General features: G+C 67.4%; 42 protein-coding genes and 3 pseudogenes (2 of these 45 running past the window's edge). 16 read left to right on the top strand and 29 right to left on the bottom strand.

What is annotated here, in order from left to right; genetic code table 11:
* The 5 genes in view from BJ970_RS32690 to BJ970_RS32670 are tightly spaced (each overlapping or abutting the next) and all read right to left on the bottom strand, a layout consistent with a single transcriptional unit that may run on beyond the window.
* On the bottom strand, positions 1-240 hold the start of the coding sequence (locus tag BJ970_RS32690; protein WP_184731419.1) for an ABC transporter permease. It extends 780 nt beyond the left edge of the window; only the first 240 of its 1,020 coding nucleotides appear in the window; it begins with the start codon at positions 238-240; the stop codon falls past the left edge of the window.
* Complete coding sequence (locus tag BJ970_RS32685) at positions 237-989, bottom strand: ATP-binding cassette domain-containing protein (RefSeq protein ID WP_184731417.1); 753 nt, start codon at positions 987-989, stop codon at positions 237-239. The genes BJ970_RS32690 and BJ970_RS32685 overlap by 4 nt, the downstream gene beginning before the upstream one ends.
* Positions 989-1,999 (bottom strand): substrate-binding domain-containing protein, encoded by a 1,011-nt coding sequence (locus BJ970_RS32680; protein ID WP_184731415.1) that lies wholly within the window; start codon positions 1,997-1,999, stop codon positions 989-991. Before BJ970_RS32680 ends, BJ970_RS32685 begins: the two co-directional genes overlap by 1 nt.
* On the bottom strand, positions 1,996-2,898 hold the full coding sequence (locus BJ970_RS32675) for a carbohydrate kinase family protein (protein WP_184731413.1): 903 nt from the start codon (positions 2,896-2,898) through the stop codon (positions 1,996-1,998). Before BJ970_RS32675 ends, BJ970_RS32680 begins: the two co-directional genes overlap by 4 nt.
* The gene (locus tag BJ970_RS32670) at positions 2,895-3,755 is read right to left on the bottom strand and encodes a BtpA/SgcQ family protein (protein ID WP_184731410.1); all 861 of its coding nucleotides are present in this window, start codon (positions 3,753-3,755) and stop codon (positions 2,895-2,897) included. The genes BJ970_RS32675 and BJ970_RS32670 overlap by 4 nt, the downstream gene beginning before the upstream one ends.
* A gap of 170 nt (positions 3,756-3,925) precedes the next feature.
* Between BJ970_RS32670 and BJ970_RS32665 the strand changes: the two genes are divergently transcribed.
* Together BJ970_RS32665 and BJ970_RS32660 are read left to right on the top strand one after the other, a co-directional pair.
* On the top strand, positions 3,926-4,939 hold the full coding sequence (locus BJ970_RS32665; protein ID WP_312864584.1) for a LacI family DNA-binding transcriptional regulator: 1,014 nt from the start codon (positions 3,926-3,928) through the stop codon (positions 4,937-4,939).
* Positions 4,940-4,959: 20 nt separating this feature from the next.
* Positions 4,960-6,048 carry a M20 family metallopeptidase gene (locus BJ970_RS32660; protein ID WP_184731406.1) on the top strand — a complete coding sequence of 363 codons (1,089 nt, stop codon included), beginning with the start codon at positions 4,960-4,962 and terminating at the stop codon, positions 6,046-6,048.
* A 113-nt stretch (positions 6,049-6,161) separates the two neighbouring features.
* On the opposite strand, the gene BJ970_RS32655 is transcribed toward BJ970_RS32660, so the two are convergent.
* The gene (locus BJ970_RS32655) at positions 6,162-6,368 is read right to left on the bottom strand and encodes a hypothetical protein (RefSeq protein WP_221468348.1); all 207 of its coding nucleotides are present in this window, start codon (positions 6,366-6,368) and stop codon (positions 6,162-6,164) included.
* 83 nt (positions 6,369-6,451) lie between these two features.
* Between BJ970_RS32655 and BJ970_RS39745 the strand changes: the two are divergent.
* From BJ970_RS39745 to BJ970_RS32645, 3 genes and pseudogenes are all read left to right on the top strand, one after another.
* A pseudogene (locus BJ970_RS39745) lies at positions 6,452-6,595 on the top strand (MerR family DNA-binding transcriptional regulator); the annotation flags it as partial.
* Positions 6,596-6,899: 304 nt separating this feature from the next.
* Positions 6,900-7,193, top strand: a complete 294-nt coding sequence (locus BJ970_RS39740) for a hypothetical protein (protein WP_312864637.1) — start codon at positions 6,900-6,902, stop codon at positions 7,191-7,193.
* Positions 7,194-7,483: 290 nt separating this feature from the next.
* On the top strand, positions 7,484-8,548 hold the full coding sequence (locus BJ970_RS32645) for an LLM class flavin-dependent oxidoreductase (RefSeq protein WP_312864583.1): 1,065 nt from the start codon (positions 7,484-7,486) through the stop codon (positions 8,546-8,548).
* A gap of 95 nt (positions 8,549-8,643) precedes the next feature.
* On the opposite strand, the gene BJ970_RS32640 is transcribed toward BJ970_RS32645, so the two are convergent.
* The 3 genes from BJ970_RS32640 to BJ970_RS32630 are packed head-to-tail and all read right to left on the bottom strand — an operon-like array spanning position 8,644 to position 10,241.
* A complete protein-coding gene (locus BJ970_RS32640) occupies positions 8,644-9,471 on the bottom strand; it encodes a helix-turn-helix domain-containing protein (RefSeq protein ID WP_184731404.1) in 828 nt (275 codons plus the stop codon).
* 33 nt (positions 9,472-9,504) lie between these two features.
* Positions 9,505-10,035 (bottom strand): DUF6879 family protein, encoded by a 531-nt coding sequence (locus tag BJ970_RS32635; protein ID WP_184731402.1) that lies wholly within the window; start codon positions 10,033-10,035, stop codon positions 9,505-9,507.
* Positions 10,032-10,241: a hypothetical protein gene (locus BJ970_RS32630; protein ID WP_184731400.1), complete on the bottom strand. Its 210-nt coding sequence runs from the start codon at positions 10,239-10,241 to the stop codon at positions 10,032-10,034. Before BJ970_RS32630 ends, BJ970_RS32635 begins: the two co-directional genes overlap by 4 nt.
* Before the next feature lie 1,347 nt (positions 10,242-11,588).
* Here BJ970_RS32630 and BJ970_RS37360 point away from each other — a divergent pair.
* The 5 genes from BJ970_RS37360 (at position 11,589) to fxlM (ending at position 15,673) form a co-directional block, all read left to right on the top strand.
* Entirely contained in the window at positions 11,589-12,167 is a 579-nt protein-coding gene (locus BJ970_RS37360; RefSeq protein WP_221468347.1) for a methyltransferase domain-containing protein, read from the top strand.
* Between the two features lie 56 nt (positions 12,168-12,223).
* On the top strand, positions 12,224-12,793 hold the full coding sequence (locus tag BJ970_RS37355; RefSeq protein ID WP_221468346.1) for a class I SAM-dependent methyltransferase: 570 nt from the start codon (positions 12,224-12,226) through the stop codon (positions 12,791-12,793).
* 280 nt (positions 12,794-13,073) lie between these two features.
* Positions 13,074-13,604: a lantibiotic dehydratase gene (locus tag BJ970_RS32620; protein WP_184731398.1), complete on the top strand. Its 531-nt coding sequence runs from the start codon at positions 13,074-13,076 to the stop codon at positions 13,602-13,604.
* Positions 13,605-13,620: 16 nt separating this feature from the next.
* On the top strand, positions 13,621-14,229 hold the full coding sequence (locus BJ970_RS32615; RefSeq protein ID WP_184731396.1) for a 3'-5' exonuclease: 609 nt from the start codon (positions 13,621-13,623) through the stop codon (positions 14,227-14,229).
* Positions 14,230-14,461: 232 nt separating this feature from the next.
* Positions 14,462-15,673: a methyltransferase, FxLD system gene (fxlM, locus tag BJ970_RS32610; RefSeq protein WP_184731394.1), complete on the top strand. Its 1,212-nt coding sequence runs from the start codon at positions 14,462-14,464 to the stop codon at positions 15,671-15,673.
* Positions 15,674-16,444: 771 nt separating this feature from the next.
* Here fxlM and BJ970_RS32605 read toward each other — a convergent pair.
* On the bottom strand, positions 16,445-17,908 hold the full coding sequence (locus tag BJ970_RS32605) for a helix-turn-helix domain-containing protein (RefSeq protein WP_184731391.1): 1,464 nt from the start codon (positions 17,906-17,908) through the stop codon (positions 16,445-16,447).
* Between the two features lie 379 nt (positions 17,909-18,287).
* Between BJ970_RS32605 and BJ970_RS39735 the strand changes: the two are divergent.
* From BJ970_RS39735 to BJ970_RS32585, 4 genes and pseudogenes are all read left to right on the top strand, one after another.
* A pseudogene (locus BJ970_RS39735) lies at positions 18,288-18,637 on the top strand (cyclic nucleotide-binding domain-containing protein); the annotation flags it as partial.
* 542 nt (positions 18,638-19,179) lie between these two features.
* Entirely contained in the window at positions 19,180-19,767 is a 588-nt protein-coding gene (locus BJ970_RS32595; protein ID WP_184731389.1) for a hypothetical protein, read from the top strand.
* Positions 19,768-19,769: 2 nt separating this feature from the next.
* The gene (locus tag BJ970_RS32590; RefSeq protein WP_184731387.1) at positions 19,770-19,943 is read left to right on the top strand and encodes a hypothetical protein; all 174 of its coding nucleotides are present in this window, start codon (positions 19,770-19,772) and stop codon (positions 19,941-19,943) included.
* Between the two features lie 394 nt (positions 19,944-20,337).
* Positions 20,338-39,225, top strand: a complete 18,888-nt coding sequence (locus BJ970_RS32585; protein ID WP_512700303.1) for a DUF8616 domain-containing protein — start codon at positions 20,338-20,340, stop codon at positions 39,223-39,225.
* A 223-nt stretch (positions 39,226-39,448) separates the two neighbouring features.
* Here the strand turns inward: BJ970_RS32585 and BJ970_RS32580 are convergent, their stop codons facing one another.
* The 4 genes and pseudogenes from BJ970_RS32580 to BJ970_RS32565 form a co-directional block, all read right to left on the bottom strand.
* Entirely contained in the window at positions 39,449-40,363 is a 915-nt protein-coding gene (locus BJ970_RS32580) for an alpha/beta fold hydrolase (RefSeq protein ID WP_184731383.1), read from the bottom strand.
* Between the two features lie 380 nt (positions 40,364-40,743).
* Positions 40,744-41,052 (bottom strand): hypothetical protein, encoded by a 309-nt coding sequence (locus BJ970_RS32575; RefSeq protein ID WP_184731381.1) that lies wholly within the window; start codon positions 41,050-41,052, stop codon positions 40,744-40,746.
* Positions 41,053-41,253: 201 nt separating this feature from the next.
* Positions 41,254-41,526: a hypothetical protein gene (locus tag BJ970_RS32570; protein WP_184731379.1), complete on the bottom strand. Its 273-nt coding sequence runs from the start codon at positions 41,524-41,526 to the stop codon at positions 41,254-41,256.
* A 59-nt stretch (positions 41,527-41,585) separates the two neighbouring features.
* A pseudogene (locus tag BJ970_RS32565) lies at positions 41,586-42,367 on the bottom strand (SAM-dependent methyltransferase).
* Positions 42,368-42,665: 298 nt separating this feature from the next.
* Here BJ970_RS32565 and BJ970_RS32560 point away from each other — a divergent pair.
* Entirely contained in the window at positions 42,666-43,085 is a 420-nt protein-coding gene (locus BJ970_RS32560) for a hypothetical protein (RefSeq protein ID WP_221468345.1), read from the top strand.
* Positions 43,086-43,165: 80 nt separating this feature from the next.
* On the opposite strand, the gene BJ970_RS32555 is transcribed toward BJ970_RS32560, so the two are convergent.
* The 9 genes from BJ970_RS32555 to BJ970_RS32515 all read right to left on the bottom strand — a co-directional run bounded on the left by BJ970_RS32555 (position 43,166) and on the right by BJ970_RS32515 (position 52,027).
* The gene (locus BJ970_RS32555) at positions 43,166-43,324 is read right to left on the bottom strand and encodes a hypothetical protein (protein WP_184731375.1); all 159 of its coding nucleotides are present in this window, start codon (positions 43,322-43,324) and stop codon (positions 43,166-43,168) included.
* Between the two features lie 381 nt (positions 43,325-43,705).
* Positions 43,706-44,704, bottom strand: a complete 999-nt coding sequence (locus BJ970_RS32550) for a 2-hydroxyacid dehydrogenase (protein ID WP_184731373.1) — start codon at positions 44,702-44,704, stop codon at positions 43,706-43,708.
* 70 nt (positions 44,705-44,774) lie between these two features.
* Entirely contained in the window at positions 44,775-45,587 is an 813-nt protein-coding gene (locus BJ970_RS32545) for an aldo/keto reductase (protein WP_184731371.1), read from the bottom strand.
* A gap of 36 nt (positions 45,588-45,623) precedes the next feature.
* Complete coding sequence (locus BJ970_RS39220; RefSeq protein WP_184731369.1) at positions 45,624-46,652, bottom strand: M24 family metallopeptidase; 1,029 nt, start codon at positions 46,650-46,652, stop codon at positions 45,624-45,626.
* 35 nt (positions 46,653-46,687) lie between these two features.
* Entirely contained in the window at positions 46,688-48,001 is a 1,314-nt protein-coding gene (locus BJ970_RS32535) for an MFS transporter (RefSeq protein ID WP_221468344.1), read from the bottom strand.
* Between the two features lie 286 nt (positions 48,002-48,287).
* Entirely contained in the window at positions 48,288-49,520 is a 1,233-nt protein-coding gene (locus tag BJ970_RS32530) for an aminotransferase class I/II-fold pyridoxal phosphate-dependent enzyme (protein WP_221468343.1), read from the bottom strand.
* Complete coding sequence (locus BJ970_RS32525) at positions 49,517-50,533, bottom strand: 5-oxoprolinase subunit C family protein (RefSeq protein WP_221468342.1); 1,017 nt, start codon at positions 50,531-50,533, stop codon at positions 49,517-49,519. Before BJ970_RS32525 ends, BJ970_RS32530 begins: the two co-directional genes overlap by 4 nt.
* Positions 50,526-51,251 (bottom strand): 5-oxoprolinase subunit B family protein, encoded by a 726-nt coding sequence (locus tag BJ970_RS32520; protein WP_184731365.1) that lies wholly within the window; start codon positions 51,249-51,251, stop codon positions 50,526-50,528. Before BJ970_RS32520 ends, BJ970_RS32525 begins: the two co-directional genes overlap by 8 nt.
* Positions 51,248-52,027 carry a LamB/YcsF family protein gene (locus BJ970_RS32515; protein ID WP_312864582.1) on the bottom strand — a complete coding sequence of 260 codons (780 nt, stop codon included), beginning with the start codon at positions 52,025-52,027 and terminating at the stop codon, positions 51,248-51,250. The genes BJ970_RS32520 and BJ970_RS32515 overlap by 4 nt, the downstream gene beginning before the upstream one ends.
* A 189-nt stretch (positions 52,028-52,216) precedes the next feature.
* Between BJ970_RS32515 and BJ970_RS32510 the strand changes: the two genes are divergently transcribed.
* The gene (locus BJ970_RS32510) at positions 52,217-53,161 is read left to right on the top strand and encodes a LysR substrate-binding domain-containing protein (protein ID WP_184731362.1); all 945 of its coding nucleotides are present in this window, start codon (positions 52,217-52,219) and stop codon (positions 53,159-53,161) included.
* Here BJ970_RS32510 and BJ970_RS39730 read toward each other — a convergent pair.
* The 6 genes in view from BJ970_RS39730 to BJ970_RS32480 are tightly spaced (at most 30 nt apart) and all read right to left on the bottom strand, a layout consistent with a single transcriptional unit that may run on beyond the window.
* Positions 53,113-53,994, bottom strand: coding sequence for an NAD(P)-dependent oxidoreductase (locus BJ970_RS39730; RefSeq protein ID WP_184731360.1), 882 nt, complete (start codon positions 53,992-53,994; stop codon positions 53,113-53,115). The genes BJ970_RS32510 and BJ970_RS39730 overlap by 49 nt on opposite strands.
* Entirely contained in the window at positions 53,991-54,668 is a 678-nt protein-coding gene (locus BJ970_RS32500; RefSeq protein ID WP_184731357.1) for a 4-carboxy-4-hydroxy-2-oxoadipate aldolase/oxaloacetate decarboxylase, read from the bottom strand. Before BJ970_RS32500 ends, BJ970_RS39730 begins: the two co-directional genes overlap by 4 nt.
* A 27-nt stretch (positions 54,669-54,695) precedes the next feature.
* Positions 54,696-55,736: an alcohol dehydrogenase catalytic domain-containing protein gene (locus BJ970_RS32495; protein ID WP_184731355.1), complete on the bottom strand. Its 1,041-nt coding sequence runs from the start codon at positions 55,734-55,736 to the stop codon at positions 54,696-54,698.
* 30 nt (positions 55,737-55,766) lie between these two features.
* On the bottom strand, positions 55,767-56,504 hold the full coding sequence (locus tag BJ970_RS32490) for an SDR family NAD(P)-dependent oxidoreductase (RefSeq protein WP_184731353.1): 738 nt from the start codon (positions 56,502-56,504) through the stop codon (positions 55,767-55,769).
* Between the two features lie 26 nt (positions 56,505-56,530).
* A complete protein-coding gene (locus BJ970_RS32485; protein WP_246471922.1) occupies positions 56,531-57,319 on the bottom strand; it encodes an SDR family NAD(P)-dependent oxidoreductase in 789 nt (262 codons plus the stop codon).
* A gap of 19 nt (positions 57,320-57,338) precedes the next feature.
* On the bottom strand, positions 57,339-57,671 hold the 3' end of the coding sequence (locus BJ970_RS32480; RefSeq protein WP_221468341.1) for a sugar phosphate isomerase/epimerase family protein. It continues 675 nt past the right edge of the window; only the last 333 of its 1,008 coding nucleotides appear in the window; the start codon falls outside the window, past its right edge; it ends in the stop codon at positions 57,339-57,341.

Raw genomic sequence — 57,671 nt, 5'->3', positions numbered from 1 at the left:
GATCTGGCCGGTCGTGATCACGAACGTCATCGCGACGGCGACGATCAGCGTGATGGCGACCTGCGTCGCCAGGTTCGACAGGTTGTCGAAGGTGACGAAGTTGGGTGCGGCGAGCCCGAATCCCAGGAACAGCACGACGGTGACGCCGAACATCGCCAGCGTCGCCTTGTTCGTCCGGTCCCACCACGACGGCGTCTCGGCGGTGACTGCTCGTGGTGCCGTATCGGCGTGCGCGTTCATGTTTGCGGCACCTCCTCGGTGTCGGATCTGGTGATCATGGCCACGAGTCGCTCGACGTCGAGCTCGGACACCGGCGCGTCCTCCACGCTGCGGCCCTCGTACATGACGGTGATGCGGTCGCAGACCTCGAACAGGTCCTGCAGGCGGTGGGTGATCAGGATGACGCCGACGCCCCTGCTTGCGACGTCGCGGATCATGGCCAGCACGGAGCGGACCTCGGCGACGGCGAGGGCGGCCGTGGGCTCGTCCAGGATCAGCACGGCGGGGTCGAACGACACCGCGCGGGCGATCGCGACGGCCTGGCGCTGCCCACCGGAAAGCTCGCCGATCTCCTGGTAGGTCGACTTGACCCGCACGTGCAGGTTCGACAGCGTTTCGGCCGCCATCCGGTGCATCGCGCGCCGGTCCAGGAACGGGCCGCGCCGGGGCTCCCGGCCCAGGAACAGGTTGCTCGCGACGTCGAGGGTGTCGCACAGCGCGAGATCCTGGTAGACGATGCCGATCTTCTCCCGCCGGGCGTCGGCGGGGTTGGCGAACCGGACCTGGCGGCCGTTCACGGTGATCTCGCCGTCGTCGTGCTGAAGTGCTCCGGCGAGCACCTTCATCAGGGTCGACTTCCCGGCACCGTTGTCGCCGACGAGCCCGAGGACTTCCCCGGCTCGCAAGGTCAGATCGACTCCGCGCAGTGAGCGCACCGCGCCGAACGATTTCGTGATGCCGCTGAGTGCGACCAGCGTGTCCTGTGCCATCACCGCTCCATGTAGTAGAGGTACTGGCCGACGTTGTCGGGCGTGACGATCTGGGTGGGCACCGGGATGTCGCGCGGCACCGGGCGGCCGCAGGCCAGGTCGATCGCCGCGGCCATCGATTCGTAGCCGAACTGGAAGGTGTTCTGCTGGACGACCGCCTTGATCCAGCCCGCTCGCAGGCCGTCCATGGCTTGGGCGGACAGATCCCAGCCGACGACCTTGATCTGGTTGGTCCGGCCCTGGCTGCTGACCGCGGCGGCCAGGCCGATCAGGGCCGGTTCCCCGGTGGCGTAGGCGTAGGGAAGGGTCGGGTTGCCGGTCAGCAGGTTCTCGGCGGCGGCCTGTGCGTTCTCCTGAACGTTGCGGCCGTCGACGACGGTGCCGATGCGCATTCCGTGCGCGGTGACCTCGTCGGTGAAGCCCTTCTGCCGTTCCAGCTGGATGGTGCTGTTGAGCGCGCTGACGACGCCGATCTCGCCCTGACCGCCCGAGATGCCCAGCAGCGCCTGGGCCAGTTGCTTGCCGCCGGCCGAGTTGGCCGTGCCGACCTGGGCGGAGACCGCCGGGTCGTGGACCGTCGCGTCGACCGCGACGACCGGGACGCCGGCGGCGTTGGCCCGCCGGATCGCCGGCTTGATCCCGTCGGTGTCGACCGCGTCGACGATGATGGCGTTGTAGCCGTTGGCGACGAGGTCGTCGATCGCGTTGGCCTGGACCGTGGAGTCGTCGTTGCCGTTGACGATCTGGGCCTGCGCCCCGACCTGGTCGGCGACCCGCTGCGCGCCGGTGTTGATCTGGTTGAAAAACAGCGCCTGAAGGTTGATCGGGATGATGCCGATCTTCGGCGCGTGACCGCCGACGGTGCAGGACTGCGGGATCCGGCCGGGTGGCGGCGGGCCCTGCGCGGCCACGCGCTGCTCGGCCGCCTGTTGCTGCCGCACCGCTGCATCGCAGCCGCCGACCGCGATGACGAGGGCGAGCGAGACGAGGACCGTACACATTCGTCTCATCGGGTTCTCCTTGTTGCCGGGGTCGGCTTTGCTGGTGCGGTGAGGTAGTCGGAGACGGTGGCTCTGCGCGGCAAACCTGCTCGGGCGCCGGGTTTGGTGCACGATATGCCCGCTGCGGCGGAGGCGAAGCGGGCGGCTTCGGCGGGGTCGACGCCGCGGTCGAGTTCCGCGGCGTACACACCGACGAAGCAGTCACCGGCGCCGGTCACGTCGGCGGCCGATACCGGCAGGGCGGCGCCCTCGTAGTCGGCGCCGTCCGGTGTGTGCATCCGCCAGCCGCGTGCGCCGTCGGTGATCAGGAGGTGGGTGCCGGTCTGGACCGCCAGCCGGATCAGTTCGGTCTCGTCGCCCAGCAATTCATGCGCGAGGGCGCGACCGGCGATGACGTGGTCGGCGACGGCGAGCGCTGCCCGCGCACCCTCGGCTCGGGTGCAGCCGTCGAGGTCGACGATGGTGCGCACGCCCCGTAGCAACGGCGCGGCCCACGGGAAGCGGTATCCGTCAAGGTAGAGCCACGCGTTCTCGCATCCGGCAGTGCGGGTGACGACTTCCGTCAGGTGCGCCTCGGTGATCGCGTCGTCCTGGCTGATGATCGACCGCTCACCGTCGGGCGTGACCAGGATGACCGAGGTGGTGAGTTGCCCGGTCCGCGCGGTCCAGGCGATGTCGACCCCGTCGGCGACGAGCGAGGCCAGGAACGACTCGCTCAACGGGTCGTCGCCGACCACGCCGGCGAACCGGGCATCGGCACCCATCCGCGCCGCGGCCACGGCCGCGTTGGCCGCCATCCCGCCATCTCCACGCGCGATGGCGGCGGCTTGCACGCGGGTGCCCGCGGCCGGGAGCGCGGGCACGCTGACCGTGAGGTCGCTGTTGGCGTATCCGCAGAAGGTGATCACGGCAGTTCGGCCCCGGCTTTCCGCGCCGCGGCGGTCAGTTCGCGCACCTTCGCCGGGGCCACCCGGCCCCACCAGCGCCCGTTGTCCTTCAGCGAGGAGGCCACGATCACGCCGTCGCAGGCCGGTAGGAGCTCGCCGATGTTGGCGGCGGTGATGCCGGAACCGATCACCACCGGCAGCCCGGTGTGCTCCTTGATGCCCACCACTTCGTCGAGCGCGGCGGCATCGCCGGTGCGCGACCCGGTCGCGATGAGCACGTCGGCGTCGAAGAACTCCGCGTCTTCGGTCTGCTCCGCCAGGGTGCGATCGGCGACGATGGCGTGCGCCCCGTGCTTGACGTGCACGTCGGCGAAGACCTTGATGGGGTTCGCGCCGATCCGGCTGCGATATCGGGTGGCCCGCGCCGCCTGCCCCTCGATGAAGCCCTCGTTGGCGATGTAGGCGTTGGCCCACTGATTGACCCGGACGAATCCGGCCCCGCCGGACCACGCCGAGGCGATCGAGCACTCGGCCGCGTTGGACAGGACGCTCACGCCCACGGTGCGCTCGGCCGCCTCGCGCACCCGGGCAGTCACGACCGCCATCGCCGCAGCGGTCTCGTAGCCGTGTTCGCCGGGCTTGAGGAACGGGATGTCCCAGTGGTTCTCCACGATCACGCCGTGGCAGCCGCCGTCGAGATAGGCGCGTGCCTCCTCGACGGCGAACGTCGAGATCTCGTCGAGCGGCTGCCCGGCGTAGTGGGGACTGCCGGGCAGGGCGGGCAGGTGGACGACCCCGATCACGGCCTTGGTCGTGCCGAACAGCTCCGCCACGGCGTTCGGCTTCGGGGGAAACACGCCCGGAGGGGTTGACGTCATCGGGCACTCCGTACGAGAAGTCGGGAATGGAAACAACAGGGATGTAATCGATTGCATCGACGATGCTGGTGTACGGTAGGGTTCAAATCGTTGGCGGTCAAGGGAGACTTTCTCTGGATCGTGACACCCGCGTTCTTGATTGGTTAGAGAGAGGTAAACGTTTGCATGGGGTGACCATCGCCGATGTCGCCGAGCGGGCCGGGGTCTCCACCGCGACCGTTTCGCGCGCGCTGACCGGCTCCCGCCCGGTCGCCGCCGAGACGGTCCGCAAGGTGCAGCGTGCCGCCGCCGAGCTCGGATACTCGGTCAACTCCATCGGTCGCGCGCTGCGCAGCAACCGCACCGACACCATCGGCATGGTCGTGCCGAGCATTTCGAACCCGTTCTTCACCTCGCTGGTGGAAAACGTCGAACACGCCCTCGGCGGATCGGGCAAGCAGTTGTTCCTCTGCGACGCCCGCTCGGATCCGGCGGTCGAGGCCGAGCGGCTCCGGTCGCTGGTCGCCCGCAACGTCGACGGGATCATCGTTAGCCCCACGCACGGCGTCGACAGCGCCCCCGCCGTGCTCGAAGCGGCTCGTGCGGTACCGCTGGTCCAGCTGGACCGGTACGTCGATGGCACCAGCACGGACTGGGTGGGCGTGGACGACATCGCCGCCATGCGGCTGGTCCTCGACCACGTGCACGCGGCGGGGGCGCGCTCCGCGGCATTCGTCGGATCGCTGCTGACGAATTCCTCGACGGAGCGCAGACTGGCGGGCTTCCAGCAGCAGGCCGAAGCGTTGCGGATGACCGTGCGCGACGACTGGTTGCTGCTCGGCGAGTACAGCATCGCCTGGGGCGAGCAGGCGTTGGAACGGCTGGCCGGTCGGGAACGGCTGCCGGACGCGATCGTGTGCGCCGACGACCTGATCGCGCTGGGCGTGACCAGGGCGTGCCGCGCACGGGCCATCAAGGTGCCCGACGATGTCCAGGTGACCGGCTACGACAACATCGAGTTCGCCAGGCTAGGCGAGCCGCCACTGACCACAGTGGACCAGCCGGGAAAGAAGATCGCGTCCGAAGCGGTACGACTGCTCGCGGCGGCGAGCGGCACCGAGGCGGCGGAAGCGTCGGCGCATATCGCACTCATCCCGAAACTGGTCGTCCGGCACAGCACTCGCGAACTGCCCGATCGCCATTGACCCAGCACCGCGGAGGAGACGTGGACACTGTCGACCTAGCCCAGCAACTGGTCCGGCTCGACACGCGCGCGGGTGGTGAGAAACCCGCCGCCGAACTGGTGGCCTCGCTGGTGGCCGACGCCGGTTTCGAGGTGCAGATCGACGAACCCGTGCCGGGCCGCGCGAACGTCATCGCCCGCTCCGGCACGGGGACGCCGATCACCCTGACCGGCCACCTGGACACCGTCCCAGCCGACGGATCCTCTTGGTCGTGGGATCCGCTGAGCGGGCAGATCGAAGGTGGGCGTTTGCTGGGGCGCGGCAGCAGCGACATGAAAGCCGGCGTCGCATGCATCGTCACCGCCGCTATCCGGCACGCCGCGGACCGCCCGTCCGGCGTCGGGACCCAGCTCGTGTTCACCTTCGGCGAGGAGACCGGCTGCGAGGGCGGCGCGCAGATTGACCGGGCGGCTTTGCGCCCCAGCCCGGTGCTGGTGGTGGCCGAGCCGACCGCGAACCGGGTTGTGCTGGGACACAAGGGAACTCTGTGGCTCCGGCTGGCGGTGCGTGGCGTCGCCGCGCACGGTTCGCGGCCGGAGCTGGGCCGCAACGCCCTGGCGGAACTGGCGGCGGCAGCGGTGCGGATCCACCAGCACACCGGCTGGCCGGTGAGCCCGGCGCAGGGGCCGGCGACGGTCAACGTGGGCACGTTCCGCTCGGGCGTGCAGCCCAACCTGGTTCCGGACCACGCCGAAATGTGCCTCGACGTGCGCACTGTCGCCGGTTTCGGTTCGGCGGAAGCGATCGCGGAGATCACCGCCCTGGCCGGGCCGGAGGTTCGGATCGAACGAATCCTCGACCTGCCGGGCGTCGCGACGGGCCCGGATTCTCCATTCGTGCGAAACCTGGTCGAGATTGTCGGCGATGCGCGGTGGCAGCCGGAGCACGCCACCTACTTCACGGACGCGTCCGTGCTGGCCGAAAAGCTGGGCGAGCCGGATGTCGTGCTGTTCGGCCCGGGTGATCCGGAGCAGGCCCACACCGTGGACGAGAGCTGCTCGGTGGAGCTGATCGAGCAAGCGGCGGAAGCGATCTACCAACTGCTGCGGCGCGGCGCCGCACTGTGCTGAGGGCGCGTGACGTCTTCGCGCGAAACCGCGTTTTCCCAACACAACCCGGACAGTGTGGTGGGTTGCACGCCCAAGATGAGCTATAGCTCCTGGACGCTACGCCCGCACCGAAGTTAGGATTGGGGGCGCGCAAAAACAACGGCTTGCGGGACGTTCTCCTCCGGGGTGAGCAGCATGTGAGCCTCGACCGTGAATCCGGCATCGCGCAGCCAGGCTGCCACTTGCGCGGGCTGACGGCGGTGGACATGGACCTTCATTGAGTGACCGCCATAGCCGTCCGTCTTCAACTGCGTCTCGTTGCTGCGAAAGCGCTTGACCATGCCGTCGCGGCACAGTTTTGACTGTCCCCGGTGTCGGCGCCTCCGTGCCGACGGACCCGGTTCCCGAGGAGCGTGCGGTAATCATGGCGTGGAGCACTCGTCAGCTCGCCGAACTCGCCGGCACGAGCGTGCGGGCGGTGCGGCATTACCACGACGTCGGCCTGCTCGTCGAGCCCGAACGACGGGCCAACGGCTACAAGCGCTATGGCGTGGCCCACCTGGTGCGTCTGCTGCGGATCAAGCGCTTGACCGATCTCGGGTTCTCCCTGTCCCAGATCGCCGACTTGGGCGACGCCGACGAACACCCCGAAGAAGCGATGCGGACGCTGGACGCCGAACTGGCCGCGACCATCGAACGACTACAGCGGGTGCGCCTCGAACTCCGCCTGATCCTGCGTCAGGCCACACCGACCGACCTGCCGCCCGAGCTGGCCGTGGCCACCGCCGATGCGGATTTCTCCAACGCCGACCGCGCCTTCATTCTCGTCATGACGCGGGTGCTCGGTCCCTCGACACTCGACGCACAAGAAGATGCTGCGGAACTACGACGCGGACCCCGCGACCTCCGAGTTCAATCGCTTGCCCGCCGACGCCGACGAGCAGACCCGGCACGCGCTGGCCGAGCGACTGGCTCCTTACGCCCGCGGCCTCCTCACCAAATACCCCGAGCTGCACGACGTGAGCGCCGACGCACCGCGCGGCGCGCACTTCACGGCGCACACGATCGGCGCGGCCATCAACGACCTCTACAACCCCGCCCAAATCGACGTCCTGCACCGTGTAGGACACCTACTCCGGACACGACTGCGACCCGACCGGACCTGACCGATCCCCTCGTCGCGCGACAGACCGATTGCACCTGCCAACAGGACGGCCGACATCGGGGCACCTGGGGGTCAAAGGGGCGCAGGTTCGAATCCTGTCGTCCCGACGGCCGAAAGAGCCCGCTGGGTGCGAAAGCTCGTTCAGCGGGCTCTTTCGGTCTTTGGTGTGGATCTTGCGTTGATCGCCGGATTCAGATCGAATCGGTGGTCTGGCCACGCGCCGGGCACGGTGGATGATAAGGCTCGGTGACGAGCTGACGAGGCGCGGCGCGATAGGGAAGGAGGCGGCGGGTGGCTCCGTCGGAGACTGACGTGCGGTTGTCCGTTCTGGACACTTCGCCCATTGTGCAGGGCTCGACGGCTCGGCAGGCCCTGCACAACACCCTCGATCTGGCCCGGTTTGCCGACGAACTGGGCTATTACCGGTACTGGGTGTCCGAGCACCACAGCATGCGCGGCGTCGCCAGCTCTGCTCCCGCAGTGCTGGTGGGGCGGATCGCCGCCGCTACTGACCGCATGCGCGTGGGATCCGGCGGGGTTCTGTTGCCCAATCACGCGCCGCTGGTGGTCGCAGAGCAGTTCGGGACTCTGGAGGCGCTACACCCCGGAAGGATTGATCTCGGACTCGGCCGCGCCCCCGGTGGACCGCCAGACGCCGTCGCCGCGATCCGCAGTGCACACGCGCGCACCGAAATGCCGTTTGCCGAGCGACTGCACGAGTTGCTGGGCTACTTCGATCCGCCGGAGGATCAGACTCCCACGGCGGTACCCGCCGTCGGAAACCAGCCGCATGTATGGATTCTCGGCTCAAGCACAGCCAGCGCCGAGCTGGCGGGCTCGGTCGGCTTGCCCTACGCGTTCGCTCACCACCTCAACCCGGAGGGTCTGGAGGCAGTCCAGGTGTATAAGGACGCGTTCCGGCCTTCCCCGATGTCGCCGGCCCCGCAGATTATCATCAGCGTGTCGGTCATCGCCGCAGACACCGATGAGCGCGCCGAATGGCTCGCGGGATCAACTCGGCTGAAGGTGCTCAGCCGCATGCGGGGCAAGCGGATCCTGTTGCCCAGCCCGGAAGACGCAGCCGCCTACCCCTACACCGCCGCAGACCGCGAGGAAATCGCCGCGCGCTCCCAAAGCGTCCTGGTGGGCGCGCCGACCACCGTGCGCAGCAAGCTGAATTCCGTGCTCAACGCGACGGGCGCGGACGAGCTCATGGTGACCACCCCGGTCTACAACCACGCTGATCGCCGCCGATCCTACGACCTGCTCAGCTCGCTAGCGTTCAGCTGCCAGCACCCCGCTCGCGGAACTTCCACAGGACGCGTGACCGTCTCTGACGGCGTCTCCCCAACGTAACCCGGACAGTGCGGCGGGTTGCGCGCCCGAGGTGATGTATATGGATTCGGAGGACAGGCCGGTTTTCCCTGTGCGATGGGATAAACCTTGTCATCTCATGTTGCTGTCAGGTGGTGCAGGATGGTCCGGGCTTTGTCGTCCTGGGCTGCGACGTTCCAGAGTCGGTCGGTGAGTGTGTGGTAGGTGGCGACTTCGTCTTCGTCGGTGATGCGGATTTCGGCGGTGATGTTTTCCACGAGTGCTAGGTCGTCGAGGAGCCAGTATCCGTGCATGGGCATGTATGGCAGTTGCCGGTCGAGTGGGAGTATGCCGAAGCGGATGTGGTTGATGCCGATTAGGGACGTGAGCCGGTCGAGTTGCGAGCGCATGATTTCGGGGGAGCAGACGGGGTAGCGTAGGGCTGCCTCGGCGATGAGGATTTCGATGCGTTTGCTGGTGTCGTAGAGGATGCTTTGTCGTTGGATCCGGGCGGCGACGGCTTCGTCGATGTCGGCTGCGGTGCCGTTGAGTTCGGAGTAGAGGCGGAAGACTTCGCTGGCGTAGTCGGGAATCTGGAGGAGGCCGGGTACGACGCCGAAGTCGACCGCGCGGATGCGCGCGGCGGATTGTTCGAGGCTGCGGCTCTCTTCCTGCCGGGCGCGGGACCCTTCGCGGTGGCTGCGGCGCCATGATTCGTAGTGGACTTTGAGGTCTCGCAGAGCGTCACGCAGGTCTTCGCGAGCCTCGTCAGAGGTGCCGGCGGTCTGGCACCAGGTGATGATGTCGGAGTCGGTGGGCGTTTGCCGACCGTTCTCCAGCTTCGAGATCTTCGGCTGACCCCACCCGGCGCGCGCGGCAAACTGATGTCCGGTCAGTCCGGTGTGCTCACGGAGTTGGCGGAGCCGGTCGCCGAAGGCGCGGCGGCGTTTGTCGAAGTCGGTCACGCGTCCTCAGTCGTTCACGATCTCTGTGCGGGTCTAGCTTAGGCCCCGGGCAGGGTGGTCCTCGAAGGATCTCCCGTTGCGGGCAGCCGTGTCCCTCCATGCACGGTGCTGCTCGACGGTCTCTGGGTCGGTGACGACTTCGGCATTGCGCAGGCCGGACGGCCCGAAGTGCATGATGGCGAGCCATTCGTCGTCGAACAACCAGTAGTCGTAGTCCGGCAGGGCCAGTTCGCTGGCCTGGGCTGGGGAGAGCACGCGGATGTCTTCGCCTGCGGCGATGTTGTATGGCGCGACAGCCATTTCGAACCGCAGGTAGTCGGTCAGGGGCTCGGTCAGCACTCGGACGCGGGCGTAGCGCTTGCCCTGCCTGGTCGCCTCGCGAACCCCATCGAGCCATCCGGTCAGGTAGCTGACATCGAGCTCGCCGCTGTTCAGGTAGCGGCGCATCGCCTGCTGCTCGGCGTCGACGTGGTAGGCAGGTTGGGTCTCGAAACGCCATGCTGAGCGGCCGAAGCTGGAAAACAGCTCGTCGAACCCGGGGCCAGGTCTGACAAGGCGGCTCATGCCGTGTTCCTCGGCGCGAAGTCCAGCAGTGCCTTGGGGATCTCGACTGCGGTTTCGGTCTCGGGCATGCCGCGATCGTGCAGCGTGGCCTGCGCGTCGGGATCGGTGATCTTGTAGCCCTGGATCACATAGGTGTCTCGGTCGGTCTCGTACAAGTTCGGGCACTGCCCGCCCGTGCTCGTGGTGCCGAGGAACGCCAACTTCATCGGTCTCTCCTGTCGTCACTGCATCGCGTCCGAAGGCGATGCGGATTATGCCTGCTGATCTATCACATCCCATGAACCACGCCGCGGTCTATGCTCCAAATGAGTGGACATTAGCAAGAATATTCTGAATATTCTTGCCTTGGTCTGTTGTTCGTCGACATCCTCGGAAACGCACAACGGCCCAGGGGGAGGAATGAGCAGAGAGTCCCATGACGCGCGCCCAGCTGCTGACGTCCCAGCCGACGGGGCGTTCGCAGGACGCATACAGGCATCAACAGGTCGTTTAGGTGCTGGGCTGCGCTTCTGGCTCACTCGACGCATCTTCCGCAGGATCGTCGAATCTGGTCTCCTCCGCCTGCGGACTCGAACGCCGCGCGTGCGCGCTAGCCGCACATCGGCTCGACGGCACTGGTTCCCAATACGGTGCCGCAGAATCGGCAGCGTTGTCGTTTCCGACCAGTCATGGCTCGCCGTTCGCTACTGGAGGGTGCTCGCGCAGGTTCACAGCGCAAACCCCGCTTGGTACCAGTCGGTCGTGTCGAGCCTGGCACTGTCAAGCCCCAATGGGGCTAGCACCGCTGGGGATCGGAAGGTCGGAGCTGACCGCGACGATGATTGAGTTGGCCACGCCACTATCGACGACCGACCAGGACTCGCCTGGGCCGATCTTCGCTGGCCCATCCCGCTGTGTGGCGAGCCGGACTTGTCGATGACGGCGGCGGCCCACGTAAGCCCCCGGTGGTCCGACTCCAACCCCCGACCCGGGTCGGATCGCCGGGTTCCCACCGCCGTGCCGTCAGTCGGGCGCCCGGCGCTGACCTTCCCCACCGGCGGCCACCGATGCAGCCAGTACTGGATGGTGTGCGGGTTCTACGAGTGCGCGAAAGGAAGAAGTGATGGCCGCCCAGCAGGCTGATTCGCAACCGGAGCCGCACGGTTCCAGGACATGGGTTTACCCGCCCAGGCTGGGCGACCCGGCCGAGGTGTGATCCGCAGTCGCTCAAACCAGTGCGGGGCGTCTCGGGCGGCTACGCCGCTTCGATGGATTTCCTACTGAGGCCACCAACGAACCGTGAGCGTTGGTGTAGCGGTGGGGTGCGCAGAACACACAACAACGAAAGGTGTTTTGTGGCAACACACTATCCGGCTGCCAGAGTCCGGAAAGGTGGTGCCACGCCACGCTGCACGACCGGACAGATACTCTCCGTGTGGGCATCATGGGCGACCGGTGACGGCGGTTGCTGGGGCACACGGTTGACATCAACGGGCGTTACCCGCAGAAACAGCAGAGATCGCCGGTGCGAGCCAGAGGACGGTCTGTAGAAGCGAGCCAGGAGGCACGATTTCATGAACGCCGACACCACGACCTCGGCGGAAGAGCTCCGCAATGTCATGGTGGACAAGATCGTCGAGGAGCACCAGTGGCGGGGCCTTCCGTTGCGTGCCGACGTGGAACGGGCGCTGCGGAAGGTGCCTCGTGAATTGTTTATTCCGGGGGTCTCCGTCGAGGATGCCTACGCCGACACCGCGGTGATCACCAAGCGCGAGAACAACATGAACCTCAGCTCGGTATCCGCGCCTAACGTCATCGCCGACATGCTGAACCAGGCGCATGGTCAGCACATCCTCGAAATCGGCAGTGGGGGATACAACGCGGCACTGTTGCGAGAGATCGCCGGTCCGAACGGGTCGGTGACGACCGTCGACATCGACGAGGATGTCACCGACCGAGCACGGGCGTGCCTGGATGCGGCGGGCTACTCGGACGTGAAGGTCGTGTGCGCCGACGCCGAGTTCGAGATCGAGTCTGGCCGCCGTTATGACTTGATCATCGTGACGGTCGGGTCGTGGGACATCCCGACCGCATGGGTGGATCAGCTGACCAACGACGGCACTCTCGTGGTTCCCTTGCGTACCTTGGGCTGACCCGGTCCTGGGCGCTCCAGCGATCCGGGGACCGTCTGCTCTCTCACAGCAACCTCATGTGCGGGTTCGTGCCGATGCAGGGGGCAGGTGCCCGCAAGGGCCGAACGGTCGTCCTGGGCGACGGCGTCAATCTGTGGCTCACCGAACCCGACCAGCATGTCGATGAGGGCCTCGAGGGCGTGTTCGCCCAGGAACGGTACGAAGCCTCGTCGGGTGTGATTGTCTCCTCGGGGCGGCGATCGCCCGATCTTGACCTGTGGCTGGCGTCCCACCTGCCCGGGTTCGCTGCGCTGATCGCGCAGCAGAGTGCGATCGACAGCGGTCTGGTTGAGCCGTCATGGGCTTACGGAACCCCAGCATTCGTGCACGGTACGAGCCTGGCCTACCAGGGCAGGCTCCGTCAGGTCGCCGAAGCCGCCTACGAGCACGTCGCCTATGGGCACGGGGCCGACGGGGCTGCGGCCGCCGAAGAGATGGCCGCTCAGATCCGAGCGTGGGATCGCGCCGGCCGACCGGCTCCCGTCCTCTGCGTCGTCCCGGGCGACACGCCCGATGCCGAGCTCCCGGAAGGGCGGGTGGTGAACAAACGACACAGCCGAATCATCTTCACTTGGACCCAAAAATAGCCCATTCCTTCTGAAAGGGCTTTCTCTCAACGGAATCAACGGAATCTTTTTCGGAAAGGACGTTGTGATGGATGCTTCGGAGTTTCAGCTCAATGTGAGCCTCGTCGTCTCCGGTGACGCACCCGCTATGACCTCTGAAGAGTGCACCTCGGACAACTGCGGTAGTGGAAACACCGGCAGCGACGCCTGCACGACGCGGAGCTGAGTCGGTTCTGGTGTGGCCTTGGCTCCCACGTCGTGAGGCAGGGCCACACCCCGTTGTGGAGGGCGGAGGACCGGGATGCGTACCTATGAGGCGATGGACTCGGTGTTGATCAGGGCCACGACGCTGCCCGAGAGCGTGGAGTTTCCGTGTTGGCCGGACCTGGCTGGCAGCGACGTGGTCGGCTGGCGGGAGTGGTTGCGGCGGGTCTGGGGGATAAGCGGGTTCGCGGATGCGGTGACGGTGGCGTCGCCGGTGCTGGCGGCCCAGGTGCGGCGGCAGATCGCGACACGCCCGCCGGCCGGTGACGACGAGGTGCGGGTGCGGCGTCTGGTGGAGACGCTGGCGCGGTATCTGCTGCGCTGGGCAGGTCGGGCCACGCCGTTCGGTTTGTTCGCGGGTGTCGCACCGGTGGAGGTCGGTGGTCGTGCGGTGGCGCGGGTCGGTGGGCGGCATCAGCCGGTGTTCCGGCCGGATGGTGAGTGTGTGGATCGGCAGGTCCGCCGTATCGAGCAGCGGCTGGAGACGCTGCGGACTGTGGAGGTGCGGACGAACAGCCTGGGGTTCGCGCGCGGTGGCTCGTGGATCGTCCATGCCTCACTTGACTGAAGATCAACAATTCCTGGTGACTACCTTCACCGTCATCGATTTCGAAGCCACCACCCCGGCGATCGAAGTGGCCACCCTCAGCCTCCGCCCCACAACAGGCCCACTGGCCGAGATTGCGCGTTTCGAAGCGCTAATCAAACCGCCGGCGCACGCGCCGGTCACGGATTTCGATACCCGCACCACGGGCATCCGGGCCGCCGATGTAGCCGATCAACCACCGGCACAGCAAGTGCTGGCCGAGCTTGATGCCGCGTTGGCGCCGCACCAGCCGATGGTGCTGGTCGCCCACCACGCCCCAACCGAAGCGGGCCTACTGCACCACTACCGGGACGCCTGCCCCGGATTGGCGGGCCTGCCGGTCGTGGACACCATCGCGATGGCCAAACTGCTCCTGCCGTACCTGGGGACCTACAACCTCGATCACCTGCTGGTGGCCTGCAAGATCCCGCGCCCGGCCCACCGCCACCGCGCGATGCCCGACGTCGAAGCCACCGCGGCGTTGTTCCAGACACTGCTCGACCGAGACACCGGCGGCGCGCACTGGCCCAGCCTGGAAGCGCTCATCAAGACCACAGCCCGCCAGCCCAAGACCGGGGAACCGGACCCGCAACTGGGACTTTTCTAGAAACGGCAGGTGGACGCGATGACAGGTGCTCTGATCGAAAACCTTCATACGGAACGGCAGGACTTGAGCACGAACACGCACGCGGGATGCTGGAAGGCAGCGCGGGCGTCGCGCTCGCCGACCTGGACCCGCCGCCTAGCACCGGATGGGATACCTGCCTGCTCGCCACCTCGCCTACTGCCGGGCCGACCAGTTCGCTCGTATCCACAACCACGCACACGGAAGGAACCGGATGACCAACGCCACCAGTACTCGCCCCGAGGACCTGCGCGAGCAGATGATCAGCAACATCAAGGACGCTGGTCACCTGCACTCCGAGCGCATCGAGCACGCGTTCCGGGCCGTTCCCCGGCACAGGTTCGTGCCCGCCGCGTCCCTGGAGGACGCCTACGCCAACAAGGCGATCACCATCAAGCCCGGCGACGGCCGGCCCGCCAGTTGCCTCTCCGTTCCGACCGTCGTGGCGATGATGCTCGGCCAGCTCGACCCGCAGCCCGGCGAAAACGTGCTGGAGATCGGGGCCGGCACCGGCTACAACGCCGCACTGCTGGCCGAACTCGTCGGCCCGACCGGCAACGTCACCACCATCGACATCCACCCCGACGTCACCGACCACGCCCGCCACGCCCTGGCCGAAACCGGCAACGACCGGGTGCGGGTGGTCACCGGCGACGGCGCCTTCGGCGCCCCGGACCAGGCCCCCTACGACAAGATCATCGTCACGGTGGGGCCGTGGGATCTGCCCCCCGCGTGGTTCGAACAGCTCGCCCCCGAGGGGACGCTCGTGGTCCCGCTGCACTGGCGCGGCCAGGCCCGCAGCGTCGCGTTCGTCCGTCGCGACGACCACCTGCGTGCCGCCAATAGCCAGCTCTGTGGGTTCATCCCCATGATCGGCATCGTGCCTACCGGCGAGCACACCGGCCAGATTGCCGAGAACGTCACCCTGTACTGGGACACCGACCAGCACATCGACCCGGCCGCGCTGTGCGAGGCGTTCATCGGACCCAAGACCACCGTCTGGTCCGGCGCCACCGTGGCCGCAGGCGAGCCCTTCGACCACATCTGGCTGTGGCTGACCGCCACCGAACAGGGCACCTGCCGCATCGCGGCCGACTCCACCGCCATTGACGCCGGGACCTGTCGCCCCGCGTTCCCTGACCGCACTCCAGCCCTCGTCGAGAGCGACTCGCTGGCCTACCTCACCAAGCCCCGCCCAGTAGACGGCCCGGACGGCAAACGCCGCTACGAACTCGGCGCCACCGGCCACGGCCCCGCCGCAGCCCGGCTCGCCGAGCGGCTGGTCGAGCAGATCCGCCGCTTCGACCGCGACCGCGTCGCCCAGCCCGTCATCACCGCCTACCCCGCCGACACGCCGGACGAGAACCTGCCCACCGGCGGAGTGACCATCGACAAGCACCACATCCGCATGATCATCACGTCCTGACCGGCCACGCCGGAGCTCCGCAGGATCAGGCACGGGAGTGCACCCGCCCGGCCCTCGCGGGTCGGGCTCACTTAGCATCCGTCGTACTGGAGTAAATCTTCGTGTTCGGATTTTTCGCCCTCGTGCGCGCTGGCGCACGTATCTTGAGGAAGCTGCGGAAATCTTGTTGTCTTCGACGGCCCGGAAGGCGCCGCGGAACGACGTACTCTCATGCCCGGCTACAAGCCAGTCGCCAGCCACCGGTGACGAGGAGGTCTTTGCCGACCTACCGTTCATCTACAAGGGACTGGAACTGCTGGGCATTCCCTGTGTTGAAAACCCGCGCCAGAGGACAACGACATCATCGCCTCATTCATCGCCGCGAACCCACCAGCCCCGGCGCACTTACTGCTCCGTTCGCCGCACCAGAAATCATTGCCGAACTTGGCCTGTGGCACTAAAATCTTCACCGCGAAGTCTGTTCTTCACCGCGTCCCCGGGCATCCCCGAAGATGATGCCTTCGCCGCCATTTGTTGCCCAGCCGCAGAAACTTACCACGACGCCTCTACAGATCCACGGAAGTGACCGTGACATGGCTGGGCAGCAAGACAACCACGATGGCCACGCCGAGATCATCTTCACCCGGGAGAGCAGGAGCTATTTCCCGCTCATCTCACGTCAAAACCCTCGTCCGACGACGCTAACGGTGATCAACCGATCGAACAAGTCCTGTGGTGCTGGCAAGGCCGGGGCAGGTGGCCTTCGCGCGCTGGCGGTTGGCTCGTTGGCTGCTAGGCGGTTGTGGTGAGCGCGGTGCGGATGTGTTCGCGGAGGTCGGCGACCTCGGATTTGCCGTTGTGTGGCGCGGCCACGGTGTCCAACACGCGCAGCCGGGCGTAGCCGCGGGTGAAGGACAGTCCGGTGATCGCCTCCACCGCGTCGTAGCCGGTGGCCACCGCGGCGTCGATATCACCGGCCTGGAACTGCGCGGAGGCCAGCGGCGGCAGGGTCACGGCGCGGCTGCACTCATATTCCGCGCCGTACCCGGTTGATGCGCTGGTCAGTTTCTCGATGGCTTGCGGCGCGAACTCCGGGCGGGACAGCGACAACAGGTACAGGGAGTAGCCCTGTTGGCCGGTGATCTCGGCGTTGGTGACGAACTTTGTCCACGGCGGTGTGGTGGCCGGATCGGCGGCGGCGTAGGTCTCTTGGGCTTGTCCGATGGCGCGGTGGGTGGGCTCTGGCTCGCCGAGCGCTGCGCGGCAACAGCCGAGGATCGCGGAGGTGTAGCCCTGGGTGATGGTGCTGACCGGGTGTTTGCGGTTGGCGGCGGTCGCCGACGCGAGTTGCACGAGGTGCAGTGCCTCACTTGCGCGTTCGAGGTGCAGCGCTTGGTGTGCCATGTCCAGCAGCACGTGGACTGCCAGGTCGGTGGCGCGGGGGTCGTCGTCGGCGCGGCGGGCGGTGTCCAGGGTGTAGGTCCACAGGCGGCGGGCGGCGTCGTGATCGTCGACGTCGTAGGCTAGCCACGCTGCCGTGCTGGCCAGGTCGGCGATGGCCACCAGCAGCCGGGTGCGGATCTCCGGCGAGCAGAGGGCGTCCTCCAACTGGCGCACCTGGTGCAGTTGTGTGAGGGCTGCGGCGCGGCATAGCCCACCGCCGTAGGCGGAGTGTGAGCGGCGGAACCCGTCGGTGACTGCCTCGATGGCGTCGACGTCGGCCGCGCCGATGCGGGGTCGGGTTACCGGCTCGACCTGGCCGGGCAGCAGCGAGCCCAGCCGGGCGAGTTCGGGATTCAGGCTGGAGCCCAACGTGGCGGCCGTAACCAGGGAGAGAAAGTCTCTGCGTTCCAACCAACTCACCTCCTTGTCAGTGACGTCACCCGTTACGGTATGGCTGGTGGGAAATCCGAGCAACGAGGCCGGGATGCGCAGGAACGTGGCCAACCGAGCGGCAGTCCTGACGTGGGTCAGCCGACGCTCGCCCCGCTCGACAGCGGAGACCCGGGATTGGGACAAGCCCAGCAGGTCGGCGAGCTGGAGTTGCGAGAGCCCGGTTTGCCGCCGCACGGCGGTGAAAACCGCGCCGAAGTCATAGCTTTCCAACGCGGCGCACAGGTCCGCGTCCTCGTAAAAGCCCTCCGGGATCGGCTCACGGAAACCGGCGGCGCGGGCACAGGGTCCGCACAACGCGTCATTCACGCCGACACGCAGCACAGTGCCGCAGCACTGGCAGCGTTGTCGCGGACCATTCATGGCTCGCCTTCCATTAACGGACGAGTGCTCGTCCAGGGTCACGGCGTTAGGGCCGTTCGGTCGAAGTTTGCCGTGCACCACCCCAGCGGTCGATCATAGTCAGCCGCGTCGGCCACCGCGCTGTAAAGCCCCATTGGGGCTAGCAGCGTTGGGGATTGGAGACCTCGGCGCGGATGGTAACGATGAACGGCATGGCACAGCCGACGTCGCCGCCGCTGCGGAGGACCGAGCACGACGCTCTCCGGCCGATCTCCACTGGTTCACCCCGCCCTGCCAGCGGACCGGCGCGTGGACACACCCCAGTTCACGACTTAACTCCGGAATGGGACGCCGTTGCCGCCCGGGCGGTGGACGTAACGGGTGGATAAGGACTTCAGTGGTGGATGAAACATTGGCGCGAGCTGGCATATTCCAGGGCGTTGAGCCCGCAGCGGCCACAGGCACTCGCCCAATCGTTGGAACCGGCGGAGTTCCAGCGAGGACACATGGTTTTCGCCGAGGGCGACCGGCTTTACATCATTAGTCCGGCAAGGTGACGCTGGGGCGCAAAACCCGGGATGGAAGAAAGAACCTGCTGGCGGTTTTGGGGCCGTCGGACATCTTCGGTGCACTGTCCCTTTTCGACTCTGGTCCGCGGGCCTCGACGGCGACCACGGTGAGGTTCGTGCGTTGAGCATAGAGCGCGCGGTGCTGCGGCGGTGGATCGCCGCCTGCCCGGAGAACGCCGATGTTTGGTGAGTCCGTCATGATCCGGCGTCTGCGAGCAGTGGTGGGCCGATGGTGGGAGCGCTGCGATGTCCGCTGGCGGCGGGCGCTGCATGAGCACTGGCCTTCTTTGAGCTCGCCGCAGCCTATGGACTCGGCCCGGACTGGTGTCGTCGCCGGGAGTCAGGCCGTGACCGGGCCGCCGCCCAACGGCGTGGCGGCGGTCCACCCGTTCAACTGTGTCCCAAGGAGGCTGACACCTGATGAGGATCTCGAGTCCGCTGTGGCGGGTTGTGGTGCTGGCGTCGTTGGGTCTGCTGACGGCCGGATGCGGTGGGCCCCCTAATGTTCCGTGAACGGTCCGGCCGGGTTCCTGGGAAATGGGCCCGGAGTGCGCGCCTCGTCGCACTCGGTCGGCCGCATAGCACGGGACCAGTTGAACCCGGGGAATCCCTTTACTGTCCCCGAATGGTGGCGGCCGGGCGCGCCATGTCACCGGCCGGAGTGGAGAACGCGCCAGGCGCTGCGGCGGGTGGCTGCCCAACCGGTGAGCGGTGGTGGACGGCATGAGCAGGGTCGTTCTCGCGCGCCGCCGGGACGCCACGGCGGGACTCGGCGGCCCGCCGCAGGTCCATGCCTATCGTATGCCCGACGATGCTGCCTCGACTACGACCTGGGCCTTGAACGCCAGCGGGAACGCGCCCGGCGAAATAAGCAGCAGCGGTGATCCGGTCGTGTGGGTGGCCGTGTGTGGTGACCGGATCGCCCCGGATGACGCGGAAATCGTCGGCCGTTTCACCGGCGCTCCGTGCATGACGTGCTTCATGAGCGCCGTTCTCGCCAGCGACGTGCCGTCGATGAGCCGTGCGGAGGCCGAAGGTATGCCTTCGGCGCGGCGGGTACCCGCGGAACCAGCGGCGCAGGACCTCGGGGGCGCGGTGGCGGGACGAACGATCCGGTTCGCGCCTTCGTGGCGGGAGCGCGTCGTTCACCTCGCGTACTCCGATGCGCAGCAAGCAGATTACGAGGGCAAAAAGATCGTGCTCGGGTTCTGCGGCCAGATCGGTTGGGGACCCAACGAGCACCCGCCGGAACGGTGGGAGTTGTGCGAGGAATGCCACGCGATCGCGAACACCAAGAATGGGGAATCCTAGGTATGGCAGACAGACACCGCCGCACCGGAATCATCGCCGCCGGAGTCATGTGGACAGGCGAGCTTTTCCAACAGGCCGACAGCGACGGGCTCAGGCCCGCCGTCGAGCCCGGCTCCCCGGCACGGCACGGCACAAGCGAGATGCCGTCCACGACGCCGCAAACAGTGGCGCGGTGACCGAGACGCCGTGAGCCCTCGACAGGCTCGCCCGGCTCTCAACCTAGAGATGCGTCAGCGAGCGAGGGAAAGCTACACCCCACCCATGAATGACGGGTAGTTTAGCGCGAAACGGCCGCCAGGGCAACGAACACGGCCCCAGGGCAACCCGGACAGTGCGGTGGGTTGCGCGTCCGAGGTGATCTATATCCCGGCCAAGGTTCCTGGGCGGCAATAGCACGTGCGGATGCGATAGGGAAGCCCCCTTTTTCTGTCGTTTGAGGGCTAAACGCGCATAGTTGTTGCACGCGAAGATCTCGATTTGCAGCGGTGTATGGCTGGTTCATACTATCGGCGCAATGATCGTGTTGGTGTAGTCCGCTGTGCGCAGAGTGGGTGTCTTTTCGTGTCCTTGATGGTGCCGGAGGAGGTGAGGCGGCTTTTTCAGGTTTTGACCGGTGAGGATATGACGGATGCGGATGAGGATGCGTTGTTCGCGGTGGCGGCGGCGTTGGAGTCGGGTGCGGCGATGGTGGAGGTGTTGGGTCCGGTGGTGGGGGAGGTGGTGGGGCGGGTGCGGGGTGGGTTTTCGGGGAAGGCGGCGGATCGGTTCGCGCAGCGGTTGGGGGCGTTTGGTCCGGTGTTGGAGTCGGGTGGTGTGGGTTTGCGGGAGTTGGCGGGGTTTGTGCGGAATCTGGCGGTGCAGGTGCAGTATTTGAAGTTTGTGACGGTGGGTGGGTTGTTGCTGTTGTTGGCGGAGGTGGCGTGGGCGGTGGCGATGGCGGGGCCTACTGGTGGGGCGAGTATGGCGTGGTTGGCGGCGCGGTTTGCGGTGATGCGGTTGTTGCTGACTCGGTGGTGGGGTCAGTTGTTCATGCGTTTGGCGATGAGCCAGGTGGTGGGGGTGGGGTTGCAGGTGGTGATGGATGCCGGGGCGCAGGGGTTGCAGTTTGCGTTGGGGACGCGGGAGAAGTGGGATGCGGCGATGTCGGAGATGGCGGTGGGGGTGGGGTCGTTTAGTGGGTTGCTGGCGGTGCCGTTGTCGGCGTTGGGCAATGTGGTGGGTAATGCGATCAGCAAGGTGTTGGTGCGGGGTTTGGGTGACAAGATCGATGTTGAGGTGTTGGCGGCGGCGGCGAGGCAGGTGGCTGAGGAGCATGCGGAGCAGTATCCGGTGGCGTCGATGGCGAAATTCGCCGATGTGGTCTCCAAGAACCTGGACGATTGCACGGGTATGTCGGTGCGGGCGATGTGGGTGGCCCGGTTCGGTCACGGCTTGGGCGAGTCCCTGGAAGAGGGCCTGACCGAAATGCTGGGCGAGGCGGGGTATGGCGCGATCAGTGGTCAGGGGGCGCAGTGGAATCCGTTCTCGTTTACCGCCGGGGTGTCGGAGGCGATCGGTTCGGGTATCGGGAATCTGGCGGGCCTGGCGGTGCGGGGCGAGCTGATCCCGGCGGGCCGGGCCCGGGAGGACACGGGCGGGGAGAAGGATTCCGCCGGCACCGACACCGGCACGGGTACGACTGAGGAGTTGCAGGCCGAGCAAGCGGGTGAGAAGCCTGGTTTTGCGGAGACTTTCAGCGAGAAGCCGGGCTTCTCGAAGAGCATGTCCGATGTGGATTCCGGTGTGCTGGCGCCGGGTTCTGAAAAGGTGGCCGCTGACCTGGAGAAGGGCTCGGTGGGGCCGGGTGTTGCGGTCGCCTCGGCTGTTCTGTCCGCCAGTTCCGCTCCCGGGAAAACGCCGCCGGGTGATTCCTCCGGTGCGGCGGGAGCCGGAAACGGCGCGGTGGCCAGGGAGAATGCGGCAAGTCTGTCTTCGTCTGCGGGCGCGGGGCCGGGCAGCCTGGCTCAGCAGACCTCGGTATCGGATATTGGGATTGCCCCGTCTGGCGGACCGGGCCGCGTGGGTACCGGTGGTGTGGTGGGTGCGGGCTCCACGACCGGTGTGCGCGAGACGCCGGAGCTCATCTCGCCGGTGCCGCGATATGCGGGCGATGCGGCGGCTCCGGATGGGTTGTCGGGCCAGGGCAGGCCGGGCACTCCGCCGCCGCCCTACCGGCCGTCTCCGGGCGATGACCAGGTCCGCAGCGACGCACTGGGTACCGGCGATGCGACTGGGCTGGGCGGCACCCGTACTGGCACGCCGCCGCCTGCCTACAGCCCGCCAGCCGACGCCGTCCACGCCGCATCAGGGAAATCTAATGTGGACAGCGACGGTGGTTCGGTCGGGTATTCGGAGTGGTCGGCTCCGGGGCCGTTGAACCAGGGCGGCCCGCCGGTCTCTGCCGACGGGGTGACGGCCGGGGATGTCCGTGCCGATGCGCCGCAGTATGACGGCCATAGCACGCCCAGTCAGTCTCACGTGAACGATATGGACCCGCTGGGCTCTACCGGTTCGTCTGATGCGGGCAGTCCGGGTGCGCCGGTGGGGCCTCCCGTTGCGGGGCCGGGTTCGCCCGGTTCGGGTGTTCCGGTGGTCTCCGATGGTGGTGTGACGGTGGGGGATTCGGGTGTCGGTTCGCCGTTGCGCGAGGACCGCGCCGGTACTGGTCTGTCTGGTGTGGACGGACAGAATGCCGTGGTGGAGAGGGTGCGGACGGGCGAGCCAGGCTCACCGGTGGACACCAACTTGACGGGCTCCCCCGATGCGCCCGGTGTGTCTTCCGGCGGCATGGTGCCGGAGACGACTTCTCCTGTGGCCGGGGCTTTAGCCGCCGACGGCGCGGTGGTATTGCCGGGCCAGGGGCCCGCGCGGGGCGAGGCGACCGCTCCCGGTGTGTCGGTGGGAACGGGTTCGGTTGCGGGGAATGCGCCGCAATCGCCGGTATCGCCGCCGTCCTCGGGCGTGATGTCCTCGGGTGGCGGTGTGCCGGGTGCGGGGCCGGTGGGGTTGCCCGCGGATGCGGTGCGAGTGCCGGTGCCGACGGATGCGGTCTCCACAGGTGGAGTTGCCGAGTTCGTGCGTGCCCGGGTTGCGGGGACGGGTCCGGTGGTGTTTGCCTCGGGAGACGGGGCCGACTCGGGTGCGGTGGTCTCGCCGGCACAGGCTGCGGAGGTGGCGCGGAGCCTGGGGCGCGATGTCGTTGCGCTGGTGCCGGGGCGTGGTCAACGCGATGCGCGGTGGATGCGGTTCGGTGCCGATGGGGCACGCCCCCGCCCGGTGGGCGGTCCGGGACGGATCGAGGCGCCAGTGCAGACCGGCCAAGGGCGCGACGTACCGGATGCCTTTGCCGATTCCTCGACCGCCGTCCCGACAAGCGCGGCACAGACGGGTTCAACCGGGCAGGCCGAGAGGGTGCCAGCTGCCGAGGCCACCGCGACCGGCACGGCTTTCTCGGGGCAGGACACGAGCGGGCATGCCCCGGACCGGCCGGAGTCGGCGAGTGTGGCTGACTGGACGGTCTCGGACCTTCTCCGGGAGGTCGAGCGGGCGAAGGCGGTGGACGGGCCGCGCCCGGCGGCGATGCGGATCGTGCAGGGCACCCAGGACGTGGTGCGGCTGGCCCGGGGCCGGGCGGGTGTGTCGCTGGAGGACGTGGTGGCGCTGGTCGCGGCCCGGGTGACTGAATTCGGCCCTGCCGTGGCGAAGCGGTTTTCCCGAGATCTTGCGGCCAAACTCGCTACCGAGGGAACGGGGCTGGCCATTCGCGCCGGAGCGGGACCGGACCGGCAACCGGGTGTCCCGGTCGGGATGGAGTCGGCCGACCGTGAGGGGACTGTGGCGGCTGGGGTTTCGAGGGGTTCGGTCGATGCAAGAGGCCGCAAGCGCGGCCTTTCCGATGATGCGGTCGATGACGGCGCCGCGCACAGGCCCGCCGGGTCCGGTCAGGCGGCCGGTAACGCGGAGCAGTCGAGCCGGGAACTGCACTGGCAGCGAGGAGCGGAGCAGACGGGAGAGGCAGCTGGGTGGGCGGCATGGCGGGCTCCTGCTGCCGGCGAATCCTCCACCGGTGCGGTGTTGGGGGAAAGGTGGGGGCAGAGCGGCCAGGTGGGCGTGGCGCAGCCCGCGGACATCAGGGATGAGGTTGGTGCGCACCAGAAGCCGGAGTGGGAGCAGGTGCGGGAGGCGGCGCTGGCGGAAGCGCGGCGGGCTCGTGACGCCGGCGAGCCTTACTCCGCTGCGGTGTTGGGGCAGAAGTTCGGGAAGAGTGAAAGGTGGGGTCGGGCGCGGCTTGCGGAGATTAGGGATGTGCCCCAGCCGGGTGTGCAAGAGCGGGAGCAGGTGCGGGAGGCGGCGCGGGTGGAGGCGCGGCGGGCTCGTGATACCGGTGAGCCTTACTCCGGCGCGGCGTTGGGGCAGAGGTTCGGCAAGAGTGAAAGGTGGGGTCGGGCGCGGCTTGCGGAGATCAGGGATGAGGGTGGTGCTCCCCAGCCGCGTGTGCGGGATCGGGGCCGGGAGCAGCTGCGGGAGGCGGCGCGGGTGGAGGCGCGTCGGTCTCGTGATGCCGGTGAGCCTTACTCCGGCGCGGCGTTGGGGGAGAGGTTCGGCAAGAGCGAGAGGTGGGGTTGGGCGCGGCTTGCGGAGATTAGGGATGTGCCCCAGCCGGGTGTGCAAGAGCGGGAGCAGGTGCGGGAGGCGGCGCGGGTGGAGGCGCGGCGGGCTCGTGATGCCGGTGAGCCTTACTCCGGCGCGGTGTTAGGGCAGAAGTTCGGCAAGAGTGATAGGTGGGGCTGTGCGCGGCTTGCGGAAATCAAGGATGATGCGACGCTGCCGCAGGAGCAGGCGTGGGTGGAGCAGCGGTGGGTTGGTGATGCCGGTGAGATTTACGCCGGTTCCGTGTTGGGTGAGAGATTCGAGCAGAGCGCAACTTGGGGTCCGGAGCGGCTTGCAGAGGTCGGGGATGAGGGTGGTGCGCCTGGGCCGCGTGTGCGAGACCGGGCCCGGGAGCAGGCGTGGGTGGAGCAGCCGTGGGTTCGTGATGCCGGTCAGTCTTATTCCCGTTCGATGTTGGGTGAGAGGTTCGAGCAGAGCGCATTTTGGGGTGGGGAGCGGCTTGCAGAGGTCGGGGACGAGGGTGGTGCTCCCGGGTCGCTTGTGCGGGACTGGGAGCGGGATCAGGTGCGGGAGGCGGCGCGGGTGGAGGCGCGGCGGGCTCGTGATGCAGGCGAGCCCTATTCCGGTGCGGCGTTGGGTGAGAAGTTCGGGAGGAGTGATACGTGGGGTCGGGAGCGGCTTGCGGAGATCAGGGATGTGCCCCGGCCGAGTGCGCACGAGCAGGATCAGGTGCGGGAGGCGGCGCGGGCGGAGGCGCGGCGGGCTCGTGATGCAGGCGAGCCCTATTCCGGTGCGGCCTTGGGGGCGAAGTTCGGGAGGAGTGATACGTGGGGTCGGGAGCGGCTTGCGGAGATCAGGGATGTGCCCCGGCCGAGTGCGCACGAGCAGGATCAGGTGCGGGAGGCGGCGCGGGCGGAGGCGCGGCGGGCTCGTGATGCAGGCGAGCCCTATTCCGGTGCGGCCTTGGGGGCGAAGTTCGGGAAGAGTGAAAGGTGGGGTCAGGAGCGGCTTGCGGAGATCGGGGATGAGGGTGGTGCGCCCGGGTCGCCTGTGCCGGACTGGGAGCGGGAGTTGGCGCGGGTGGAGGCGCGGCGGGCTCGTGATGCCGGTGAGCCTTACTCCGGTTCGATATTAGGGGCGAGGTTCGGCAAGAGCGCGAGTTGGGGTCGGGAGCGGCTTGCGGAGATCAGGGATGTGCATCAGCCAAGTGTGCGAGAGCGGGAGCGGGAGCGGGAGGCGGCGCGGGTGGAGGCGCGGCGGGCTCGTGATGCCGGTGAGCCTTACTCCGGTTCGACATTGGGGGCCAGGTTCGGCAAGAGCGCGAGTTGGGGTCGGGGCCGGCTCGCGGAGATCAGGGATGTGCATCAGCCGAGTGTGCGAGAGCGGGAGCGGGAGCGGGAGGCGGCGCGGGTGGAGGCGCGGCGAGCTCGTGAGGCTGGCGAGCCTTATTCCGCTCTGGCGTTGGGTGAGAGGTTCGGGAGGAGTGAACCGTGGGGCCAGGCGCGGCTTGCGGAGATCAGGGATGTGGACCAGCAGAGCGTGCAGGAGAAGCAGCGGGCGGAGGCCCGGCGGGCTCGTGATGCCGGTGAGCCCTATTCCGGTCCGACGTTGGGAGCGAGGTTCGGGAAGAGCGAAACGTGGGGTCGGGCGCGGCTTGCGGAGATCGGGGATGGGCGCGGTGGTTCAACGGGGGATGCCTCGGGTGCTGGGGATGGCGTGGCGGGGGAGAGTTTCCCGTCTGCGGATGTGGCTGCGACTGGCAGGGCGCAGCGGGTAGCCGCTGAGTCGGCGAATGATGCGGTGGCCATCGAGCCGGAGGTGGGTGCTGTTGCGGGACATAGGGCGGTGCCTGCTGCTGTTGCGGCGAGTTCGGCGGATGCGGTGGCGTCGGCGCGCTGGTGGCGTGTGATGACGAGCGGGCCCGGGACTCAGGACGTGGTGCGGTCGGCCGGTGCGGATGCGGTGCCCACCACGGCGGTGAGCCTGCCGGTGGAAGGAGCGCAGGAACGTGCCGACTACACCGGCTGGACCCGGTCGCCGTATCAAGCCGCCGCCGCCCCGCCAGACGCTCGGCCGCTGCTGGTGCTCGGACACAACGAGACGCTCCTATCCGCTGATGCCGTTGCCTGGGCGAGCGGCACCGGGGCGGACGTGCTGGCACGGCTCGACCTCGGTGCGGGACCCAGCTGGTTGCTCCACCGGGCGGGCGGAAATCGGCCCCGGCCGGTCGATCCGCCCGCCGAACTGACCCGCCGGCCCAGGCTGGAACCGTTGCTGTTCCGGGGACCCCGCGATTCCAGCGACCTGATCGAGCGTGCCGCGTGGTCGGCACCCGACCTGCCCGACACCCAGATCGTGGGCGTACACGTGACCGGGGACGGGTATGCGGTCCTGGGGGATGGCAGCGTTCTCCAGCCGGAAGACTTCGCCATGCGGGTGCAGCGGGATCGGCGTTTCGTGCTGGGACCGACCATCGCACTGCTGGGCTGTGCCGCTTACCGGCGGCGCGACCCGGGCGCGTTGTCCTTTGCCGAGCGGTTCATCCGCGCGCTGGGCGGGTGGGCCTGGGCGGCCGATACCGAGGTGCTGCAGACTGCGGACGGCAGGGTGCACGCCACCGAGACAGCGGTGACCCAAGACGGAAGATTGCTGCCGATGTTCCCCTACGGCCAGGGAACCGGTCACTGGTCACTGCTGGACCCCGACGGGCAGCAAGTGGACACACGCGGCCCGGAACTGTGGGCCGCGCTGACCGGCATGACCCCACCGCGCTACACCGACCACACTCCCGAGCCGTTGATCGTGTGGTCGGACAACGACAATGCCGACCTCGCCAGCCTCGACGACAGAGATCACGACCTCGCCAGCCTCTCCGACGGAGATTACACCGAACCCGAACCCGAAGAGGAGGCGTATGAGATAGCGCGGCGGGCTTACGTGGCAGGCGAGCCCTTTACCCCTGAGGAGTTGGGGGCGCTGTTCGTACTAGACGGCGACTGGGGCGAACAGCAGCTTGACGATATGACGGAGGAGCTGGAGTTACAGCAAGAAGCGCGGAGGGTGGCGCGGGAGGCTGAGGAGGCCGGCGACCCTCTCGACCTTGATGACTTCTCGACGATGTTCGGGCGGAACCGCGGATGGGTCGAGGCGCGGATTGCCGAAATGACGGAGGCGCGGGAGGGGGAGCTCGCGCTGGAGTGGGCGGTTGCGGCAGCCGGTCAGCACTACACCGCTGAGGAATTGGCGGAACAGAGGTTCGCTGCAATGTGGGAGGAGCGGGAGGAGCGGGAGCAGTGGGAGCAGCGGGAGATGAATCGGCTAGCGCAGGAAATGGCGCGGGAGGCCGAGGACGCCGGCGAACCCCTGACCGCTCAGGCATTGGGGGCCAGGTTCGGCCAGGACCGCGGATGGGGCGCGGCGCGGCTTGCCGACATGCGGGGCGAGCCGCAGCAGGCGGCGGCGCGGGCGGCGGCGCGGGAGGCTGAGGAGGCCGGACAGCCCTACACACCTGAGGCGTTGGGGGCGAGGTTCGGCCGGGACAGCGAATGGGGCGCGGCGCGGATTGCCGAAATGCGGGACGAGCCCCAGCAGGCGCAGGCGCGGGCGGAGGCGCGGCGGGCTTATGAGGCGCGTGAGCTCTACACCGCTAGGGAATTGGGTGCGAGATTCCAACAGAACCGTCAATGGGGCGCGGCGCGGCTTACCGAAATGCGGGAGGAGTTGGTACGGGAGCGGGAGACGCGGGCGGAGGCGCGGGCGGAGGCACGGCGGGCCCGCGACGCCGACGAGCCCTACACACCTGAGGCGTTGGGGGCGAAATTCGGCCAGGACAGCGAATGGGGCGCGGCGCGGCTTGACGAGATCCGGCAGTCGCTCGATGAGCTGTTGAGTGGGTGGTGGGCCGCGCGTGAGGATGATGGGTCGTCTGCTGGACGGCGGTTGTCCGATGAGGACGTGCGCAGGCTGGCCGATGCGGTGGAACTGCGGTACCGCGACGGCGTGGGCGGACCCGGCACACGCAGTGCGGACCGGTTGCGGGGCAGGCTGGTCCACGTCCTTGAGCTGGCCCAGAACCTGGGCGGGCAACCGAGTATCGCCGACGTGCGGGATGTCCGGCTGGTGGCCGACTTGATCCGGGACACCGTCCGGATACCAGGGCCGACGGTCACGACCGCCGACGTGCACCACCTCGTGCAGGAGCTGACCGAAACCACCACGAACGCTCGCCCGCACGAACTGCGCTATCTGGCTGGCGTTGTGCGGCGGGTAGAGCAAGGTTTGGAACAGCGAGGCGAGCAGCGGCGGGCGACGGTGTCCGAACTGCGCACGCACTGGCGGCACGGAGCCACCCAGGCCGTGACCCTGCGGATGGGCACTCACACCGAAAACACCGTGGCCTACCCCGCCAGTACGGCGTCAACGCGATGGTGGCGCGACTTCCACGGCGGCCGGGTGGACCTGGACCAGGTCCGGCGGGAAATGGGGATCATCGCGGGCCAGGAGCCGCTCATCGTCGTGGTCGAAGCCCGACGGCGGAACCCGATCGGCGCGGAAAAATCCTTCCTGATCAGCGATACGGTCCGCGGTACGACCGCGCACTTGGAGACCCCGCGGGAACTCGGTCAGTGGGTGGCCGGCACCGAGCAGTACCAGCATGTCGCCGCAAACAATCACCACGGCCCGGTCGTCCTGGTGGTCACGGGCGGCAACGCGGCACTCGGCGTGCACCTCGGCCGCGACGAACTCACCCGGGGATTCGCCGAGGGACTCAACGTCGGCGGAGACGGCAGCCGACAAGTCCTGCTGGCCGAAGGCTATGTCGCACACGATCCCGCCGGACTCGGGTTGATCGCCGCAGGCCCACGGCCTGGTGACCGGCGGGACGTGCCGGGGCCGGTGCTGCGCTCGGGCATGCGAGCCAGCGTGCTGACGCTACGGCAGGGTTCCAGAGCGCAGAACACGATCGCCTATCCCGTTGACGCCGCCGACAGGGATGCCCTCCAGCGGCAGTACGACTCGGATTCGACACCGCAGACTGCTCGCGCTGATGCCCCGATGTTCGTGCTGGCACATACCACACCGCGAGGCGAATTCATCCTCGCTGACCGGGACACGTGGGAAACACAGCACGTGAGCCCACGCGAGTTCGCTCGCCGGGCGGTCGAGGACGCCCGCTACCACGGGATCACCAGACCATACGACGACCGCTCAATCATCGTCCACGTATACGACGGGGAGAGTCAGCGCACGCTGCCCGACGGGGCCCAGGGGGAGCTGGCCGAAAGTTTCGGCGAGGCGGGACATCGCGGGCGGATTTACGCGATGGAATGGGACAGTGCGGCGCAACGTTTAATCCCCGCTGTGGTGGATCTGTGGTCGCCGCGAGTGCGGCTGGCGATACGGGCGGGTTCACGCGTGCTCGACGCGATCGCATATCCGCGCAGCAGAGATGAGTCGGCCGTCTGGACATGGTGGGCGGAATCGGGCCCGGACCTGGACTGGCTGCCCGCAGAGGTGCGTGATGAATCACCGGTCCTCGTGCTGACGCGCCCGGATCCGGATGGAACTTTCGCCGACATCAACCCCACAACCCTGCGCAGGCGAGTCGAACCCCTCAGCGCCGGAGCATTCGGCCGCGAAGTCGCCGCAGCAGTGGGCGAGATAGCGACCTCAGATCCCAGCAGGGCCGTCATCGTGCTCGCGGTGCAGCCCATTGGCGGGCTTGCCCTGAGCGAGCATGCGCGCCAGCAACTCGCCAGCGGGCTAGGCCGCTACGGCCACGACGGACCGGTTTATGTCGCTAACGCCGTGACAAACCACGACGGCGGCAACATCCGGTATGAGATCGGGGACGTCACTCTCGCCGGAGAACGTCCACGCGACGCTGGAATGCCGGTGCGAGAACTGGCCTCCGATCCCTCGCACCGTTTGCTGGCGGCCGGCGGAACCCCGGCGGATGTGGACTGGTGGCGCCAGTGGTCGTCGTTCGGTTTCCGGCCGGTCGGGCATTATTGGCTCGGGTTGAATTCGGCGACGACCGTGCTCGCGCGGTTGTGGGATAATGAGTTCGTCACACCGTCGGGCACCCTGTCGGCCTTCGAATTCGGTCGCCAGGTAGCGGGCAGCGGCCCGTACCAGACTTCAATCACCGCACTACCAGACGCCCAAGTCCTGTTGGCGACCGTGGGAGCCGAGACCGGGCTCAGCGAACACGCCGCGCATGAGTTCGCTCGCGGCGTGTGGAGCAACGACCCGGATCGCATAATCCTGGTGACCGACCAGGACTTCCGGTTGCAATCCAATGAGGACAGCAATGCCGAGCTCTATCTCGGCGAGGATTTCCCGAGGCTTGTGCCGCCGCAGCACTGGTCCCCGGTGGCCGGGTCGAGCCGGCCCGCAGCCGATGACGTCGCAGCGGTGCTGACGTATCCGGCCTCCCCGACACCGGCGCCCCCGTTTGTCGTCGACACGGACTGGTTTGTCGCGGAGGCCGGCCACCGGAGCCCGGCGGTGGTGGTCGCCCGGTCGATGCGGGGACGTTTCCACGTGATGGATCCCTTGACTACCAAGATAAGGGTTCTCGGGCCGTCGGACTTCGGCACGATTGTGGCCAGGAGCGCGGAATTCCGGCAGGCCGTCCGCGACGATCCGGCCCGCCCCGTCGTGGTGGTGTTCGACCGGTGGCCCTCCGGGTTGACCGAGCAGGACGCGCGGTCGCTGGCCGAGACGCTGCGGGGTGAGGACATCCAACGGCCCGTTTTCCTGTCGATGGGCCAGTTCCAGAACCACGAGACCGGGTCGCGGCCCTACGCCCTGGTCGAGGCCCCGTCAGCGCAGTCGGCAGTGCTCACGCATCCGGCCAGCGCTGCCGATGCGCCGCGGCCGCTGCTCATCTCCGCGCTGGGCGGTCGCCACGAGGAGATTTTTCACCAGCTTCGTTCTTTCGGGGTGTCCCGGCTGTTGTCGGAGCTGGGGTATCGCGGCGCCCAACCGCCGATTGTCATCCTCGCGAGCAGGCAGGGCGACCATTTCATCCGGCCAGGCGGTCGCTTATCGCTGGCACACTACGCCGATTTGGGCTCTAATCTCGCGGAAAACCCGAACTATCTTGAGGCGACCCGCGGGGACTGGCGGCGACCGGTCGTGATCGTCCCCGTAGGGGGGCCGCGCGACTCCGACGCGAGGACGGACGAACTCGCCGGCTTCCTCTCCGGACTGCTGGGCACTCCGGACGCCGACCGGCCCGTCTACATCGCGGAAAACAATGTCCGGACAGACAGGCTCATCACTCCGACAAGCGGCGGGCGTCTCGTGGAATCCGGCCTGCGGCTGCTGACGCCCGACCGGTTGCAACTTCCTGCGCCGCAGGAATCCTTGGTGTCCCACACCCTGCGCGTCGGCGTCGGCCAGGAATCGGCTGCCAACGCCGTGGCTTTCCCCGCGGAAAGTGACCTCCCGCCACAATGGACAGGATGGGGCTCGGTGGAGCGCAGCTGGTACGGGCCCATGCTGCACCGTGCGATAAGCGAGTTCGATCCGGACCCGCTGTTCGTCTTCGTGCGAGTGCGGAACGGACAAATAGCGGTCGTAACAGACTGCGACGGCAGTCTCGCGTTCGTAGAACCGGATCCTGTTGGCCTGGGCACACGCATGCAGCATTCCCCGCAGTTCCAGCGCGCCGGCGGGCACAGCGGCCGCACGGTGGTGATCGTGGCGGACTCCGAGGATTACGTGCCAATTCCGGACTGGTACGCCAGAGCACTCGCGGAAGGCTTGCGCCGAGTCGGTGGACCACCGCGACCCGTGTACGTTTACGACGGCTACCACCACGCGGCTTTCCACACCGATGCGGTGCTGGACCGGCTGCGGAATGTGACACCCGAGCTCAACTGGCAGCGGCCTGAAGGTCTCCAAGACCCAGACGATCCGCTGGAAGCCGTCCCGCGCTACGAGCGGGATTCGCCGCCAAACTACGACAACGCCGGAGAAGTCGCGTCCGCGATCGCGACAGTCGACAGGCAACGCGAGATCGCCCTGTCCGGCACCGCCCGCCCTGCCCAGCCCACGGAGGCCACCGAAGCCGAGATCGCCACAGTGCACCAGCGCTGGAACGAGCATTTCCAGGAAGCAGAACGCGCACTGAGCGCACTTTCCGCCGACCGGGTGGCCGACCTACAGGCACGGGCCAGCACAATCCTCGCAAGCATGTGGCCACGCCCCAGACAGGGCGACACAGCATCGGCAATGGCCATGCAAGACCTGTGGGACCGGATGGCCCAACGGGTCGCGCTCCGGTTGTACGGGGATGGCCGGTCGGAAACGGGCGCGTGGGCGGAGGCCGCCGCGATGGCGGCCAGTGCTCCGTCCTTGCCTGTGGTGCTGGCGGTGCGCGGGTCGGACGAGTCGATCACCTATCCCGCATGGACGAGATCGCCGGGATTCGCGGAGGTATCAGCTGACCGAGGCCAGTTGTTGGTGGTGCTGGGCAGTGACCGCATGGTCGTGCCCGACGAGTCAGTCACCGAGACACGGCGCTCAGGCACCGACGTGCTAGCGCGGACCGACACTGGAATCGGTCCACAATGGATGTTGTACCGGGCCGACGGAACCGGGCCACTGCCCATAGAACCGCCAGCAGAGCTGACACGGCTGACCAGCCCAGCACCGCTGATGTACTTCGGACCCGAAGATGACGCGGTCGCATTGGAGGCAGCAGCACTGGCCTCGGACATACCCGGCGTGCAAGTAGTCGGCATCCACATCACCCCACACGGACATGCGCGATGGCCCGACGGCGAGGCAGGACCAGAAGAATCCGCCCAGCGCGTATGGCACGACAGACGCTTCGTCGCCGGACTACCGGTAGCACTATTCGGTTGCGGCGCCGGACAACAACCCGGGCCTGGCAACACATCCTTCGCACAACGATTCGCCACGAACCTGCGCTCCTACGTGTGGGCAACCGACGCCAGCGCCGTATGGCAAACCCACGATGGTGCGGTACACGCCACCGACACCATCACCACCGCCGACGGGCGAATGCAGCCGATGTTCACCAATGGCCACGGAACCGGCCAATGGACACTGCTCGGCCCCGACGGACAACCAGTACTCACACGCGGCCCAGAACTACGCGCCGCACTAACCGGCTCAACCCCACCGCACTACACCGACCAAACCAGTCCCGAACCGGTGATCAGGTGGTCGGACAACAGCGATGCTGACCTCGCCAGGCTCCACGAAGAACGCGACGAGGAGATGCAGGCGGATGCTGCGCCCCAGCACGGTCCGGAGCAGGAACAGGAACAGGCGCCGCAGGCTCGGCCGAGTGCATTGGAGATGCCGGAGCAGCAACAAGAGGAGACGTTGCGGGAGCAGGCGCGAGCGACCGCACGAGACGCGCTCACGCGCGGCATGCCCTACACCGCTCATGGCCTAGGAGAACGATTCAGCCGGGATCGTCAGTGGGGCGCCGAGCGACTAGCCGAGATCAGAAACGAAAGCCTCACCCCCCACCTCGCCCCGCAAGAGCAGCAGACACGAACAGGTATCTCCCCGCAGGAGCACCAACTACGAGAAACAGCACGAGAAGAAGCCCGCCGCGCTCGGGCGGCCGGCGAGCCCTACAACGCCAACGCACTGGCAACAAGGTTCGACCAGAGGCGGAGATGGGGCGCTGATCGCCTTGCCGAGATAAGGAACGAAGACCTTACGCCGCCCCTCATCCTGCAAGCGCAGCAGACACAACCAGGTATCTCCCCGCAGGGACAAGAACAACAAGCGGAGGTGCAGCAGGTGTGGGAGCAGACGCGAGCGGAGGCGAACCGGGCGCGGGAGCAGGCGCGAGCCGAGGCACACCGGGCGCGGGAGCAGGCGTCGGGGGAGGTGCGGGAGGAGGCGCGGGAGGAGGCGCGGCGGGCCAGAGCGTTGGATGCTTTCGTGCAACGCGATAGGGAGGCGCGGGAGGAGGCGCGGCGGGCCCTTGACGCGGGCGAGCCCTACACCGCTGAGAGCTTGGGACAGAGGTTCGGACGAGGCCGGATGTGGGGTGCGAGGCTGCTTTCCGAGATCAGGAACGAAAACCTCACACCTCCCCTCACCCCGCAAGCACAGCAGACACAACCAGCCACCTCCCCGCAGGGACGAGCGGAGGCGCAGCGGGCGGCTCGGGAGGAGGCGCGAGCGGAGGCGCGGCGGGCTCGCGACGCGGGCGAGCCCTACACCGGTGCGGGCTTGGGGCAGAGGTTCGGACGGTCCGCCATGTGGGGTCGGGCCCAGCTTGCCGAGATCCGGTATGAGGATGCTGCGACCCGGCCCGGTTCGCAGCAACAGGCTCAGGAGCAGCCGGGGCCGGCTCGGCGACGTATGCGGGAGCAGGAACAGTCGACACGGCAGCAGGCGCGGGAGGAGGCGCGGCGGGCTCGTGATGCGGGTGAGCCCTACACCGCAGCCGGGTTGGGGCAGAGGTTCGGGGTATCCGCCATGCGGGCTCGTCGGCTGCTTGCCGAGGTCGGGGGCGAGGACGCCGTGATACAGCCCGGACTGCGGGAGCGGGCGGAGGCGCGAGCGGAGGCTCGGCGGGCCCGGGACGCCGGCGAGCCCCACACCGCAGAGGCGTTGGGCGCGAGGTTCGGCCAAGACAGCGAATGGGGCGCGGCGCGGCTTGAGGAGATCAGGCGGCCGCTCGGTGAGATGTTGCGGGGATGGTGGGCCGCGAGTGAGGATCCTGCGGCGGCTGCCGGGCGGGTGTTGTCCGATGAGGATGTGCGCAGGCTGGCTGACGCGGTGGACCTGCGTTACCGGGATGGCGTGGGTGAGCCGGGGACGCGGAGTGCGGATCGGTTGCGGGGCAGGCTTGTTCATGCGCTCATGCTGACCGAGAGGGTGGGCGGGCGGCCTGTCGTCGAGGATGTGCGGGATGTCCGGCTGGTAGCCGACTGGATCCGGGACACCGGTGCGATGCGGGGGCCGGCCGTGTTTGCCGCGGATGTGCATCGTGTGGTGCAGGAGCTGACGGGTGGCACCACGGACGCTCGCCGGCAGGACGTGCCGTTCTTGGCCGATGTGGTGCGGCGGGTGCAACAGCGGTTGGAACATGCCGGTGAGCAGCGGCCGGCGACGGTGGAGGAGGTGCGGGCGCAGTGGCGGCGGCAGGCCACCCGGATAGTGACCGTGGCGATGGGGGGTTCGGTCGAGAACACCGTGGTGTATCCGGTTGATGAGGTCTCGGCGCGGTGGTGGCGGGCTTTCCGGGGTGACGGGGTGGATCTGGGTCAGGTGCGGGGTGAGCTGGGCGTCGCCGGTGACCGGGAGCCGGTCATGGTCGTGGTGGAGGCCAGGCGGCTGACCAGAACTGCGGACAGATCGTTCCTGATCGGTGATGAGGTTCGCGGTACGAGCGTGCAGGTGGAGACGGCGGGCGAGCTGGGTCAGCGGGTGGCCGATACCGAGCAGTACCAGCGGGTCGCCGCCACCAACCCGGACGGCCCGGTTGTGCTGGTGGTTCTGGGCGGCACCGCCGGACTCCACCTGAGTCACGACGTCCTCGCTCGACGATTCGCCGAGGGACTCACCGCGAGCGGGGAAAGTGTCCGGCAGGTTCTTCTTGCGGAGGGCTATATCTCGCACGCTCCCGCCGGGCTCGGGCTGGTCGCTGCGGGTTCTCGGCCCGGTGCCCGCCGGGACGCGCCGGGGCTGGTGTTGCCCTCGGGCGCGCCCCCGAGCTTCCGGAGTCGCGGGCAGATTCGCGGGACCGCACGGCAGAGTCCTATTCACGGCCCCACCACGGCCCCGTGGTCGCCGCGAGTGTGGCTGACGGTTCCGGCGGGTTCGGGCGTGATCGACGCGGTGGCCTTTCCGCGCGACTACAATCAGGCGGCGGCTTGGCGGCGGTGGGTCGAGTCGGGGCCTGACCTGGCCGGGCTGCCGGCACCGGTGCGTGATGGATCACCGATCCTCGTGTTGGCGAGCCGACCGTCGTTCTTCGTCTCCGTCGACCCCGAAACCGGGACGTCCAGCAACCTGTTGCCTAGGGAACTCGGCCGGATCGTGGCTGGAGAATTGCGCGAGGCATACGCCTCGGATCCGAGCAGGCCCGTCGTCGTGTTCGCGGTGGAGCCGAATGACTGGACTCCTGTTATGGGAGCGCAAGGCCCTCAGGAACTCGCAAACGGGCTACGCCACTATGGCCACGACGGGCCGGTTTATGTTGCCGCCGTTGTACAACGCGATGACGGCGGCGACATCCGCTTCGAGATCCGGCACATCACCCCCTTCGAAGGACGTTCGCGCGGCACCGATCCGAGCGACTCTTACCTGCCGGTACGGGAGATGACGTCCGCGGATCCGGGGCGTCGTGTGCTGGCGGCCGGTGGCACCTCGGTGGATGCGGACTGGTGGAGCCGGTGGTCGGAGAATGGTGTCCGGGTCGGCGATGCGGAACGGTTCGGGCCGGGTTCGACGACGGTGGTGCTCGCGCGGTTGCGGGGCGGCGAGTTTGTCACGCCGTCGGGCACCCTGTCCGCGTTCGAGTTCGGCCGCCGGCTAGCGGGCAGCGCGCCGTATCAGGCCTCGATCACTCGGCATCCGGATGCTCCGGTGGTGTTGGCGGCGGTGGGAGCCGAGACCGGGCTTGGTGAGCACGCCGCGCATGACTTCGCCTGGGGCGTGCGCGGTACCGACCCGGGCCGCACGGTCCTGGTTACCGACCGGGACTTCCGGTTGCGACGCGAAAACGACATGGCCGTGCTCCCCCTTGACGCCGGTCTCCTGAGGTTCGTGCCACCGCCGAACTGGTCCCCGTGGGCCGGACCGAGTCGGCCCGCCGACGACTCCGCGGTGGTGCTGGCCTATCCCTCCCCGCTAGGACCAGTTCTGATGCCCACAGTGGACACCCGCTGGTTCGCCTCGCAAACCGGCCACCGCAGGCCACTGGTCGTCATGGCCCGGTCGGCGGGCGGACGTTTTCACGTGCTGGACCCCTCGACCGAACAGACAAGAATCCTCGGCCCGTCGGACTTCGGCACGAGCGTGGCCAGGAGTGCGGAGTTCCAGCAGGCCGTCAGCGACGATCCGGCCCGCCCGGTCGTGGTGATGCTCAACCAGTGGCCCTCCGGCCTGACCGAACAAGATGCGCGCGCACTGGCCGAGGGATTGCGCGGCGACGGCATCCAGCGGCCCGTTTTCCTGTCGTTGGGCCAGATCCAGAACCACGAGACCGGACCACGGCCCTACGCCCTGATCGAAGCACCTTCGGCACAATCGGCACTGCTCACCAACCCAGCCAGCGCTACCGATGCGGCGCGGCCGCTGCTCATCTCCGCTCTGGGCAGTCGCCACGAGGAGGTTTCTGCCCAGCTTCGTTCGTTCGGGATTTCGCGGCTGTTGTCGCAGCTGGAGTATGGCGGCACCCAGCAACCGATTGTCATCCTCACGAGCAGACACGACGAGGACTTCATCGCCCCCGGCAGGAGACGGAACCTGCCCCCGGCGCGTGCGGGCGCTGAACTGGCGGAAAACCCGGAATATCTTGAGGCGATCCGGGGGGACTGGCGGCGACCGGTCGTGATCGTCCCCGTAGGAGGACCGAACGACCCCAACGCAAGGACGCAGGATTTCACCGACTTCATAACCGGACTACTGGGCACCCCCGACGCCGACCGGCCCGTCTACATCGCGGAGCACAACATCCGGGCATACCAGCTCACCACCTCGGCAGACGAGCGTCTCGTGGAACCCGGCCTGCGACTGCTGACACCCGACCGAATGCAGCCTCTCCCACCGCGGGAAGACATGGTGTCCCACACGCTGCGCGTCGGCGTTAGCGAGGAATCGGCATTCAACGCCGTGGCTTTCCCCGCAGGACGGGACCTCCCGCCACAATGGACCGGATGGGGTTCGCTGGAGCGCACCTGGTACGGGCCCACCCTTCGGCGCGCGATGAACGAGTTCGACCCGGACCCCCTGTACGTCTTCGTACAGGTACGGAACGGACAAATAACAGTCAGCAACGCGGCTGGTGTGCTTGACTCACCGGATCCTGTTGCACTGGGCCTTCGCATGCAGCAGTCCCCGCAGTTCCAGCACGCCGGTGGGCATATCGACCGCACCGTGGTGATCGTGGCGGACTCCATCGGTGCACGACTTCCGGACTGGTACGCCAGAGCACTCGCCGAAGGACTACGCCGAACCGGTGGCCCACCCCGACCCGTCTACGTCTACGACGGCTACCACCACTACGCTTCCAGCGCCGAGACCGCGCTGCTCTGGTTGCGCAACGTGACACCCGAGCTGAACTGGCAGCGGCCCGGGCAGGTCCGTGACCCGGATGATCCGCTGGAAACCGTCCCGCGCTATGTGCGGGGTTCGCTGCCGGCCTATGACAGTGCCGGAGAAGTCGCGGCCGCGGTCGCGGCGGTCGACAGGCAACGCCAGGCAGCCCTGTCCAGTGCCGCCCGCCCAGCCCAGCCCGCCGAGGTCACCGAAGCCGAGATCGCCACCGTGCACCAGCGCTGGACCGACCAGTTCCACGAAGCCGAACGAACGCTGAGCACACTGCCGGCCGACTGGGCGGCAGACCTACAGGCACGAGCCAGCACAATCCTCGCAAGCGTGTGGCCACGCCCCAGACAGGGCGACACCCTCTCGGCGATGGCCATGCAAGGCTTGTGGGACCGAATGGCCCAACGCGTCGCGTTCCGGTTGTACGGCGATGGCCGGTCGGAAACAGGTGCGTGGGCGGAGGCCGCGGCGATGGCGGCCAGCGTTTCGTCTTTGCCTGTGGTGCCTGGCGGTGCAGGGCCCGGATGAGTCACCCGCATGACGGACGGGTTTCGCGTCGACTTAACCGCTTTGACTCAAGCGTCGGAGGGCGTGAACACGACCATCGAGTCGATGCGGACGATGCGAGTCAGCGACATCGACTGCCCTTCGGATGCGTTCGGGCATGAGCGTCTTGCCGACACCGTGGCCGACTTCTGTTCTCGCTGGGACCAAGGAGTTGTCAACCTGACCGAAGACGGACGCGAGATCGTCAGCCGATTGACTCACTGTGTCCAGGTTTACCGTCAGACCGATGGGACCCGCTTGTAGGATTCTCAAGAACGCCCCGAACGACGAGGTCCGACAGAAAATTCTCGTGGGTGGGCTCCGAGAACAGGCGCATCAGCGCGGCCGCGGTTGCTTGCGGGTGGCTGACCAGACCGTTGTGCCCGCCGGGCATTTCGACGAGCTCGCGGCCGAGCTGATGCGCGAGTGTGCTGGCGCAGCGGTACTCCCATTGTCCGCGTGACTCCGCGCCGCCGGTCGGGATGATTGCCGTCGATTCCGGCACTCCGGCGAGGCCGGCGGAGTCCAGCGTCGAACTTCGTACTGCGGGGAAGTCGTAACCGAAAAAGCGGTGCAGGTTCGCGCCGAGGTCGCCAATCGGATCCGGCGACCGGGCTCCTTCTTCCCTAGAGCCCTCGCCATTGGTCAGTGCGACCATATGCCGGATCGCTGCCCACACGTCTTTACGTGCAAGCGCGGCAACGGTATCCAGTGCCTCTTCCTGGACGCCGTCCGGCACCACCGCGGACATCGGTGGTTCATGCGCAACAAGCACATCCACGCGGTCGGGGTGCTGCACGACCAGATGCAGCCCGATCAGCGCACCGATGCTGACCCCTACCACCCGTGCCGGCTGTGTCGCGACCGCGGCCAACAGGGCTCCCGCATCGTCGGCATGACGTGCCATCGTGATCGGGACGTCGGTCGAGACGGTGCTGCGGGACAGGCCGCGCCGGTCGTAAGTGATCACCTGATAACGCCGGGCCAATGCGTCGGCCAGCTGTTCGGTTGCGCCGGCCTCGCTTACGCCGCCCTGTATGAGGAGCACGGGAGGCCCCTCGCCGCGCGCCTCGAAGTAGAGCTCTGCTCCATCGGTCGGGATGGCTCCTTGCTGCAGCACCGCGTCCCTCGCTTCCCCTAGTTCTTGCTACTAGCCATTGTCGCGAGAACGTCGACCAATGCGGCACGCCAACGAATCGAGGATTCCCTCGTCGGCGCGGGCGGTCCGACGGCGTTGCTGCTCCGGGGCATGCGCGGTCACGCCAGATTCACTTGGACGTGTCCTGGCTGGCCTGGAAATCCGGATACTCCATCACACTGCGCAGTTCTCCGAGGAGAATTCGGCTGCACGTGCTGCACACTCGGCTTTGAAGGCGGGACCAACGGGTGGAGCGGAGCGAGCCGGTACTTCGTCCAATTTTTGAAGCGCTACGCGTCTATTTGTCGGTGATTGTCGATCACCACAGGTTGCGTCAGCTACTCAGTAGTGGCTACCGATTTTCACAGGAAATCCTGCCAGAACGATGCTCCGGTGGGCGCAGTGTCAACCGGGTTGTCGCCGAGGTCGGTCCCGTTACCGCCGCCGCTCTCGTTGCTGGCGCCACCGGGATTTCCGTGGTTTCCGCCGCCACCGGGATTTCCATGGTTACCGCCGCCACCGGGGTTGCCGTGGTTACCGCCGCCGCCGGGATTTCCGTGGTTTCCGCCGCCGCCGGAGGCGGCGAACTGGGTTGCCTGGGGGGTCAACGAGTCAACCGCAGCCGCAGAAGCCGCTCCGGAGAGCCCCAGCGCCACGGCCGCTGCCAGCACCAGGCCGGCAATTGTTCGTATACACGTCCGCATTGAACTTATCCCTACTGTTTTGTGGCTGCTTCGTGTCCGAATTTTTGGCCGACATGGCGGCGTGGAGAACGGTCTGAAGTCCCGTCATGCATACTCAACTGTGGTCGCTATGACGCACCGGAGCGGCACGCTTATTCGCTAGTCCACGGAGATGTCGTGATCGCCGGGTCAGTGGCGGGCCATGCCTCGCACGGCAAGGTCGATGTGGTGCCCGATGTCGACTGGGTCCTGCGTGAGCGAGAGCTGCATGCCACACATCAGGGCGACGAAGTGATAGGCGATGTCCGTCGCCGTGACACCCTCGGCCAGCGTGCCGTCGATTCGAGAGCGCTCGATCGCGTCCTGCCCTACTTGCGTCACGTGGGCGATGCAGGGCCGGAGGTCGGTGTCCGACGACTCGGCGTTGGAGAGCAGGTCGATCAGCGCGTGGTCGCGGGCCAAGCGCTCAGCTGCGGCCGTCCGCGCCGCAGAGTCAGCTCAGCGGTAGGCAACACACGCCACTATGGCTTACGGCCTATCGCGCCATAGGCGTCCAGCGGCTCGCTCGTGCCGTTCTGGTCAGCGTCGGGTCGCCATTGGTTGATCGGGGTCAGGCCGGGCTCGACCAGTTCCAGCCCCTTGAAGAAACCCGCCACCTGCTCGACCGAACACAGCCGGTACGGGATCGCGTCGCTCTTGGCGTACACCTCGGCGGCCTGGCGGGCGGTCTCGGTGAGGTCGGTGTTTTCCCACAGCAACAAATAGCTGCCGGACGGAACCGCCGCCAGCACTCGGCGCGTGATCGACACCGCCTCCGCATAGTCGGCGACATGCCCAAGCACGCCCATGAACATGACCGCGATCGGCCGTGTGAAGTTCAGGCTGCTTTGGCGTCGGAGACGATCAACTCGGGGTTGTGGTAGTCGGCGTCGATGTAGCTGGTGACGCCCTCGTCGGTGGTGTTCCTCAGCAGCGCTCGGGCGTGCGTCAGCACCAGCGGGTCATTGTCGACGTAGACGATCCTCGACTCCGGTGCGACCTCCTGGGCCACCTCGTGGGTGTTCTGCAGGGTTGGCAAGCCCGTACCGATATCGAGGAACTGGCGGATACCGGCTTCGGCGGCAAGAAAGCGCACCGCCCGGATCAGAAACTGCCGAGACTGCTTGGCGATCTGCACGATCTCGGGCTGGCGAGCGATCCACTCGTCGCCGGCAGCACGGTCGACGGCGTAGTTGTCCTTGCCGCCCTGCCAGTAGTTCCAGATCCGCGGCGACTGCGGCGCCTTGTAGTTGATATCAGCCACTCGTTACTCCGATTCTCACCACGGCCACTGCGCCCGGTACCTTAGCGTTCCGCCACGTACCACCTGCCGCCTCATCGGCGTTCCGGCGCTCGGCAAGTCGCTCCAACCGAGCCAGGAGACGGACTGCGCCCCTACCGCGAATGGGTAGCCCCCTACGTATTGACACCAATGTGTCCGTAGCCGGGACGAAAGACACTGGTCAGTACCCGACAACGCTGCCCCCAGGAAGGCAGAGCCCGTGCTCCTCCACACCAGCCCCGAACGGACTGAGGCCGAGCGTCCTCAGCCACGTCGTTCGTTGCGCCCATCCCGACCCGGACCTGCGGAGCTCCTGCAGTTCGGTGAGCGCTACGCCGACTTACATGATCGCCGCCTAGCGGACACGCTCATCCTGGAAGACGCTGCGGAAGAACGCGAGGAAATCTCGGCGCTAGACCGCATCTCCTGCCACGTGCATCGCAGATGGGTGCACGAGTGCATCAGCTCGCCTACGCACGTCATTGCCGTGACCGGACACCGCTGGTGCCGGCGCTGCGAAGCCGAGGCTTCCGTCGCGGTGGACGAGGTCTCGGGTTCGGTCAACGTTGTCTGCACGCGTTGCGGCCGGGCCCCCGACACGGCGGCGACGCGGCAGATCCTCCGAACCTGCCGAGCCAGCCTGGCCGCCGCGCTCGAAAGCCGCCGAGCGCGTGCGGAAGTGTGCGCCCTCGCAGCCTGATGCCGCATCAGGGCCGAGCCATCCGCTGCGCGACTACCCGGGCGAGCTGCCGTTCCTGTCGTCGGCCGAACCGAAGATGATCACAGCGGGTCTTGCCGCCCTCGAAGCGCGTCCCGTACCTCATCGACCCGGCTGATCTCGACCGCGCGCGGCGGGAATGGGAAATCCTGGAACCTGTTGTCCGCTCGCGCGCGGGGTTCGAGGCGGCGTGCCCCGGAATCGACTTCCAGCCGATTCACGGGGACGCACCTGCGTTCAATATCGTCGCCACCTCGGACGGCGAACTGTACTCCGACTTCGAGCTCGCCACGCTCGGACCGGTCGAATGGGACATGTGCTTCGCGTCGTCAACGCCATTGGCATGTCCCGGACAGTGGCGTGCCTCGCGCTCATACCACAGTTGCCCATGCTCGCGGAGGCACTGAAACCGTCCATCGAGCAATGGCGAACGATGCCGTTCGCCGGTGGCCTGGGTGACTGAGTAACCGAGGACACCGCCTGTTTCGCTTCGGTGAGAACACCGGAAACAAGTGCGCGGCCCCGCGCCAGCGCATGTCCGATTTCGTTGCTGGAACCGGTGATGATGGCGACGCGGTCGCGGATGTCGAAGGCGGGGTGGGTCATCGCACGGCTTCTTCGGCGCCTGGCTTCGCGGCAGTGCCCGGGAGCGGGGTGCGGGCGGAGCGGCCGAAAAGCACGTCAAGGAGGTTGTCGACGGCAAGGTCCACCATCGCCGCGCGGGTCGCCTCGGTGGCCGATCCTACGTGCGGTAGGGCGACCAGCCGGGACTGTTCGACGAGATCGGTTACGTCCGCACCGCGCGGTTCGCGTTCGAAGACGTCCAGTCCGGCTGAGTGGATCACGCCGTCGCGAAGCGCAGCCAACAGCGCTACCTCGTCGACGACACCGCCGCGCGAGGTATTGACCAGCGTCGCGGTCGGCTTCATGGCGCGAAGCTGGTCTGCGCCGATGATGCCTCGAGTGGAGTCGGTCAGCGGCACGTGCAGCGAGAGGACGTCGGACTCGGCGAGCAGTGTTGCGAAGTCAACCGCCCAGGACAGGTGATCGTCCTGCGGGGCGAACGGGTCGTGGTGGAGTACGCGCATGCCGAAGCCGGCGGCCCGGCGAGCGACGGCTCGTCCGATCTGGCCGTAACCGAGCAGGCCCAGCGTCGCGCCGCACACGTCCAGGCCGAGGTAGTCGTCCATGCGGAACACGCTCCAGCCGCCCGCGTGCAGGCAGTCGCGGGCTGAGGCAAGGCGGCGCCGTGCCATCAGGATCAGGGCGAAGGCCAGGTCGGCGGTGGTCTCGGCCAGCACCCCCGGCGTGTGGGTGACCACGACGCCTCGGTCCGCGGCGGCCTGTTGGTCGACCGCGTCGAATCCCATGCTCGCGAGGCTGACCACGCGCAACGATGGTCCGGCGGCGTCTAGCAGCTCGGCGTCGATGCGATCGTTGCCCAGGGCGAGGATACCGTTGGCGCCACCGGCGATTCGGGCCAGTTCGGCAGGTTTCGGCGTGCCCGTTCCAGTCCAGGAGACAACTTCCACCTGGGACTCGAGGCGAGCCAGGCCGCTGCCCGGAAGGTCCCGGCGTGTGCTGAGCACGCGCTGCGTCATCACTCACTCCTTTCGCGCGAGATCGCCAACCCGGTAGCTCGGGTCCGTCCGCCGTCACGCTGCTCTGCTGTCACGCTGCTCCGCTGGCAGACAGTTCATCGATTTTCCCGACTTCATCCGGGGTTAGCGTGACGTCGGCGGCTGACAGGTTCTGCACCATCCGGTCGCGGTGCGCGGACTTCACCGTCACCGCGACTTTGTGGTGAAGGTTCCAAGCCAGGACGATTTCGTGCACCGAACGATCATGCCGACGGGCAACCTCGACCAGCACGGGGTGGCTGAGGTCGGTGCTGCGCAGCGGGCTGTGCGCGCTGAGCACCACGCCTCGCCGGCGCATCGCTTCGGCGAAGTCCGCGTCGTAGTCGCCCGGCCCCCACTGCAACTGGTTCACGGCTGGATATACACCGGTCGCTTCGTGCAGGGCGTCGATCAGCTCGATCGAGTAGTTGCTGACCCCGATGGCGCGGACCAGGCCGTCCTCGCGGGCCCGGATGAACTCGTGCCAGCTGGCGACGCCAGGATAGCCACCCGGCGGCCAGTGGATCAGCCAGAGATCGACGTAGTCGATGCCCAGCGCGGTAAGGCTCTGCTCAAGTGTCAGCCGTTCCCTGCCGACCTGGTCGGGCGGCATTTTGGTGGTCATGAACAGCTCGGAGCGGGGGACGCGGGCCTGGGCCAGCGCCGCGCCGATGGCTTCCTCGTTGCGGTAGCGAGTGGCGGTGTCGACGAGCCGGTAGCCGACGGAGATCGCCGCCTGCACGGCCTCGGTGGCCTGGTCTCCGCGCATCGGATGGGTGCCGAAGCCGAGTAGCGGCATGGCCCGGCTGCCGCCCACGTCCGCTGTGGGCACCCGGTCCGCTCCGTACCGGAGGGTCGTGTTCATGGCGGTTCTCCTCATGCGGTCGTAGTGGAGGTGTGGTCAGTACAGCTCGACAAGCCGCAGCGGCGTTCCCGTCAGTAGGTCCGCCCCCGACCCGGTGAGAGCGACGGTCTCGCCGAATTCCACTGCGCCACGGCCTGGTACCGCGATTCCGGTGCGGATGCCGAGGACCATGCCGGACTGCGCGACCACCGCACTGCTGCGAGGCAGCGCCTGAGTCGTACCGCCCCGGAGCGAGACGACCCGGCATGTTGCCAGGTGCGCGCCGACTTCGTTACCGAATGCGTCGTAGGCATCGCGTAGTAAAGCGCCTGGTTTGAGGGCGGTCAGCAGCGAGGATGTCGCTGCTGCGCAGGCGTCGCTGGCGGCGCGGAGTGTGCCGTCGGCCTTGCTGAGCAAGGCGGTGGCGGCGGCGTAGCCCGCGACGCCATCGAGTAGCGGGTGCAGGGCGTAGCGGACCGGTGTTTCGGCGGTGAGCCGGGCGGTGGCCGGGTCATGACCCCGGACTGTTACCAGATCCGAGCCGGCTGCCGGGCCGTCCGGGGGGTACCAGCCGAGCAGACCACCAGCTCGGCGGATCGAACGATCGACGTTGCCTGACAGCTCCCGGACATCCATGCCGACATGGAGGTGGTCCATCACCGCCGTGTAGCCGACGGCGGCGAGTTCGGCGGCTGCGGCGAAACTGGCGATTTCGGCGTCCGTGCAGCTCGCTAGTTCGGCGAAGACGAGGTCGGCCGCCGGCCGAAGGCTCGGCCCGGCGCTGCTGATTTGGCAGAACACCTCCCACGGCAGGTCAACGTCGTAGCCGACGGCGCCATCGACGACGTCGGCCTTCCGCAAGGCGCCGGCAATCGCCGTGGGCAGGTCGCAGTCCACCGCATCCACCACGGCGCCTTCTGCGGTGACAACGACGGCGGCTTCGCCGATGGGCTCAGGCAGCGACCCGAGAACGTGCTGTCGACCCCCGGTCGAGGTCAGCAGTAGGGCTGCGAAGCCTGCCTTGTGCATCTGCTCCCGGAGCCGGTCCAGCCGGGCTCCGGCCTGGCTCGTGGCCGTTCTTGCCACGGGGCCCACCATCCTTTCGGATTCGTGTGTGACGATCAGCGCTTGAGCGGTTCGAAGGCCGTTTCGCGGATACGTAGTGCAGTGAAGCCAGCGACGGCAGAGGTCAGCACGAGATAGAACGCCGGGACCCAGGTACTTCCTGTCGAGACGATGAGCGCCGAGACGACCAACGGCGCGGCGCCGCCGAAGATCGCGGTGCCGAGGTTGTAACCCAATCCGTACGCCACGGTGCGCACCCGCGTCGGGAACAGCTCGGCCAGCGTCACCTGCATCACGCCGTTGGTGCCGGCGAAGCACAGCGACATGAGCACCGCGCCGATCGTTGCCAGGACGAAAGATCCATGCGTCAACAGCCAGTAGCACGGGAAGCCGATGACAACCATGACGAACGCCGAGGTCGCGAGCATCTTCTTACGACCGACACGGTCGGAGAGCCGCCCCGCATAGAGCACGGCGCCCGTGCCGACCGCCAGCATGATGCCGGTGACGAGCAAACCCTGTACCGCGGTGAAGTGCATTTCGTTCTTCATGAACGACGGCATGTAAATGAACAGGATGAAGTATCCGGAGCTGTTGAACAGTGGGAGCACGACCGCGATCGCCATCCCGCGGATGGTCTCCCGCGAGGTAACCGCCTCCCGCAGCGGGCTACGGGTCACCTGGCCCTCCACCTCGGCTTCGGCGAACTCCGGCGATTCATCGGCCAATCGCCGGATGATCAGGCCAACCACGCCCAGCGGCAGGGCGAGCAGGAAGGGCAGTCGCCAGCCCCACGACACCATGTCCGGGGTACTGAGAGCCGCCGTGAGCACGGCGGCGAAGAGAGTGCCGAGCAGCATCGCGATGAACGTGGCGGCGTTGGCGTAGCTGACGACCTGCCCGCGCCGCCCCTCCCCGGCGTGCTCGGCCAGGAACGAGTTGCCGTTGCCGGGCTCGCCGCCCATTGCGAAGCCCTGAACAACGCGTAGCAGCACCAGCAGGATCGGCGCCGCAATGCCCGCCGAGGCGTAGCTGGGGAGTAACCCGACCAGCCCGGTGGAGAGAGTCATCAGGGTGATGAGTATCAGTAGGACGCGTTTGCGGCCGATGCGGTCGCCCCACGACCCGGCCATTGCGGCGCCAAGCGGGCGGAAGAAGAACGGGATCGCGAACGCCGTGAATGTCAGCAGGACGCTGGTGCTGGGCGCGTTGCTGGGGAAGAACACGACCGCGAGAGTCCCGGCCACGAAGCCGTAGACAGCGTTGTCGTAGAGCTCGATGAAGACGCCGACGAGGCCACCGAAAATTGATGTTTTGGTGGCTCTGGGCGGCGACGGGCGCAGCGTCATGTCAGAAACCTTGCTGTTCACGAGGGCTACCTTTCTCGGGGAGTGACGTCGTCGTCACTGGAAGGTTGGTGCCGGTTGACCGGCGATCGTGGCCATCTCGCTGCGCGGCTCGACAATTGGCTGTCCCGGGCCGCTTCGTGCCGCTGTTCGCTGCGATGGGTCACCGACATGAGGAACTGTGGCCCATCATTATTTCCGCGATATTACTGGCGTTTATACACGGTTGCCATGCCTAGTTTTGTTTTGTCTGTCGGCATAACGAAAACTTATGCCTGCGGGGATTCGGGTGGGATGCGCCGACGTTGTTTTAGCCGCGCCGCAGCAGGGATATCGAATGCGCGAGTCCGGCGACGGCTTCCCGAATGGTGTCGGCGGACAATGCGAAGCTGGCCCGGAAATGTCCGGGGCAGCCGTAGGAGTCGCCGGTGATGACCACGACCCCGGAGGTTTCCAGGATGTGCTCGGCGAGATCAGCGTCGGATTCGATCCTCGCCCCGGAAGGCGTCGCGGTGCCCGCCAGTGCGGAGCAGTCGGTCCACACGTAGAAGCCGCCCTGCGGAATCACGGGGCGCAAGCCCTCGATCGCATCGAGCCCGGATACGAGCAGGTCGCGACGCTCGGCGTAGATCCGTACTGCACGCTCGACGAACTCTTGGTCGCCATCCAGTGCGGCGACGGCCGCCGCCTGGCTCACCGACGACGGGCACGACGAACTCTGCGACTGCAGCGTGGTGATCGCGGTGCACAATGCCGCGGAACCCGCGCCGTAGCCGATCCGCCAGCCGGTCATGGCGTAAGTCTTGGATACGCCGTTGACCAGGAAAATGCGCTCCCGCAGGTCGGGGGCGGCGGTGACCGTGCTCGGCACCGGCTGCGCCCGGAAGTTGATCGCGTCATAGATCTCGTCGCACAGCACCGAAACGCGCGGGTTCGCGCGGAGGACGTCGGCAAGCCCGCGTAGCTCCGCTTCGCTGTAAACCGCGCCGGTGGGGTTGTTGGGCGAGTTGAGGACGACCCACTTGGTCCGGTCGGTGATCGACTCGCGCAGCAGGCTGGGGGTGAGTTTGTATCCCGTCGATGCCGTGGTGGCGACCACCACCGGGCGGCCGCCGTGCACCGTGACCATGTCCGGGTAGGACACCCAGTAGGGGGCCGGAATGATCACCTCGTCGCCCTCGTCGAGGGTCGCCAGGAAGGCCAGGAAAATCAACTGTTTCGCGCCGCCGCCGACGCAAATCTCGCCGGCGCCGTAGGACTGCCCGGTCTTACGCAGCAGTCGGGCCTTGATCGCTTCCCGCAGTGCCGGCGTCCCGTCCGCCGAGGTGTATTTCGTCTCGCCCGCGTGGATTGCCTGAATCGCGGCGTCCTTGACATGCTCCGGCGTATCGAAGTCGGGTTCGCCGATCGTCAAGGGAATGACGGGCCTGCCGGCGGCCTGGAATGCTCGTACGCGGTCGGCGACCCGTGAACTCGGCGATTCTTTTACGCGCGACATCCGCTCGGCCAGTAGGGGTGTTTGCAGCGCTTCGGAAAAGGTCATTGCTTGCTCCTTTTGCAGTGCCCGCCACACAGCTGCGAGGTGTTCGAAAGTGCGGCGAACGCGGTTCGTGCGCGGACCGCGATTCGATCGAGGAATCGGCGCCGTTCCAGGTAGGCGGCGGTGGCCGCGGCCCTGCTCGTGCGCCGAAAGCGGATCTGCTGACCGGGCCTGAGCTGAGCCGCGATGTCCTGGGAGAGCGAGGTGAGCACCGCGAGCACCGGATATCCCGCGGTGATTCCGCGACCGCGCATCAAGACGAGCAGTTCGTCGCCGGTGGGGGCTTCGATCGCGCCGACCGGCACTCCTCTCGACAACACCTCGCCGGTCACCGAACGCTGCGGTACGGGTCCAGACAGGCGCAGCCCCACGTGATTGATCCGCGGTGTGACCGTGTAGGGGGAGTCGAATAGCCGCCCGAGCTCGGGACCGAATTCTCCGGCATCGGGTCCGTCGATCACATCTAGCACGGTCGGCACGTGAGCCACGCTGCTGGGAATGCCGAAGTGGAAGATGGTGGCGTCGAAGTGCGGGTTGATCAAGGGCGGATGGGGCCGGAGCAGGGAAAGGGATGTTCCGGACGTGACCGCGGTGCCGAACCCGATCATCGAATCGGGCGCGCAGCTGCCCATCAGCAGGGGCACGTCGAAGGACCCGTGCACGGCGACATACGCTCGTAGGCCGGCTTCGGAGATGCCGATCCGCACCGTTTGCCCGGCCCGTACCGACAGCGGCGCCCACGGGGCGTGCGGTCGTCCGTCGACGGTGGGCATTGCTGGTGCCCCCGTGACAGCCATCAGCACATCGTGGCTGGGACAGATGGTGAGATCGAACCCGGTGGCCTCGATGAGCGGATCCGAGGGTTCGTTGCCGGCCAGGGCGTTCGCAGCGCGGGCGGCGAACTGGTCGAGCGCGCCGTTGACAGCCAGCCCGCGCGCGGGCCCGGCGGTGCGGCCGAGATCGGTAACCACGCATGCGGTCGCGGACTCGATGTAGAGTTCCGGCCGATCAGACATCGTCTCGGTAGCGCATCGGGGTCCCGAGCAGGGCCGCGTAGGCGCGCTCATCGACCGGGAAGAACCGCACCCTGTCCCCGGGCCGGTAAGGCACGACGTTGTCGTCCTCGGTTTGCAGGATGGTCAACGGCGTGCGGCCGATCTGCCGCCAGCCGCTGGGTGCGGCAACCGGGCCGATGACGGTCTGGCTGCCGGCGACCGAGATCGCGCCGGGAGGCACTCGCAGCCGGGGAATCGCCAGCCGGGGGATCGGTACCCGGAAATCCGGACCGTCCGTCATGGCCGATGCGGCGGGGCCGCCCAGGCAGCGGATAAGGTGCTCCCGCGAGCAGACGATGTCGATGACCCGCGCTACCGGCTCGTCGACGAGGCTGGCGACCCACTCCAGATCCGGGCCCGCGGCGCCGCCGAAAAGCACCGGCACGTCGATGACTCGCGAACGGACCCGCTCCGCCGCGTCGGTGGCACTATCCCAGGAACGGATGTGCAAGGCGACTGCGTCGGCCGTCGTGTGGTACGGGTCGAACTCCACCAGCACGGCGTCGTAGGTCGGCACAGCCGACACTGTTCCGGGTAATCCGCCGCCGTTGAGCCGTGCCGCCAGCCGGTGCACGGTCGTCCACACCTCGTCTGTGTCGGCGCCGTCAACGGTGACGCGCAACGCCGCGTCGCCGCACGGCGAGATGTCGATCTTGGCCGGTATCTGGATGCCCGTCATGCCGCCGGGACATCCAGAATCTTGTCCAGTGGCGCCAACCGGACCCCGGCGGTCTGCAACTCGCCGCGGATCCGGGCAGCGAGCTGGAGTGCCGCGGGGCCATCGCCGTGCAACTGGACGCAGTCCGCTTTGATCGGCACATCCCGCCCGTTCCGGCTGGCGATGACTCCTTCGGTGACCATCCGGACCGTCCGGCGGGTGACTTCGTCCGGATCGGTCAGCACCGCATCCGGCTCGGACCTCGGCACCAGCGTGCCGTCATCTTCGTAGGCCCGGTCGACGACACCGACCATGGCCATCCGTAGGCCGCGTTCCCGCGCGACCGCTGCCATCTCGCCTTCCTGCGACAGGATCACGAGGGTGGGATCGAATGCCTGCACCGCGTCGGCGATGGCCCGGGCGTAGTCATGCCTGGTCACCACGAGGTTGCCGAGCCGACCGTGCGGTGCCAGGTGAGTGATGCGGACGCCATGTGCCCGGGTGAACGCCGACAGCGCGCCGAGCTGGTACAGCACGTCGGTGCGAACTTCGTTCTCGGTCAGGTCCATCGCTCGGCGTCCGAAGCCCACCAGGTCGGGAAAACTCGGGTGTGCGCCGATACTGACACCACGCTCGACGCAGGCCCGCACGGTCGCGTCCATGACACGAGGATCGCCCGCGTGGAATCCGCATGCCACGTTGGCCGAGGTCAGTAGGTCCAGCAACTGGGCGTCGTTGCCCATTGTGTAGGCGCCGAAACTCTCTCCGAGGTCGGCCACGAGATCAACGGTTGGCACAGCCTGGATCCTTTCCCACCGGGGCCGGGGGCCCGTTGCGCACCGTGTCCGGCGCTCGTGCAACCGGGCCCGCTGTTGGACTATGGTCCCCACAGACATTAGGTTCGGTGCGGCGCGGAATGAAGCCATATCAGGAAGACCCATACCTTCATCACCGTTCCCGATGAGACCGCGGCCAGGAAGAGCGCTATGGACACCCGCAGGCTCGGCTACTTCGTCAGGGTGGTCGACACCGGCAACATCACCAGGGCCGCGGAGTCGCTGCACATCACGCAGCCCGCGTTGAGCCAGCACATCTCGGCGCTGGAGGCGGATTTCAAGACGCGACTGCTGGAACGCACCGGGCGCGGCGTGGAGGCCACCGATTCCGGGCGATCTCTCTACCGCTACGCGCAGGGAATCCTGCGTCTGGAAAAGGCCGCGCGGATCGATCTGTGTGACCGCACCGATTCTCCGGCCGGTTTGGTGACCGTCGGCCTGGCCTCCTACAGCATGGCGTCCAGCCTGGCGGTACCGCTGTTGCGGATCGTGCGTGAACGGTACCCGAACACCCAACTGCAGCTGATCCAGAACCTGACCGTGGTAATGAGCCAGGCTCTCCTGCTCGGCCAGGTGGACATGGCGCTGATTTACGACCCCGGCTATGTCAAGGGTGTCGTAGTCGAAAAAGTCCTGGAGGAAGATTTTCATCTGATCACCAGCACGAAGACCCGGCCCATGGCGGTCTGCGGCGACGGCGTCACGCTCAAGGACGCGTCCCGATTGGACTTTATTCTGCCGAGCGAGGTCCACACCGTACGGCGGATCACCGATGCCGCTTTTCACGCCGCGGGCCTGCATTACTCGGTCGTGGCCGAGATCGAACCGAGCATGGTGCTGCGCGACGCCGTGGTGGGCGGCCTCGGGGCCACGGTACTTCCGTTGTCGGCGGCACGGACCTACTTCGCCCCCGAAGAGGTCCGCGCCTACCGCTTTGCCGACGCCCGCATGCGCACCGGAATGTCACTGTGCACCTCGGAGGTCCAACCTCTGTCGGACGCGGCCAAACTGGTGGCCGACGTGCTGCGGGGGCTCATGACCGACGTTCAACCGGACGGCGGTCGGTTGCGCACGGCCGATGAAACGATTTCGTAGACGACCGCATGATCTTCGTCGCCGAGTCCACGGTCGACCAGTTCCTCGAACAAGGCACCTGTGTGCCGGGCCTGCGTCAAGCCCGCACCGAGTTCGTCGGCCAGCGCAGTCGCGTACCGAAGATCCTTGAGCTGGTTTGCTGCGCTCCCGCCGAGGCTGTACTCCCGCTGCAAGATCTTCGTGGCCTTGGCGTCGAGCACCGCGTTCGCGGCGAGACCTCCCTGAAGTACCCGGATCAGCTGCGAACGGGAGATTCCGGCTCGACGGGCCAAATCAAGGGCCTCGGCCACGGCGACGAGCGTCCCGGCGACGACAACCTGGTTACACAGCTTCGACACGGTTCCGGTCCCGACCGGTCCCATGTGCTCGACGGTGGCGGCGAACGAGCGCAACACGGCCTCCACCTTGACGAACGATCTCGGGCTCGCGCCGACCATGAGACTCAGCGTGCCTGCCCGGGCTCCGGCATCACCGCCACTCATGGGCGCGTCGACCACGGCGATACCAACCTGGCCGAGACGTTCGGACAATCCGCGGATCTTCTCCCGCGAGGTGGTGCTGAGCACGACCACGTGCGTGGTGCCGCGGGCGGCCCAACGGCTCGCCACGGATTCGGGTGCGATCTCGTCGAACTGGTCGACATCCGGCAGCGCCGAAAGGACGATCTCCGCACGAAGGTCTCCGGGCCGTTCGACGGCTTTGCCGCCCACCGCGGCGCCCTTCGTGCGGGTACGGTTCCAGACCTGAAGCGGGAACCCGGCGCGGGCGATATGCGAGGCGATCGGCGCGCCCATCGGGCCGAGGCCGATCACGCCGACGGTAAATGTGCTCACTCCTCGACGACCAGTCCCTTGGCCTTCAGCTTGTCGACGAGCCCGTGCACCTCGATCAGGGACTTGCCGCCACGACGGTGCTGGGCGCGGATCTCCGCCTCGTGATCCTCGCGCCGCTGGCACAGCCGAATGACGTCCTCGGCCTCCAGCGGATCGACCACGACGACACCGTCGGCGTCCCCGCGCAGGATGTCGCCGGGCCGGACGATCTGCCCGCCGATGGAAATCGGGTAATTCACGGGTCCCAGGGTCTCCTTGACCGTTCCCTCGATACAGACCGAACCGGAGAAGACGGGAAAACCGAGCTTTTTCAGGTCCGCGCTGTCGCGCACCCCGGAATCAGTGACGAATGCCGCCAGTCCCTTGCTCTTGCACGCGGTGGCCAGCACGTCGCCGAAGGAACCCGCCTGCTCAAACTCCGCCCCGGCGACGATCACGACGTCTCCGGGCTGGGCGTAGGAGATCGCGACCTGCACCATGATGTTGTCGCCGGCCTGGGCTTCGACGGTGAAGGCCGGGCCGCAGAACGCCATGCGAGAATCGACAGGTTTCAGGCGATGCGACAGGGCGCCCTTGCGGCCCTGTGCTTCGTGGATCGTCGCGGCGGAGAACTGGCCGAGCGCCGCGATGATTTCCGCAGCCGGCCGGTCGAATTTCGTGCGCACGTGAATCATGACACTCCCTGTTCCTTGGTGTCTTGTTCAGGACTCCGGATCCGCGGACATCCGCAGCACCGTCTTTGACGACCTTGCCGACTCCGCCGCACAGGCGAATGCCTCGGCGGCCGAGTCGATGTCGAACTCATGACTGAGTACCGCTTCGAGCGATGGATCCCCGGCGAGCAAGGCGATCGCGGCATCGAGTTCGATGTCGAAACGCTGCGAGCCGTAGAGCGTGACCTCCTTGGCGATGATCGCCGAAACGGGAACCGGTATCGGTCCGCGCGGGAGCATCCCGAGCTGGAGGACGGCACCGCCGGGACGCACCGCATCCAGCGCGGTTACCAGCGAGCCCACCGCTCCGGCCGCCTCGACCACGATATCGAACGACGACTCTTCAACCGTGTCGCCGTCGGACAGGTTCCGGGTCGAGTCGGCACCGACGGCGGCGGCGACCTTCAGCGGGAATCCCTGGAGATCCGCGGCGACGATCTCGGCGGAGCCCGCGTGCCGGAGTGCGGCGATGGCAAGGGCACCGATCGGGCCGGCGCCGCTGACCAGTACCCGCGCACCCAGCGGCCGTGCTTCCAGCCGGGCAACTCCGTGCAGAGCGACTGCCAGCGGTTCCGCGAGGACGGCACGGCGCAACGGCAGTTCGTCCGGCAACAGCCGGAGCTGGCCCGGTGACACTTCGAGAAGCTCGACGAACCCGCCCTGCGTATGCGGTCGAGTCGACGCGCTGCCCAGATAGGTGCCGCCGGGATGCAAATGCAGACCGGTGCCGCGTGCGGCGCCCGGGGGAGCGGTCGGCGTCGCAGGATGGATCGCGACACGCGTGCCCACGGCCGGGGCATTCGCCACGTCATGGCCGATCTGGGAAACGACACCGACCACCTCGTGACCGAGCACCAGAGGTTCCGTGATGCGGTACGGCCCATTGCGACCATCCGCCGCGTAGTGCAGGTCCGATCCGCAGATCCCGCCATACACGACGCGGACCACCACACGGTCCGGCGCTACCCGGAGATCATGAAGTGTTTCCACACGCAGGTCGCCCGGCCCGTGGACAACGACGGCTTTCACGGCAACGGCCTCCTTTCCCTTGTGGCGCATTCAGCGCGCGAGGTAACCACCGTCGACGGGCAGCACGGTTCCATGGACGAATCGCGCAGCGTCGGACGCCAGGAAGAGCGCCGCGCCCGCGATGTCCTGAGCGGTACCCCATCTCCCAGCGGGAATGCGTTCGAGTATCTGACGGTTGCGGGTCTTGTCGGCGACGAGCGCGACGTTCATTTCGGTGGCGATGAAGCCCGGCGCGATCGCGTTGACGCGGACGCCTTTCGGTGCCCACTCGTTGGCCACTGACTTCGTCAACTGCGCGATCGCACCCTTCGATGCGGCGTACGCGGAGGCCGTGAACCCACCGGTGAACGACAGCATCGAAGCCAGGTTGATGACCACGCCCGCCCCGCGTTCGAGCATGGGCCGACCGATCAACTGGGTCAGTTCCATGACTGCCCGGATGTTGAGTTGCTGCACCCGATCCCAATCCTCGCCGGGAAAATCCTCGAAGGGGTGGCGGATGTTGAGCCCCGCATTGTTGACCAGGATGTCGACCCGATGCTGTCGAAGCACTTCTTCCGCAGCGGCCCGAACCTGCGCCGGCTCACCGAGATCCGCGATGACCGGCACATACCCACTAGCGTGCCCGGTGACGGCTCGGCGGTGTACGCCCACCACCGTCGCACCATTGCGCAGGTAGAGGTCGGCGATCGCATGGCCTATTCCTGAGCTGGCTCCGGTGATCAGCGCCGTCCTGCCGGTCAGATCGGCGGTGAACGGTGCACTCATTGAAGTGCTGCCTTTCTCGTCGTGTGTCATGCGATGTGGGATCCGCCGTTGACGTCGTAGGTCACGCCGGTGAGGTAACCCGCGTCCTCGCTCAGCAGGAAAGAAACGACCGCAGCGACATCGCGCACCGTGCCGATCCGCCCCACCGGGAGTTCTCGTAGCAGTACCGCTTTCCGTTCGTCGGACAGCGGTCCGCCCATGATGTCGGTGTCGATGGAGCCGGGCGCGACCGAGTTCGCCGTGACGCCATACGGTCCGAGTTCTCGCGCGAGTGTGCGGGCGAATCCGAGTAATGCCGCCTTCGACGCCGAATACGCGGCGAGCCCGTAGACGCCCCCGCCACGCTCGGCAGAGGTCGACGAGATGTTCACGATGCGACCGATTCCCTTCGCGGCCATGATCTTCGCCGCCGCCTGCGTGACGTGGAAGGTTCCGTGCAGGTTGACCGCGATCACGCGGCGCCATTCGTCCTCGGTGACTTCGAGGAAGGGAACAGGCGAGCTCACCCCGGCGTTGTTGACGAGCCCTACCAGTTGCGGCAACGATCGGCTCACGTTTTCCACGGCGCTAAGGACCGCGTTCCGGTCGCTGATGTCTACTCCAACACCCAGACAGGCCACTCCGTGCGTGTCCTGGATTCGGGCAGCGACCTCCTGGCTCGCGTCTTCGTCAAGGTCCAGAATGGCGATTGACCAGCCCTCGGCCGCCAGCCGATGAGCGATTGCCTGGCCGATCCCGCGCGCCGAGGCGGCTCCAGTAACGATCGCGGTGCGTTCACGGGGGAAATCAGCGGCGGGCTGATGCGGCGGTGTCAACGATTCTCCTGGCGTGCGATCAGTTGGCATGGGGGAGGATGCGCCGAAGGTATGCGGCGTTCGTGGCGCCCACACTGAGCCCGTCGCCGCCGTAGTGTTCGACCACGAACGCACCGGAGAAGCCGTTGGCGATCGCGTAGCGTACGGCGTCTCGGTAGTTCACGATCCCGAGTTCGAGAGACGTCGGATGGGTGAGAACCGTCCCGGTGGCGGGGTCTTCGAGTCTCGCGTAGTTCTTGATATGCCAGTAGTTGGCGCGCGCAGCGGTGACCGAAACCAGGTATTCCCAGGTGTCGACCGGCCGTTGCTGGCGGATCAGGTTCCCAATGTCGGGGTTGAGTCCGACGGCGTC

Origin of the sequence: Saccharopolyspora phatthalungensis (genome assembly GCF_014203395.1) — a bacterium.
GTDB classification, from domain to species: Bacteria; Actinomycetota; Actinomycetes; order Mycobacteriales; family Pseudonocardiaceae; genus Saccharopolyspora; species Saccharopolyspora phatthalungensis.
The sequence above is the reverse complement of the archived record's forward strand: the minus strand, read 5'-3'. Positions and strand labels throughout refer to the sequence as shown.

Excerpts from the sequence above, each read along its gene's own strand:
- BJ970_RS32685 (WP_184731417.1), bottom strand. The coding sequence starts at position 989 with ATGGCACAGGACACGCTGGTCGCACTCAGCGGCATCACGAAATCGTTC.
- BJ970_RS32680 (WP_184731415.1), bottom strand. The coding sequence starts at position 1,999 with ATGAGACGAATGTGTACGGTCCTCGTCTCGCTCGCCCTCGTCATCGCG.
- BJ970_RS32670 (WP_184731410.1), bottom strand. The coding sequence starts at position 3,755 with ATGACGTCAACCCCTCCGGGCGTGTTTCCCCCGAAGCCGAACGCCGTG.
- BJ970_RS32655 (WP_221468348.1), bottom strand. The coding sequence starts at position 6,368 with ATGGTCAAGCGCTTTCGCAGCAACGAGACGCAGTTGAAGACGGACGGC.
- BJ970_RS39740 (WP_312864637.1), top strand. The coding sequence starts at position 6,900 with ATGCTGCGGAACTACGACGCGGACCCCGCGACCTCCGAGTTCAATCGC.
- BJ970_RS32635 (WP_184731402.1), bottom strand. The coding sequence starts at position 10,035 with ATGAGCCGCCTTGTCAGACCTGGCCCCGGGTTCGACGAGCTGTTTTCC.
- BJ970_RS32630 (WP_184731400.1), bottom strand. The coding sequence starts at position 10,241 with ATGAAGTTGGCGTTCCTCGGCACCACGAGCACGGGCGGGCAGTGCCCG.
- BJ970_RS37360 (WP_221468347.1), top strand. The coding sequence starts at position 11,589 with ATGAACGCCGACACCACGACCTCGGCGGAAGAGCTCCGCAATGTCATG.
- BJ970_RS37355 (WP_221468346.1), top strand. The coding sequence starts at position 12,224 with ATGTGCGGGTTCGTGCCGATGCAGGGGGCAGGTGCCCGCAAGGGCCGA.
- BJ970_RS32620 (WP_184731398.1), top strand. The coding sequence starts at position 13,074 with ATGCGTACCTATGAGGCGATGGACTCGGTGTTGATCAGGGCCACGACG.
- fxlM (WP_184731394.1), top strand. The coding sequence starts at position 14,462 with ATGACCAACGCCACCAGTACTCGCCCCGAGGACCTGCGCGAGCAGATG.
- BJ970_RS32605 (WP_184731391.1), bottom strand. The coding sequence starts at position 17,908 with ATGAATGGTCCGCGACAACGCTGCCAGTGCTGCGGCACTGTGCTGCGT.
- BJ970_RS32595 (WP_184731389.1), top strand. The coding sequence starts at position 19,180 with ATGAGCAGGGTCGTTCTCGCGCGCCGCCGGGACGCCACGGCGGGACTC.
- BJ970_RS32590 (WP_184731387.1), top strand. The coding sequence starts at position 19,770 with ATGGCAGACAGACACCGCCGCACCGGAATCATCGCCGCCGGAGTCATG.
- BJ970_RS32585 (WP_512700303.1), top strand. The coding sequence starts at position 20,338 with ATGGTGCCGGAGGAGGTGAGGCGGCTTTTTCAGGTTTTGACCGGTGAG.
- BJ970_RS32550 (WP_184731373.1), bottom strand. The coding sequence starts at position 44,704 with ATGACGCAGCGCGTGCTCAGCACACGCCGGGACCTTCCGGGCAGCGGC.
- BJ970_RS32545 (WP_184731371.1), bottom strand. The coding sequence starts at position 45,587 with ATGAACACGACCCTCCGGTACGGAGCGGACCGGGTGCCCACAGCGGAC.
- BJ970_RS32530 (WP_221468343.1), bottom strand. The coding sequence starts at position 49,520 with ATGACCTTTTCCGAAGCGCTGCAAACACCCCTACTGGCCGAGCGGATG.
- BJ970_RS32525 (WP_221468342.1), bottom strand. The coding sequence starts at position 50,533 with ATGTCTGATCGGCCGGAACTCTACATCGAGTCCGCGACCGCATGCGTG.
- BJ970_RS32520 (WP_184731365.1), bottom strand. The coding sequence starts at position 51,251 with ATGACGGGCATCCAGATACCGGCCAAGATCGACATCTCGCCGTGCGGC.
- BJ970_RS32510 (WP_184731362.1), top strand. The coding sequence starts at position 52,217 with ATGGACACCCGCAGGCTCGGCTACTTCGTCAGGGTGGTCGACACCGGC.
- BJ970_RS32500 (WP_184731357.1), bottom strand. The coding sequence starts at position 54,668 with ATGATTCACGTGCGCACGAAATTCGACCGGCCGGCTGCGGAAATCATC.
- BJ970_RS32490 (WP_184731353.1), bottom strand. The coding sequence starts at position 56,504 with ATGAGTGCACCGTTCACCGCCGATCTGACCGGCAGGACGGCGCTGATC.